Source organism: Mesorhizobium sp. P2_F7 (assembly GCF_056403695.1).
In genome coordinates, this window is the sequence record NZ_JBFUFA010000007.1 from 55,143 (window position 1) to 110,675 (window position 55,533).

General features: G+C 63.2%; 53 protein-coding genes, 1 other RNA gene and 2 pseudogenes (2 of these 56 running past the window's edge). 25 read left to right on the forward strand and 31 right to left on the reverse strand.

The window, feature by feature from the left end:
* Together AC1DZ8_RS22145 and AC1DZ8_RS22150 are read left to right on the forward strand one after the other, a co-directional pair.
* Nucleotides 1-577: the 3' portion of a LysR family transcriptional regulator gene (locus AC1DZ8_RS22145; RefSeq protein WP_477301355.1), read on the forward strand. Its footprint begins 314 nt before the window's first position; the window shows 577 of its 891 coding nt (coding positions 315-891); its start codon lies off the left edge, out of view; its stop codon occupies nt 575-577.
* 138 nt (nt 578-715) lie between these two features.
* The gene (locus tag AC1DZ8_RS22150) at nt 716-2,518 is read left to right on the forward strand and encodes an NAD(P)-binding domain-containing protein (protein ID WP_477301353.1); all 1,803 of its coding nucleotides are present in this window, start codon (nt 716-718) and stop codon (nt 2,516-2,518) included.
* Here AC1DZ8_RS22150 and AC1DZ8_RS22155 read toward each other — a convergent pair.
* From AC1DZ8_RS22155 to AC1DZ8_RS22165, 3 genes are read right to left on the reverse strand one after another with little or no spacing between them, the layout of a single operon-like run.
* Nucleotides 2,515-3,042, reverse strand: coding sequence for an N-acetyltransferase family protein (locus AC1DZ8_RS22155; RefSeq protein ID WP_477301494.1), 528 nt, complete (start codon nt 3,040-3,042; stop codon nt 2,515-2,517). The two genes, AC1DZ8_RS22150 and AC1DZ8_RS22155, sit on opposite strands and share 4 nt — an antisense overlap.
* Nucleotides 3,043-3,059: 17 nt before the next feature.
* The gene (locus tag AC1DZ8_RS22160) at nt 3,060-3,368 is read right to left on the reverse strand and encodes a hypothetical protein (protein WP_477301351.1); all 309 of its coding nucleotides are present in this window, start codon (nt 3,366-3,368) and stop codon (nt 3,060-3,062) included.
* Between the two features lie 4 nt (nt 3,369-3,372).
* Complete coding sequence (locus AC1DZ8_RS22165) at nt 3,373-3,939, reverse strand: helix-turn-helix domain-containing protein (RefSeq protein ID WP_477301350.1); 567 nt, start codon at nt 3,937-3,939, stop codon at nt 3,373-3,375.
* 152 nt (nt 3,940-4,091) lie between these two features.
* On the opposite strand from AC1DZ8_RS22165, the gene AC1DZ8_RS22170 reads away from it, so the two are divergent.
* Nucleotides 4,092-5,921, forward strand: coding sequence for an ATP-binding protein (locus AC1DZ8_RS22170; RefSeq protein ID WP_477301348.1), 1,830 nt, complete (start codon nt 4,092-4,094; stop codon nt 5,919-5,921).
* Nucleotides 5,922-6,137: 216 nt separating this feature from the next.
* On the opposite strand, the gene AC1DZ8_RS22175 is transcribed toward AC1DZ8_RS22170, so the two are convergent.
* On the reverse strand, nt 6,138-6,929 hold the full coding sequence (locus AC1DZ8_RS22175; RefSeq protein WP_477301346.1) for a GGDEF domain-containing protein: 792 nt from the start codon (nt 6,927-6,929) through the stop codon (nt 6,138-6,140).
* 131 nt (nt 6,930-7,060) lie between these two features.
* The gene (gene miaA / locus AC1DZ8_RS22180) at nt 7,061-8,044 is read right to left on the reverse strand and encodes a tRNA (adenosine(37)-N6)-dimethylallyltransferase MiaA (RefSeq protein ID WP_477301344.1); all 984 of its coding nucleotides are present in this window, start codon (nt 8,042-8,044) and stop codon (nt 7,061-7,063) included.
* Between miaA and serB the strand changes: the two genes are divergently transcribed.
* Both serB and AC1DZ8_RS22190 read left to right on the forward strand, forming a co-directional pair.
* Nucleotides 8,034-8,921, forward strand: coding sequence for a phosphoserine phosphatase SerB (gene serB, locus AC1DZ8_RS22185; protein WP_477301342.1), 888 nt, complete (start codon nt 8,034-8,036; stop codon nt 8,919-8,921). The two genes, miaA and serB, sit on opposite strands and share 11 nt — an antisense overlap.
* Nucleotides 8,918-9,490, forward strand: a complete 573-nt coding sequence (locus AC1DZ8_RS22190; protein WP_477301340.1) for a GNAT family N-acetyltransferase — start codon at nt 8,918-8,920, stop codon at nt 9,488-9,490. The genes serB and AC1DZ8_RS22190 overlap by 4 nt, the downstream gene beginning before the upstream one ends.
* A gap of 45 nt (nt 9,491-9,535) precedes the next feature.
* On the opposite strand, the gene AC1DZ8_RS22195 is transcribed toward AC1DZ8_RS22190, so the two are convergent.
* The 7 genes from AC1DZ8_RS22195 to AC1DZ8_RS22225 form a co-directional block, all read right to left on the reverse strand.
* Nucleotides 9,536-11,053, reverse strand: coding sequence for a DegQ family serine endoprotease (locus AC1DZ8_RS22195; protein ID WP_477301338.1), 1,518 nt, complete (start codon nt 11,051-11,053; stop codon nt 9,536-9,538).
* Nucleotides 11,054-11,196: 143 nt separating this feature from the next.
* Nucleotides 11,197-11,382, reverse strand: coding sequence for a DUF2065 domain-containing protein (locus AC1DZ8_RS22200; RefSeq protein WP_477301336.1), 186 nt, complete (start codon nt 11,380-11,382; stop codon nt 11,197-11,199).
* Nucleotides 11,383-11,386: 4 nt separating this feature from the next.
* Nucleotides 11,387-12,343 carry a protease modulator HflC gene (hflC, locus tag AC1DZ8_RS22205; protein ID WP_477301334.1) on the reverse strand — a complete coding sequence of 319 codons (957 nt, stop codon included), beginning with the start codon at nt 12,341-12,343 and terminating at the stop codon, nt 11,387-11,389.
* Nucleotides 12,343-13,467 carry an FtsH protease activity modulator HflK gene (hflK, locus tag AC1DZ8_RS22210; RefSeq protein WP_477401651.1) on the reverse strand — a complete coding sequence of 375 codons (1,125 nt, stop codon included), beginning with the start codon at nt 13,465-13,467 and terminating at the stop codon, nt 12,343-12,345. Before hflK ends, hflC begins: the two co-directional genes overlap by 1 nt.
* Nucleotides 13,468-13,621: 154 nt before the next feature.
* Complete coding sequence (locus AC1DZ8_RS22215; RefSeq protein WP_477301330.1) at nt 13,622-14,236, reverse strand: dimethylsulfonioproprionate lyase family protein; 615 nt, start codon at nt 14,234-14,236, stop codon at nt 13,622-13,624.
* Complete coding sequence (locus AC1DZ8_RS22220; RefSeq protein ID WP_477301328.1) at nt 14,233-14,763, reverse strand: dihydrofolate reductase; 531 nt, start codon at nt 14,761-14,763, stop codon at nt 14,233-14,235. Before AC1DZ8_RS22220 ends, AC1DZ8_RS22215 begins: the two co-directional genes overlap by 4 nt.
* The gene (locus AC1DZ8_RS22225; RefSeq protein ID WP_477301326.1) at nt 14,763-15,785 is read right to left on the reverse strand and encodes a DUF4424 domain-containing protein; all 1,023 of its coding nucleotides are present in this window, start codon (nt 15,783-15,785) and stop codon (nt 14,763-14,765) included. Before AC1DZ8_RS22225 ends, AC1DZ8_RS22220 begins: the two co-directional genes overlap by 1 nt.
* Nucleotides 15,786-15,912: 127 nt before the next feature.
* Between AC1DZ8_RS22225 and cobF the strand changes: the two are divergent.
* Nucleotides 15,913-16,674 (forward strand): annotated as a pseudogene (gene cobF, locus AC1DZ8_RS22230) (precorrin-6A synthase (deacetylating)); the annotation flags it as partial.
* A 307-nt stretch (nt 16,675-16,981) separates the two neighbouring features.
* On the opposite strand, the gene AC1DZ8_RS22235 reads toward cobF, so the two are convergent.
* The 4 genes from AC1DZ8_RS22235 to modA form a co-directional block, all read right to left on the reverse strand.
* Nucleotides 16,982-17,323 (reverse strand): winged helix-turn-helix domain-containing protein, encoded by a 342-nt coding sequence (locus tag AC1DZ8_RS22235; protein ID WP_203278662.1) that lies wholly within the window; start codon nt 17,321-17,323, stop codon nt 16,982-16,984.
* Nucleotides 17,324-17,392: 69 nt separating this feature from the next.
* Nucleotides 17,393-18,505: a molybdenum ABC transporter ATP-binding protein gene (gene modC, locus AC1DZ8_RS22240; RefSeq protein WP_477301323.1), complete on the reverse strand. Its 1,113-nt coding sequence runs from the start codon at nt 18,503-18,505 to the stop codon at nt 17,393-17,395.
* Nucleotides 18,502-19,206 carry a molybdate ABC transporter permease subunit gene (modB, locus tag AC1DZ8_RS22245; protein ID WP_112394628.1) on the reverse strand — a complete coding sequence of 235 codons (705 nt, stop codon included), beginning with the start codon at nt 19,204-19,206 and terminating at the stop codon, nt 18,502-18,504. Before modB ends, modC begins: the two co-directional genes overlap by 4 nt.
* A 15-nt stretch (nt 19,207-19,221) precedes the next feature.
* A complete protein-coding gene (gene modA / locus AC1DZ8_RS22250) occupies nt 19,222-20,010 on the reverse strand; it encodes a molybdate ABC transporter substrate-binding protein (protein WP_477301321.1) in 789 nt (262 codons plus the stop codon).
* Between the two features lie 160 nt (nt 20,011-20,170).
* Between modA and AC1DZ8_RS22255 the strand changes: the two genes are divergently transcribed.
* Nucleotides 20,171-20,377 carry a TOBE domain-containing protein gene (locus tag AC1DZ8_RS22255; protein ID WP_477301319.1) on the forward strand — a complete coding sequence of 69 codons (207 nt, stop codon included), beginning with the start codon at nt 20,171-20,173 and terminating at the stop codon, nt 20,375-20,377.
* Nucleotides 20,378-20,388: 11 nt separating this feature from the next.
* Here AC1DZ8_RS22255 and AC1DZ8_RS22260 read toward each other — a convergent pair whose 3' ends face one another.
* Both AC1DZ8_RS22260 and AC1DZ8_RS22265 read right to left on the reverse strand, forming a co-directional pair.
* Nucleotides 20,389-21,183 carry a thymidylate synthase gene (locus tag AC1DZ8_RS22260; RefSeq protein ID WP_477301318.1) on the reverse strand — a complete coding sequence of 265 codons (795 nt, stop codon included), beginning with the start codon at nt 21,181-21,183 and terminating at the stop codon, nt 20,389-20,391.
* A 142-nt stretch (nt 21,184-21,325) separates the two neighbouring features.
* On the reverse strand, nt 21,326-21,637 hold the full coding sequence (locus AC1DZ8_RS22265; RefSeq protein WP_477301316.1) for a DUF2853 family protein: 312 nt from the start codon (nt 21,635-21,637) through the stop codon (nt 21,326-21,328).
* 167 nt (nt 21,638-21,804) lie between these two features.
* On the opposite strand from AC1DZ8_RS22265, the gene ssrA reads away from it, so the two are divergent.
* Nucleotides 21,805-22,164, forward strand: a transfer-messenger RNA (tmRNA) gene (ssrA, locus tag AC1DZ8_RS22270).
* Nucleotides 22,165-22,275: 111 nt separating this feature from the next.
* Nucleotides 22,276-22,829: pseudogene (locus tag AC1DZ8_RS22275) on the forward strand (AAA family ATPase).
* A gap of 46 nt (nt 22,830-22,875) precedes the next feature.
* Here the strand turns inward: AC1DZ8_RS22275 and AC1DZ8_RS22280 are convergent.
* Nucleotides 22,876-24,078: a multidrug effflux MFS transporter gene (locus AC1DZ8_RS22280; protein ID WP_477301314.1), complete on the reverse strand. Its 1,203-nt coding sequence runs from the start codon at nt 24,076-24,078 to the stop codon at nt 22,876-22,878.
* A gap of 187 nt (nt 24,079-24,265) precedes the next feature.
* Between AC1DZ8_RS22280 and AC1DZ8_RS22285 the strand changes: the two genes are divergently transcribed.
* The 5 genes from AC1DZ8_RS22285 to AC1DZ8_RS22305 all read left to right on the forward strand — a co-directional run bounded on the left by AC1DZ8_RS22285 (nt 24,266) and on the right by AC1DZ8_RS22305 (nt 26,617).
* Nucleotides 24,266-24,949, forward strand: coding sequence for a TetR/AcrR family transcriptional regulator (locus AC1DZ8_RS22285; RefSeq protein ID WP_477301311.1), 684 nt, complete (start codon nt 24,266-24,268; stop codon nt 24,947-24,949).
* A 131-nt stretch (nt 24,950-25,080) separates the two neighbouring features.
* Nucleotides 25,081-25,626, forward strand: a complete 546-nt coding sequence (locus AC1DZ8_RS22290) for an SspB family protein (protein ID WP_477301309.1) — start codon at nt 25,081-25,083, stop codon at nt 25,624-25,626.
* 18 nt (nt 25,627-25,644) lie between these two features.
* Nucleotides 25,645-25,839: a DUF4169 family protein gene (locus AC1DZ8_RS22295; protein ID WP_477301307.1), complete on the forward strand. Its 195-nt coding sequence runs from the start codon at nt 25,645-25,647 to the stop codon at nt 25,837-25,839.
* Nucleotides 25,840-25,852: 13 nt separating this feature from the next.
* A complete protein-coding gene (locus AC1DZ8_RS22300) occupies nt 25,853-26,098 on the forward strand; it encodes a ribbon-helix-helix domain-containing protein (RefSeq protein WP_477301305.1) in 246 nt (81 codons plus the stop codon).
* Nucleotides 26,099-26,116: 18 nt separating this feature from the next.
* Nucleotides 26,117-26,617 carry a hypothetical protein gene (locus tag AC1DZ8_RS22305; protein WP_477301303.1) on the forward strand — a complete coding sequence of 167 codons (501 nt, stop codon included), beginning with the start codon at nt 26,117-26,119 and terminating at the stop codon, nt 26,615-26,617.
* 23 nt (nt 26,618-26,640) lie between these two features.
* Here AC1DZ8_RS22305 and AC1DZ8_RS22310 read toward each other — a convergent pair whose 3' ends face one another.
* The 4 genes from AC1DZ8_RS22310 to AC1DZ8_RS22325 all read right to left on the reverse strand — a co-directional run bounded on the left by AC1DZ8_RS22310 (nt 26,641) and on the right by AC1DZ8_RS22325 (nt 33,188).
* Nucleotides 26,641-30,591, reverse strand: a complete 3,951-nt coding sequence (locus AC1DZ8_RS22310; RefSeq protein WP_477301301.1) for an AsmA family protein — start codon at nt 30,589-30,591, stop codon at nt 26,641-26,643.
* A 114-nt stretch (nt 30,592-30,705) separates the two neighbouring features.
* Nucleotides 30,706-31,206 (reverse strand): hypothetical protein, encoded by a 501-nt coding sequence (locus tag AC1DZ8_RS22315; RefSeq protein ID WP_477301299.1) that lies wholly within the window; start codon nt 31,204-31,206, stop codon nt 30,706-30,708.
* A gap of 47 nt (nt 31,207-31,253) precedes the next feature.
* Nucleotides 31,254-31,751: a hypothetical protein gene (locus AC1DZ8_RS22320; protein ID WP_477301297.1), complete on the reverse strand. Its 498-nt coding sequence runs from the start codon at nt 31,749-31,751 to the stop codon at nt 31,254-31,256.
* A 27-nt stretch (nt 31,752-31,778) separates the two neighbouring features.
* Nucleotides 31,779-33,188, reverse strand: a complete 1,410-nt coding sequence (locus tag AC1DZ8_RS22325; RefSeq protein WP_477301295.1) for an FAD-binding oxidoreductase — start codon at nt 33,186-33,188, stop codon at nt 31,779-31,781.
* A 120-nt stretch (nt 33,189-33,308) separates the two neighbouring features.
* Here AC1DZ8_RS22325 and AC1DZ8_RS22330 point away from each other — a divergent pair, with 120 nt between their 5' ends.
* The 4 genes from AC1DZ8_RS22330 (at nt 33,309) to AC1DZ8_RS22345 (ending at nt 36,085) form a co-directional block, all read left to right on the forward strand.
* Entirely contained in the window at nt 33,309-33,788 is a 480-nt protein-coding gene (locus tag AC1DZ8_RS22330) for a thioesterase family protein (RefSeq protein WP_142865359.1), read from the forward strand.
* A gap of 235 nt (nt 33,789-34,023) precedes the next feature.
* Nucleotides 34,024-34,221, forward strand: coding sequence for a hypothetical protein (locus AC1DZ8_RS22335; RefSeq protein WP_112394615.1), 198 nt, complete (start codon nt 34,024-34,026; stop codon nt 34,219-34,221).
* A gap of 275 nt (nt 34,222-34,496) precedes the next feature.
* Entirely contained in the window at nt 34,497-35,645 is a 1,149-nt protein-coding gene (locus AC1DZ8_RS22340) for a histidine kinase dimerization/phosphoacceptor domain -containing protein (protein WP_477301292.1), read from the forward strand.
* Complete coding sequence (locus tag AC1DZ8_RS22345) at nt 35,642-36,085, forward strand: response regulator (RefSeq protein WP_477301290.1); 444 nt, start codon at nt 35,642-35,644, stop codon at nt 36,083-36,085. Before AC1DZ8_RS22340 ends, AC1DZ8_RS22345 begins: the two co-directional genes overlap by 4 nt.
* A gap of 5 nt (nt 36,086-36,090) precedes the next feature.
* Here AC1DZ8_RS22345 and AC1DZ8_RS22350 read toward each other — a convergent pair whose 3' ends face one another.
* Nucleotides 36,091-36,996 carry a dienelactone hydrolase family protein gene (locus AC1DZ8_RS22350; protein ID WP_477301288.1) on the reverse strand — a complete coding sequence of 302 codons (906 nt, stop codon included), beginning with the start codon at nt 36,994-36,996 and terminating at the stop codon, nt 36,091-36,093.
* Nucleotides 36,997-37,287: 291 nt separating this feature from the next.
* On the opposite strand from AC1DZ8_RS22350, the gene AC1DZ8_RS22355 reads away from it, so the two are divergent.
* From AC1DZ8_RS22355 to AC1DZ8_RS22365, 3 genes are all read left to right on the forward strand, one after another.
* Nucleotides 37,288-37,431: a hypothetical protein gene (locus tag AC1DZ8_RS22355; protein WP_477301286.1), complete on the forward strand. Its 144-nt coding sequence runs from the start codon at nt 37,288-37,290 to the stop codon at nt 37,429-37,431.
* Between the two features lie 22 nt (nt 37,432-37,453).
* Entirely contained in the window at nt 37,454-37,885 is a 432-nt protein-coding gene (locus AC1DZ8_RS22360) for a hypothetical protein (RefSeq protein WP_477280507.1), read from the forward strand.
* Between the two features lie 417 nt (nt 37,886-38,302).
* Nucleotides 38,303-40,375, forward strand: a complete 2,073-nt coding sequence (locus tag AC1DZ8_RS22365) for a putative bifunctional diguanylate cyclase/phosphodiesterase (protein ID WP_477301284.1) — start codon at nt 38,303-38,305, stop codon at nt 40,373-40,375.
* A gap of 6 nt (nt 40,376-40,381) precedes the next feature.
* Here AC1DZ8_RS22365 and AC1DZ8_RS22370 read toward each other — a convergent pair whose 3' ends face one another.
* Both AC1DZ8_RS22370 and AC1DZ8_RS22375 read right to left on the reverse strand, forming a co-directional pair.
* A complete protein-coding gene (locus AC1DZ8_RS22370; RefSeq protein ID WP_477301282.1) occupies nt 40,382-42,697 on the reverse strand; it encodes a glucose/quinate/shikimate family membrane-bound PQQ-dependent dehydrogenase in 2,316 nt (771 codons plus the stop codon).
* Between the two features lie 156 nt (nt 42,698-42,853).
* Nucleotides 42,854-43,804, reverse strand: coding sequence for a DMP19 family protein (locus tag AC1DZ8_RS22375; protein WP_477301280.1), 951 nt, complete (start codon nt 43,802-43,804; stop codon nt 42,854-42,856).
* A 195-nt stretch (nt 43,805-43,999) separates the two neighbouring features.
* Between AC1DZ8_RS22375 and AC1DZ8_RS22380 the strand changes: the two genes are divergently transcribed.
* The 3 genes from AC1DZ8_RS22380 (at nt 44,000) to AC1DZ8_RS22390 (ending at nt 49,904) form a co-directional block, all read left to right on the forward strand.
* Nucleotides 44,000-45,649: a LuxR C-terminal-related transcriptional regulator gene (locus tag AC1DZ8_RS22380; protein WP_477401657.1), complete on the forward strand. Its 1,650-nt coding sequence runs from the start codon at nt 44,000-44,002 to the stop codon at nt 45,647-45,649.
* Between the two features lie 130 nt (nt 45,650-45,779).
* Nucleotides 45,780-47,069 carry a flavin-containing monooxygenase gene (locus tag AC1DZ8_RS22385; protein ID WP_477301276.1) on the forward strand — a complete coding sequence of 430 codons (1,290 nt, stop codon included), beginning with the start codon at nt 45,780-45,782 and terminating at the stop codon, nt 47,067-47,069.
* Between the two features lie 141 nt (nt 47,070-47,210).
* Nucleotides 47,211-49,904, forward strand: a complete 2,694-nt coding sequence (locus AC1DZ8_RS22390; protein ID WP_477301274.1) for an ATP-dependent helicase — start codon at nt 47,211-47,213, stop codon at nt 49,902-49,904.
* 20 nt (nt 49,905-49,924) lie between these two features.
* Here the strand turns inward: AC1DZ8_RS22390 and AC1DZ8_RS22395 are convergent, their stop codons facing one another.
* The 5 genes from AC1DZ8_RS22395 to AC1DZ8_RS22415 all read right to left on the reverse strand — a co-directional run bounded on the left by AC1DZ8_RS22395 (nt 49,925) and on the right by AC1DZ8_RS22415 (nt 54,899).
* Complete coding sequence (locus AC1DZ8_RS22395) at nt 49,925-50,965, reverse strand: ABC transporter permease (protein WP_477301272.1); 1,041 nt, start codon at nt 50,963-50,965, stop codon at nt 49,925-49,927.
* Nucleotides 50,962-51,759, reverse strand: a complete 798-nt coding sequence (locus AC1DZ8_RS22400) for an ATP-binding cassette domain-containing protein (protein WP_477281711.1) — start codon at nt 51,757-51,759, stop codon at nt 50,962-50,964. The genes AC1DZ8_RS22395 and AC1DZ8_RS22400 overlap by 4 nt, the downstream gene beginning before the upstream one ends.
* 86 nt (nt 51,760-51,845) lie before the next feature.
* A complete protein-coding gene (locus tag AC1DZ8_RS22405; protein ID WP_477301269.1) occupies nt 51,846-52,859 on the reverse strand; it encodes a substrate-binding domain-containing protein in 1,014 nt (337 codons plus the stop codon).
* A 103-nt stretch (nt 52,860-52,962) separates the two neighbouring features.
* Entirely contained in the window at nt 52,963-53,868 is a 906-nt protein-coding gene (locus AC1DZ8_RS22410) for a sugar phosphate isomerase/epimerase family protein (protein ID WP_477301268.1), read from the reverse strand.
* A complete protein-coding gene (locus tag AC1DZ8_RS22415; protein WP_477301266.1) occupies nt 53,868-54,899 on the reverse strand; it encodes a Gfo/Idh/MocA family protein in 1,032 nt (343 codons plus the stop codon). Before AC1DZ8_RS22415 ends, AC1DZ8_RS22410 begins: the two co-directional genes overlap by 1 nt.
* Before the next feature lie 194 nt (nt 54,900-55,093).
* Here AC1DZ8_RS22415 and AC1DZ8_RS22420 point away from each other — a divergent pair, with 194 nt between their 5' ends.
* A protein-coding gene (locus tag AC1DZ8_RS22420; protein ID WP_477301264.1) for a LacI family DNA-binding transcriptional regulator crosses the window boundary here: on the forward strand, nt 55,094-55,533 show its beginning. The gene runs 586 nt beyond the window's last position; 440 of the gene's 1,026 nt are visible here — the first part of the coding sequence; it begins with the start codon at nt 55,094-55,096; its stop codon lies beyond the right edge, outside the window.

Here is a 55,533-nt window from a genome sequence, read left to right on the forward strand (position 1 = left end):
TTCTTTCGCGGTGCTGATGATCGCGCCGAAGCTGTCGCAAATGGCTGGAGACCTGCCCTTCGTCCAGTTGCAGATCGAGACCATCCACACCCCGGCCGACTATAGTGAGCGCTCCGGCGGGCTCGACATTCGTTTCGGCGCTGGCTCCAGCTCCTTCCCCGGGCGCCAGGCCGACCGCCTGACCCGGGAAACCCTGACGCCGATGGCGGCGCCCGGCCTTGCCAAAACGCCGGACTGGACCGGATTGCCGCGCCTGACGGTCGTCGGCGCGCGAGAAATGTGGGGCGAATGGTTTGCCGTCGCGCGGATGAAGCCGGCAATCGGGCCGACGCACAAATTCGACAGTTTCGTCACCGCACTGGAGGCGGCAAAGCACGGCGCCGGCATGGTGCTGGGCTCGCGCCCGCTGGCCGATGCAGCGCTGCGCGACGGATCGCTCGTCACGCTTTCCGGCTTTGCGCTGTCGAGCGGCGCCGGCCACTATCTGACGGCACCCTCGGGCGCGCATCTGAGCCCAGCCGAGGAAGCGGTCCGCCGCTGGTTCGCCACAGTCTTTGGCACGCCGATTTCCCGATAAGTCCCTGAATACGCGCCAAACTATTGGACGACGTGACGCGACGCATAATTTGCCGCGATACTGCGCAAGGCCGGACGTCAAGCTTCGGCAGGGTTCCGCCCGCTACAGGCGGCCAGAAAAAATCGCGGAGGAAATTCGATGCTCGATAAGGCCCCCAACAAGAAGCTGTCCGACCTGCTCGATCGCTTCGGCGCAGCCCTTGCCGCCGGCGATATCGACAAGGCCGTCGCCTGCTTCCAGGAGGATTGTTTTTGGCGCGATCTCGTCACCTTCACCTGGAACATCAGGACGATGGAAGGGCGCGACCAAGTGCGCGAGATGCTGGTCAGCCAGTTGGCCAAGACCAAACCGTCGAACTGGGCGATCGCCAAGGGCGAGGACGCCACGGAAAACGATGGCGTGCTCGACGGCTGGATCAGCTTCGAGACTTCAGTTGCGCGCGGCTTCGGTCACATCCGTCTGAAGGACGGCAAGATCTGGACGCTGCTCACCACCATGGTCGAGCTCAAGGGCCATGAGGAGCCGGCCGGCTTCGACCGCCCGCTCGGCGCCAAGCATGGCCATGGCAAGAACCGCCCGACCTGGAAGGAAGAGCGCGAGAAGGAAGCCGCCGAGCTCGGCTTCAAGACGCAGCCCTATACGCTCATCATTGGCGGCGGCCAGGGCGGCATCGCGCTCGGCGCGCGGCTCAGGCAACTCGGCGTGCCCACCATCATCGTCGAGAAGAACGAGCGGGCCGGCGACAGCTGGCGCAAACGCTACAAGTCGCTCTGCCTGCATGACCCCGTCTGGTACGACCATCTGCCCTATATCGACTTTCCCCGGAACTGGCCGGTCTTCTCGCCCAAGGACAAGATCGGCGACTGGCTGGAAATGTACACCAAGGTGATGGAGCTGAATTATTGGTCCTCGACCCAAGCCAAGAGCGCCGTCTATGACGACAAGAAAAAGGAATGGACCGTCGTCGTGCGCCGCGACGGCAAGGACATCACGCTCAAGCCGAAGCAGCTGGTGCTGGCCACGGGGCAGTCCGGCAAGGCCAACATGCCGAGCTTCAAGGGTATGGACAGCTTCAAGGGCGATCAGCACCATTCCTCGAAGCACCCCGGCCCCGACGCTTATGTCGGCAAAAAGGCTGTCATCATCGGTTCGAACAACTCCGCCCACGACATCGCCGCCGCCCTCTGGGAAGCCGGCGCCGACGTCACCATGGTGCAGCGCTCGACCACGCACATCGTCAAGTCGGACACGCTGATGGAGATCGGGCTGGGCTCGCTCTATTCGGAAAAGGCGGTTGCGAGCGGCGTGACCACCGCCAAGGCCGATCTCATCTTTGCCTCCCTGCCCTACAAGATCCTGCACGAGTTCCAGATCCCGGCCTATGCCGCGATGAAGAAGCGCGACGCCAACTTCTACAAAGGCCTGGAAAATGCCGGCTTCATGCTCGACTGGGGCGATGACGATTCCGGCCTGTTCATGAAGTATCTCAGGCGTGGCTCCGGCTACTACATCGACGTCGGCGCCTCCGACCTGATCATCGACGGCTCGATCAAATTGAAGAGCGGCGTCGAGGTCAACGAGATCAAGGCGCATTCGGTCCTGCTCTCGGATGGATCCGAACTGCCGGCCGATCTCATCGTCTACGCCACCGGCTACGGCTCGATGAACGGCTGGGCGGCCGACCTGATCTCACGAGAGGTCGCAGACAAGGTCGGCAAATGCTGGGGTCTCGGTTCGAATACCACCAAGGATCCCGGCCCGTGGGAGGGCGAATTGCGCAACATGTGGAAGCCGACGCAGCAGGAGGCGCTGTGGTTCCATGGCGGCAATCTGCATCAGTCACGCCACTATTCGCAGTTTCTGTCGCTGCAGCTGAAGGCGCGGATGGAAGGCATCGCGACGCCGGTCTACGGGCTGCAGCAGGTTCATCACAAGGGTTAGGCAGTGGCGGGCTGCCCGATGCGCTTCCAGTAGATGAGCGTGCCGGTCAGCCCGCCATGCGGCTTCAAGGCAAAATCCGGTATTTCGCCCGTAAGCGTGAAGCCGAGTTTTTCGTAGAGGCCGGAAGCGCCCTCTTCCGTTGCCGTGTCCAGCACCAGCAGCGTGCGGCCTTTCTCGATAGCGAGGGTTTCGGCAGCCCACATCAGCCGGCTCGCTATGCCCTTGCCGCGATGCGCGACACGGGTCATCAGCTTGGCGATCTCGGCCCGGTGCGGCTGGTTATCAGGAAAGTCGAGCAGCAAGGTCACGGTGCCGACGAGAGCGTCTCCCTTCCAGGCGCCCAGCACCGCTCTTTCGCCCTTCTCCGCTGCCTCCAGCGACTTGTCCCAGAAGGCTCTCGCAGCCTGCCGGGACAGCGGATGCATGAAGCTGACCGAGCCGCCGGCAGCGACCGTCTCGATCAGGAGGTCGGCCAGCATGTCGCGTGTTTCCGCAGTCAGTGACCTGATTTCGATGGCATCCATGTGTGCAGTGTCCATTGCTAATCCAGTCGAGCTACGCGGCGCCGCTTTCGCGCGGCCTTGATCGCGGCAATGCGGTCGGTGTCTTTCGGCTGCAGGTGCAACCCGCGTTCGAGGATTTCGAGCGTGTATTCCTCATAGGTCAGCCCGAGCTGCTCGGCCTTTGCCATGCGCATCAGCATCACATCCCGGCTCGGTGCCTTCCACGCCTTGGCGTGCGCGGCCTGCCACGCCAGGAAGATATAGGGGTCGCCCTTGCCCCATGGCGGGCCTTTGTAATCATCGAGCGGCGGTCCGCCATTGTCGGAGCGCTTGGGACGTCTTGCCACGATTTCAGCCCCTGACCAGCGCGACCAGATAGTCGGCGGGCTGCGGCCCGACCGCGTGGAACGTGCAGTCCGACGGCGCGCCGAGCGCCAGGCAGTCGCCGGGCTCGAGGCTGTGCACGACGTCGCCTTCGGTGAAGTCGAGCCGCCCGGAGATCAGCCACATCTGCTGCTTGATGAAGGCGTAGGACGCTGCCGGAAAGCTCACCTTGGCGCCGGCCGGCAGTTGCACCCGGATCAGTTCGAGCGGCATGTCGGAGACCGGCGATAGATGCCGCCTGACATAGCCCGTGCCGGGGTCGCGCCACACCGGCTGCTCGCCTTCCCGCAACAGTCCGCCGCCTTGCCGCTCCGCTCGCGCAATCAGCGTCGACAGCGTCATGCCGAAGGCGGCGGCGATGCGCACCAGGAGCGCCGCGGTTGGGCTGGTCATGCCCCGCTCAATGGTGCTGAGCATGGCTTTCGAGACACCGGAGCGGTCCGCCAGATCTGCCAGTGACCAGTTCCGCAAGGCTCGTTCGGAGTGGATTCTTCTGCCGAGGGTGGAGGAAATGTCATTCGCTATATCAGTCATTCGTCCAATATATCGAAATTCCAGCATTGGGAAAGAGGCTAGTCGGTTGAATTTTCGCTGATCGGTTAACGCCTGCTACACCATCCCGTCACACGCCACCTTAACCCCATTTGCGTAGGGTCGACGCTCCACGGAAATGGGGATCGGACCGTATGTTTGTCGAGCGCGAAGCCTCCGTCGGAGAACCGACCTCGCAGGAGCGCCGCCGCGCCGAGCAGAACGACAAGCGCATTCTGGGCAATGTCGTGCAGTGCGACGGTGCGCGTGCCACCATCAGCGCCTATGCCGACGACCTCGAAGGCGCGGTCACCGGCCTGTGGACGGTCGGCAAGATGATCTCCATCAATCTCGGCACATCGCGGACCGTTGGCCTGGTCTATGAGATCGGCAAATCGGATCGCGCCTGGAGCAGTGAGGGGCAGAACCCGATCGAGGTCAGCGTCGAACTGATCGGCGAGGTACGCGACGGCGCCGAGCCCGGCGACCGCCCGATCTTCGACCGCGGCATCACCACCTATCCGCATATCGGCGCCATTGCGCATCGCATCCGCAGCCGCGACCTGCAGGCGGTCTACGACCTCGCCGGGCGTCATTCGATCACCATCGGCACGCTGTCGCAGGACGAGGCAATCGACGCCAACATCGCCATCGACGACACGCTGGCGCGCCATTTCGCCATTGTCGGCACAACCGGCGTCGGCAAGTCCACGGCGGTCTCGCTGCTTTTGCGCAAGTCGATCGCCGCCCGGCCCGATCTGCGCATCCTCATTCTCGATCCGCACAATGAATTCGCCGCGTCGCTGCCGGAATTCTGCGTCCGGGTCGATTCCAAGACGCTTGATCTGCCGTTCTGGATGTTCAGGCTGGAGGAATTCGCCGAAGTGCTGTTTCGCGGCCGTGAGGTCGTGGCGGAAGAAGTCGATGTGCTGCGCGATCTGATCCCCGCCGCCAAGAACCTCTATCGCAACCCCAGTTCCGGCTCCTATGTGCGGCGCGGCAGCGATGCGCTGACCGCCGACACGCCGGTGCCTTACCGCATGGTCGATCTCATCAAGCAGATCGACGAGCGCATGGGCCTCCTGGAAAGCAAGAACGACCGCCCGACGTTGAAATCGCTGAAGACGCGCATCGAGTCGGCCGCATCCGACCCGCGCTATCGCTTCATGTTCAATTCGCGGCTGATCGAGGACACGATCCACGAGACGATCGGCAACATTTTCCGCGTTCCTCATCATGGCCGCCCGGTGACCTGCTTCGAGATGGCCGGAATGCCGTCCGAGGTGGTCAATTCCGTCTGTTCGGTGCTGGCGCGACTCGCCTTCGACCTCGCGCTGTGGAGCGAGGGCCGGCTGAAACTGCTTTTGCTGTGCGAGGAAGCGCACCGCTACATGCCGGCCGATGCTCGCCTCGGCTTCGCACCGACAAGGCATGCACTGTCGCGCATCGCCAAGGAAGGCCGCAAATATGGCTGCTATCTCGGCGTCGTCACCCAGCGCCCGGGCGAGCTCGATCCGACCATCCTGTCGCAGTGCTCGACCTTCTTCGCCATGCGGCTGGCCAACGAGCAGGACCAGGCGATCATCCGTTCGGCGATCGCCGATTCCTCCGCCTCGACGCTGGCCTTCCTGTCATCCATGGGCCAGCGCGAAGCCATCGCCTTCGGCGAAGGTGTCGCAACGACCATGCGTCTGAAATTCGAGAAACTGGCACAGGAACTGATCCCCGGCACAGCCAAGCGCGACGATCTGGAGTCGGATGTCGACGGCGATGTCGATCTCGCCGCGATCGTCGAGCGGCTGCGCAACGTGCCGAAGCCACAGCAGCAGATGGCCTTCGCCGAAGTGGTGGACTCCAGCCGGCAGGCCGGCGATCCCGACTACCGCAAGCCGGCCACCGCCCAGCGCATCCAGCCCGACGACGATTTCGACATGCGCTACGGCCTCAAGCCCGCCACCTTCGGCATGCGCTCGCAGAACGAGTGAACACATTCCAAGCTAGCCTAATCTCGGCAAGCCGCGTCTATTCAAGGGCTAGGCTTCGTTGACCAGCTTGGGTAAATCCCGAAAGGGAATTCATCAGGCCGGATTGGATGACGTGGCTTTCGAGAAGCCGGAGCGGAGCGGACATTCAGTCCGTGAGCACCGGAAGTCGAGAAAGCCGCGTCAGGCAACCGGCCTCATGAATTCTTCTTCGGGATTTTAGGCGCAGACGCGGTTGCGGCCCTGCCTCTTCGCCTCATAGAGCTGGCGGTCGGCGCGGCGGTAAAATTCCTCGGCCGTTTCCTTGCGGTCCCACACAGCCAGGCCGACGCTGGTGGTGATCTTGAGGCGGACATTGCCCGACAGCACCGACATATTGGCAACTGCCTTGCGGATGCGTTCGGCGAATTTCGCCAACAACTCCGCATCCATGTTGGGCGTGACCACGGCAAACTCCTCGCCGCCGAGCCGCGCCACCACGTCGTGATATCTAGTCATGCCTTTGAGGCAATTGGCGACCGCCCGCAGCACCTCATCGCCGACATCGTGGCCATGTGTGTCATTGACCTGCTTGAAGTGATCGAGGTCGAGGATCATCAGCCCGACGGGCTTTTCGATGCGGCGGAATTCCTCAAGATATTCCCTCAGCGCATCGTCGAAATAACGCCGGTTCTGCATACCGGTGAGACCATCGGTCAGCGCCGCATGCTGCAGCGTCTCCGAACGGGCGCTGAGCGACACCGTCATCGCCCGCAGCTTGCCCTCTTCCGTCGCCTGCCTGCGGATCAGCGGGTAGATGAAGAAGACGCCGAAGGACAGCGCCGTCGCCAGAAGCACCCCGGTGATGAACAGCAGCGTGTTAAGATAGGCGATCCTGTCGATGCGCGACGCCGTATCCATGTCCGCTGCGATGCCTTGCAACAGACCATAGGAATGTAGCGTCACCAGGCCTGCGGCGAGGATCACAAAAATAAAGACGAAAAATGCGGATTCCGCCTTGTGGAAACGCATCTGCTCCCCGTTGGAAAAGTACCTGCCGGATTTATGGCATGACGGCGCCTTACGGACTGTTAATCCAGACAACCGGAACGGGAATGTTCATTTCAGCTTCTGTTTCTTTAATTGTATTAGCAGCAGCAAAATCAAATCGCGGTTTTCGGGTCGTCGCCAGGCTGCAATCTCAGCCATTCCGGGCCGAGCTGATGACGAAACCACGTCGTTTGCCGTTTGGCATATTGCCGCGTCGCGGCCTTGCAGCGCTCGATTGCCTCTGGGAAGCTGATGTCATCCGCCATCGCGGCCGAAAGTTCGCGAACGCCGATCGCCTTCATCGCCGGCAGGTCGGGGTCAAGACCAAGCGCCACAAGCCGTTTGACTTCGTCGAGAGCGCCAAGATCGAGCATGCGGTCGAATCTTGTTTCGATCCGCTCGACCAGGGCCGCGCGCTCCGGTTCGATGACGAAGAACCGCGCGCTGTCGCGGTCGATCAGCGGCAGCCCGCGCGCCGCTTGCCATTCGAGAATGGAACGGCCGGAGGCATCGAGCACCTCGAGCGCCCGCACGATGCGCTGGCCGTCGGTCGGCTTCAGCTGCATGGCGACCGCCGAATCCTCGTGCATCAGGAGGCGATGCAGCTTGGCAGCACCCTGCTCCTTGAGTTCGTAGCGCCAGCGGTCGCGCACCTGTTGCGGAATGTCGGGCATTTCCGAAATCCCCTCGGCAAGTGCCCGAAAATAGAGCCCGGTGCCGCCGACGAAAATCACAGGATGGTCGAAGGCAGCGCCATCGGGCCGCTTGGCAAGCGTGCCGTCATCGATCAGCTTCATCACGTCGCGCAGCCAGGCGCCGGTGGAATAGGCGGTAGAGGGATGCACGTGGCCGTAGAGAAAGTGCGGTGCGCGGGCGAGTTCGGCAGCAGCCGGCCGCGCCGTCAGCACATCGAGCACCGAATAGCCCTGCATGGAATCGGTGTTGACGATGATGCCGCCCTTGCGCTCGGCAAGATCGAGCGCCAGCGCCGACTTGCCGCTGGCGGTCGGCCCGGCTATCAGGATCGCGTTCTTCACGCGGCCCTCGCCCGGCTGCACGCCCTCGCCTAGCTGCCTGGAAGTTTCGATGCCGCTCATTGCCACGCTTGTGTCCCACCCCGTCAGCCGCTCTGTCTCGGCCTCGCTTGCGAATATGGCCTCACGGTCGGTCGGCGCAAGCGCTGTTCGCTGGCTGGGCGACGGCGTCGCTTGCGATCTGGTGCTGGCCGAAGGTGCTGAAGCCGGCGAGACAACCGCCGCCTTGCGCGCCGCGCTCGGCTCCGAACCGGTCGACATCATCGTCCAGCAGGCTGAAACACGCCGCAAGACAATCCTGCTCGCCGACATGGATTCGACCATGATCGACCAGGAATGCATAGACGAACTGGCCGACGAGATCGGCGTCAAGGATCGCGTTGCCGCCATCACGGCGCGCTCGATGAATGGCGAGATCGCCTTCGAACCAGCCTTACGGGAACGCGTGGCGCTGCTGAAAGGCCTCGATACCGCCGTCGTCGACCGCATCATCGCCAACCGCCTGACACTGGCGTCGGGCGGTCGCGCTCTGGTGCAGACGATGCGGAAGAACGGCGCCTGGACGGCACTCGTCTCCGGCGGCTTCGACGTGTTCACCAGCCGCATCGCGGACATGCTCGGCTTCCAGGAAAACCGCGCCAACCGCCTGATTGAGGAAAACGGGCGCTTTGCCGGCCTGGTCGCCGAGCCGATCCTCGGCCGCGCTGCCAAGGCCGACGCGCTGAACGAGATTTCGGCCGGCCTGGGCCTGACGCCGGCCGACGCCATTGCCGTCGGCGACGGCGCCAACGACCTCGACATGATCCGCCTTGCCGGCACCGGCGTTGCACTCCACGCCAAGCCGACTGTGGCCGCGCAAGCGAAGGTTCGCATCGACCATGGCGATCTGACGGCGCTGCTCTATCTCCAGGGCTATCATCAGGAGGAGTTTGCCGGATGAAACCGATGCGCACCGAGCGCCTGATCCTGCGCAATTGGGAAGACCGCGACCGCGAACTCTTCCATCGCATCAATTTTGACGAGCAGGTGATGGAATTCTTTCCGTTCCGCCGCGACCGTGCCGCCTGCGACGCCAAGATGGACGAATTTCGGGGCTGGATCGCCGAGGACGGCTTTGGTTTTGCCGCCGCCGAGATTGCCGCGACGGGCGAATGCATTGGCTTTGTCGGCCTCCTGGAGACCGATCACGTGCCGTCCATGCCTTCCGATACGATCGAGATCGGCTGGCGGCTGGCGCCGGAATTCTGGGGCAAGGGCTATGTCACCGAGGCCTCCGAAGCATGGCTCGCCTTTGGCTTCGAAACGCTTGACCGCGACGAAATCGTCTCCTTCGCCGTCGCGGCCAACCGCCGCTCGACGGCGGTCATGGAGCGCCTTGGCATGAGCCCTGACCCGGCTCGCGATTTCGACCACCCATCCATCCCTGACAGCCACCCGCAGCTCAAGCGACATGTCCTGTACGCTCTGTCGCGCCAGGACTGGCGGGCAAGAAAAAGGGCGGCTCTTTAGCCGCCCTTTTTGCTGAAAAACAATCGCTTATGGCGCTTTGCGGACTCAATCCATCCGGATCGTGACAAACCGCAACTCACCGGTCTTCGACGCCAGCATCAAGAGCGCATTCTTGCGGCCCTGCTCCTTCAGCGCGCCGATCCGGTCCATGACATCCTTCGGTGTGGCGACCGATTCCTGGGCGATCTCGGTGATCACCTCGCCGGCCTGGATGCCGCGCTCGGCGGCGGCCGAATCCTTGGTGACGTCGGTGATGACGACACCCGAGACATCGGCGGCGATGCCGAACTTGGTCCGCGTCTCGTCATTGAGTTCGCCGACGGTCATGCCGAGCACCGAAGCCGTCGAAACCGCGGGCGCCTTGTCGCCGCCCTTGTCCTCGTCGGTGGTGCCGTCTTCGCCGCTGGCGAGCTTCTCGCCATCCTCGAGCCGGCCGAGCGTCACCTTCACCGTCTGCTCGACGCCCTTGCGCACGATGATCACGTCGACCGCCTTGCCGACCGGGCTTTCCGCCACGACGCGCGGCAGGTCGCGCATTTCATGGATGTCCTTGCCGTCGAACTTGATGATGACGTCGCCGGCCAGGATGGTGCCGTTGTCGACCGGTCCGCCCTTGATGACGCCGGCCACCAGCGCGCCCTTGGCGGTCGCCATGCCGAGGCTCTCGGCGATGTCGTCGGTCACCGGCTGGATGCGCACGCCGAGCCAGCCGCGACGGGTTTCGCCGAACTGGCGCAGCTGATCAACGACGCCCGAGGCGAGCTGCGAGGGGATGGAGAAACCGATGCCGATCGAGCCGCCGGACGGCGAGATGATCGCCGTGTTGATGCCGATGACTTCACCCACGCTGTTGAACAGCGGTCCACCGGAATTGCCGCGGTTGATAGCGGCATCGGTCTGGATGAAGTCGTCATAGGGGCCGGAATTGATGTCGCGGTTGCGAGCCGAGACGATACCGACCGTCACCGTGCCGCCGAGGCCGAACGGATTGCCGATCGCCATCACCCAGTCGCCCACCCGCATCTTATTGGAATCGCCGAACTTCACCGCCGTCAGCTTGTGGCCCTTCGGGTCGACCTTGAGCACCGCGACGTCGGTCTTGGTGTCGGTGCCGACCAGCGTCGCCTTGAGCGTCACGCCGTCGGAGAAATTCACCTCGATGTCATCGGCGTCGGCAATCACGTGGTTGTTGGTGACGACAATGCCTTGCTCGGCGTCAACCACGAAGCCGGAGCCCAGCGACTGCACCTTTTGCGAGCCGCCATCCTTGTCGCCGCCACGGTTCTTGAAGAAATCGTCGAAGAAATCCTGGAACGGCGAGCCCTCCGGCAGTTGCGGCATCGGCACCGCGCCCGGACCTTCCGTGCCCTTCACGGTCTGCGAGGTCGAGATGTTGACCACCGCGCCGAGCAGGCCTCCGGCGAGGTCGGCGACCGAAGCCGGTCCGTCCGCGGCCACCGTCGGCGTCACGAAAGCCGGAACGGCAAGCGCGCCGACCATAAGTGCCGCAGCACCTACGATGAACGTCCGCCGCGCCGCGCGCAGAAGGGTGTTGGATGTCATCGAGAGCCTCCCGGAATTGCTGAAAAGAAAAAGCGCTTCGGCAAAACGCCGCGTCGCGTCATGTTGGCAAGAAATACGGCACGTTTGCGGCTATAGCCACATCGAGAGGATAAATCCTCCGTTACACCTGATATCAGCAGTCCTCAGCCGCGCACCAGCCAGACAATGCCGACGCCGATGGCGATCGCCGCCAGCCCGACGATGCGGAGCACATTCTCCGGCGTCGACAGCACTTCGCCTGCAAGGCGCTTGGCAAGGCCGGGAAAGCCGCCATAGACCAGGCCCTCGACAACCAGGACCAGGCCTATGGCCGCAAGGAAATCCTGCACCGCCCTACTGGGCGGGTGCAGGTTGTGCCGCCGGTGCGGCAGGTGCCGTCGCCGGCGCGGCAGGTGTCGCCGGCTTCGCGTCCGTGCCGTCGGGGCTACGGAAGAAGCGGAAAAACTCCGAGTTCGGCGACAGCACCATCGTCGTCCCGGAATTGTCCAGCGCCGTGCCATAGGCATTCATCGACCGGTAGAAGTCGAAGAAGGCCGGATCGCGTTTGTAGGCATCGGCGAAGGTCGCGCTGCGCTGGGCTTCGCCCTCACCGCGCAGGATTTCCGATTCCTTGCGCGCTTCGGCGACGATTTCCACCACTTCACGGTCGGCGCGTGCGGTGATGCGCTGCGCGGCCTCTTTGCCGCGCGCCCGCAGCCGTTCGGCCTCGGCCAGGCGTTCGGCCTTCATGCGGTCGAAGGTCTGCTGCGAAACCTCAGCCGTCAGGTCGGTCCGGCGGATGCGCACATCCTCGATCTGCAGGCCGAGCGACGTCGCGTCCGGCCGAAGCTGATCGCGCACTTCGCGCATCATCACGGCGCGCTCTTCCGAGAGCGCCGCTTCGAAGTCGCGCAGACCGTAGACACGGCGCAGCGCCGCATCGAGACGCGTCCTCAGTCGGGCTTCGGCCAGTGTGATCTGACCGGACACGGCGGAACGGAACACGCGCGGATCCGAGATGCGGTAAGCGATGAAAGCGTCGACCTCGTAGAACTTGCCGCCCGAAACCTGGACGCGGATGTTGTCGAGATCGAAGCGCAGCACCCTGTTTTCGATCAATTGTACGCTGTCGGCGTCGAAGAAGGCGAAAGGCGCCTTGAAATAGATGCCGGGTTCATTCTTGACGTCGACGATCTCGCCGAACCGCAGCACGAGCGCCTGCTGGCGCGCGTTGACCACGAAGACCGAGGAGTAGATCAGGAACAGAAGCACGGCCGCGATGACGGCGAGGATAGGAAGACGATTGGCCATCACTGGGTTCCTCCGGTCGTGGCGCCAAGGGGCGCGGGCGCCGGGGCCTTCGGCTGCAGTGCCGGCAGCGGCAAATAGGGGACGACCCCTTGCCCGTTGCCCTGTTCGACGATGACCTTGCTGGAGTCTTTCAGGACCTTCTCCATCGTTTCCAGATAGAGGCGCTTGCGCGTCACATCGGGGGCCTTGGCATATTCGTCATAGACCGAGATGAAGCGCTGCGCCTCGCCTTCGGCCTCCTGCACGACACGGTTCTTGTAGGCCGCCGCGTCTTCACGGACCTGTGCGGCCTCGCCGCGCGCCTGGCCGAGCTTCTGGTTGGAATACTGGTTGGCTTGCTCGACGAACTTGTCCTCGTCCTGTTCGGCGCGCTGCACTTCGTCGAACGCGTCCGCCACTTCACGCGGCGGCGCCGCGTCCTCGATCGAAACCGCGTTGACGTTCAGGCCGGCCTTGTAGCCGTCCAGCGTTGTCTGGATGATTTCACGCACCGATGCGGCGATGCCTTGGCGATCGTCGCGGAAGATGTCCTGGGCCGGTCGCCGGCCGACTGCTTCACGCATGGCACTTTCAGYGACCTGCTGCAGCATGCCTTCGGGATCGGAGACGTCGAACAGATAGGCCCTTGGATCGGAGACCTGGTAGGCCACCGAGAACTGGACGTTCACGATATTCTGGTCGCCGGTCAGCATCAGCCCGGAAGTGTTGCCACTCGTCGCGCCGCCGCCGCCGATATCGACGAGCTGCTCGGCGATGTTGGCTGTCTCGACGGTTTCAACGGGCCACCAATGGAAATGCAGACCCGGCTGCGACAGCTCCGGCTTCGGCTTGCCGAAGCGCAACTCGACCGCAACCTCGTCCGGCTGCACGGTGTAGACCGCCTTGAACGCCCACAGCACGATCAGCGCCGCAGCGATCAGCGCAAAGACGGCCGGGCTGGCGCCGCCGCCACCGGGCAGCGCACGCCGCAGCCGGTCCTGGCCGCGGCGGATGATGTCTTCGAGATCGGGAGGTGACCCTTGCGGGCCGCTAGGCCCCTTCGGTCCCTGCCCCCAGGGCCCCTGATTGTTGCCGCCGCCGCCCCATGGGCCGCCGCCGCCACCGCTCTTGTCGTTCCAGGGCATGAATGTCCTTTCGCTTGGAATTCCCTCAGCGCCGGCCTTGCGGCGCAAAATCCAGTTGTTCTTCTATAGGGACGCCGCGATGCGCTTTCAACGCGATCCGACACTGCACCGTCCGATTTGGACCGCTGCAAGCAGCAAATTCCAATAAGTCGCCTTATGAATGCGGCGTATTGTCGAGGGGAAGGCACCAAATGGCAAAAAGCGGCTTGGCATCCGCGCGCATGGCATGAACGATGTCAGGTGGATTGTAAACGACCCCGCCGACCCCGGGTTCATGCCACGCCTCGGCATTCTGCCGCCATTCCCCTTGAGACAGGACAAGGTAAAGCTCTTCCGGCGGATGCCGATGATCAGGGTATGTCGTGTGCGGCGCCATGACCGACACTCCGATCTCGATTGCACTGCTTTGGACAAAGCCACCCGGGCCGACAATGAAGGAATCGGCGTAATTCTCGGCCAGATCAGCTGATTTGCGGCGCTCGCTTTGGTTGTTCCAGTTGAGATGAGGCTCAATCTCGCGCAGCGCGGCGCCGAGTTTGCCGAGATTGCCGCCGATCGTTTCAAGCCCGGCAAAGCATTCCGCGAGGTGACGACAAGCCGGCTGACGCTGGGGTCGCTTACTGCCCCCCTGCGGCGCCTCGAGCGCGGTGCTACCGAAGATCCGCTGGTGCGCAGCTTCACGCGCGGGTTCATTTCCCATACGCGAGCGTATTTCTGTAGCGAGCAAATCCATGAAGATACCGAGCGGTTGATGCTTGTTATCGGTCATGGGGATACCTGTGTCATTGGCCGGCGGCGCTCGTAGACTGTGTAGCGCGTTGCGTGGCTGTCCTGTTCACCGGTCGGAAAATCCTCCGAACGGACAATTCGCCAGCTGGCCGGATCGATGTCAGGGAAATGCGCGTCGCCGTCGACCTCGGCCAGCACATGGGTGACATGCAGGCGGTCGGCGAGCGGCAGCGCCTGCGCATAGATCTCGCCGCCACCGATGACGCAGATTTCGTCGACGCCAGCCATGCAACGTCCGCGCACCGTGGCCAGCTGGATTGCGGCTTCGAGCGAATTTGCTGTTTCAACACCCTCGGCGCGCCAGGCCCTGTCGCGGGTCACCACAATGTTCAACCTGCCCGGCAGCGGCCGGCCGATGCCCTCATAGGTCTTGCGGCCCATGATCACGGGCTTGCCCATCGTGTCGGCTTTGAAGCGCTTGAGGTCAGTGGACAGCCGCCACGGCAGGCCGCCGTCGCGCCCGATGACGCCGTTCTCGGCGATGGCGACATAGATTGCGACGTCCATCAGTTGGCTTCCCCGGCGCCGTCATCCGACGGCTCCAAAAGCAGTATGTCGATGTCGCGCTCGGGATAGAAATCCTGCGCCGTCGTCTCGAAGGTCGTCGGCCCGACCTTTTTGACATTGTCGCCGCAGAACGAGATCAGCGCTTTCGGATTGCCCTTGTCGACGGTCAGCTTGAACTTGCCGATGCTGCCGTTCGCCCAGTTGCCGCCGGTGGTCAGAATATAGGCGATGCGTTTCTCGTAAAATTTGGGATAACCGTCCGGATCGTCCTTGGCGGCCTGGCGCACCGCATTCTCGAACCCTTCGTCCATGCAGTAGCGGGTCTTGTAGCTTGTATATTGGCTGCCCTCGGAGAACTTGCCGTCATAGAAGAAACTGACCGAGGACGTGCCGCCGACGCTGGGCTTGTAGCGGTGCGAGACATGGACATCCTTGTTGGGCGGAAAGGTCGAGCGCCACCAATAGGTCGAGCGCAACTGCCACCACGGCGTGTAGACCTTGTTCGCCTCAGTACCGTCGCTGCCCGGATCCTCGATGATGATGCCGCGGTTCTCCCAATCCTCGGCGATCGCTTTCGGCAGCTTCTCCAGGGCCGCCTTGGCCGCATCGCCGAATGGATTGAACGGCACGTTCTGCGCCTTCAGATCGGCGCCGATATCGATGCCGACAGCGAACACTTTCTGCTCGAGCTGCGGCTTTACCGGCGCGCCATCGATCGTCACCTCGAAGCCGAGGAAATTGTCACTCTGGTTTTCCGGGATCGCCGGCATTTCCTCTGGGTCACCTTCGATGTCAGGCAACGGGAAGGCGACGATGGCATTTACATCCTTGTCGGTGTTGTTGTGGAAGACGTAGTCGACTGTCACCTTTTCCGGCGAGATGAACAGATCCTCGCTTTGCATCGCCACCGCATCGCTGCGTGACAGGATCAGGCCACCGGTGCCGAGTTCGGCGGTCGAATCATTGGCCAATGCGGGCGCGGCTGAAAGCGCCAGCGCTACAGTCAGAACATATCGCAACATCGAAGCCCCTCGCCAAGAATGCCGCGACCCTAGCCGTTTCAATGTGGCGTTTCAAAGCCCTTCCGTCTCCCAGCAGGACGTCACAGTGTCTGGACTAACAGGTTTCGATCGGGCAGGAGTTCGCGTCATGCGCAAGCTTCTCGTCATCGGCATCGGCGCCGGCAATCCCGATCATATGACCGTGCAGGCCATAGAAGGCCTGAACCGGGCGGACGTCCTGTTTATTCCCGACAAAGGCGCAAGGAAGAACGACCTTGCCGAATTGCGCCGCCATATCTGCGACCGCTTCGTCAGCAATCCGAAATCACGCCGCGTCGAATTCGACGTGCCGGTGCGCGCCGAGCCGGCGCCGTCCTACCGCTCGACCGTCGACGACTGGCACGAAGCAATCGCCGAAATCTACGAAGGCCTGATCCGTGACGAACTTGCCGAACACGGCTGTGGCGCTTTCCTGATCTGGGGCGACCCCTCGCTCTATGACAGCGCGCTGCGTATCCTCGAGCGGGTGCGGCTCAGGGGCAATGTCGGATTCGAGCTGGAGGTCATTCCCGGCATCACCGCCGTCCAGGCGCTCGCCGCCAGCCACAAAATGGCGTTGAACCGCATTGGCGACCCCGTGCTGATCACCACAGGCCGCCGCCTGACCGAGCAAGGCATGCCGCAAAATGCCGGCAGCGCGGTGGTGATGCTCGACGGCAAATGCGCCTTCAACACGCTGGCAGACAAGGATCTGGTCATCCACTGGGGCGCCTATCTCGGCACACCTGATGAGATTGTTGTCTCGGGCCGCCTGGGCGATGTCGGCGCCGAGATCGAGAGAATTCGTGAGGAAGCCCGCCTCAAGAAGGGCTGGATCATGGACACCTATCTGCTGCGGGAGTCAGGCGAGCCTGAAGATCAGCATGATCCCCTTGTCCAGACCATCCTGTATAAAAACAGCACCGAACGTTCGATCAGAATTGTCATGGAGCCTTGGGCAGAACAGTATCTCTTGCCTCCACACAAGGAGGTCGAGATACGGCTTTTTGGCAAATCCCCTGGGATCGGAACCGTAGAGATCGAACAGACCGAAGACTTCCTCTTCATATGGCCATTCAAGGGGGTATTTCCCCGCCTTTACATCGACGATCGCGAGTTGGAACAGGCAGAGCAGATCTGACTATGGTTTAGCCCGGGTTGCCGGTGGCCTGTGGTGCTCACCCAGCATCAATCTCCGCCTGCAACGCCGCCATATGCGTGGCTGCAGCTGCAGCCGCTGCCCGCTCGATGGCGCGAAAACGGCTGACCACCGCCAGGCCGACCGAGGTCAGCTGCGCGCCGCCGCCCTTGCGGCCGCCGGTCTGCGCTGCGACCAGCGGCTTGCCGAACACCCTGTTCATGTCCTCGACCAGGTCCCAGGCGTGCTTGTAGGACATCTCCATGCCGCGCGCGGCGGCCGAGATCGAGCCGAAGGTGGCGATCTGCTCCAGCAATTCGATCTTGCCCGGACCTATGCGCCCGTCCGGATCGAGATTTATCCGCAGGCTCAGCGACGGCATCTCTTGTCCTCCTCAGTCACACTAGCCCCTCTCAACCCATAGCGCTATTCCAAAACGATATAGCGGCTATCAGCCATCCGCTTCGGCCGGTAGCCCGGCGCCGGTATTGGCACGGTCGAAACTGACCGTCTTGATCACCGCGAAAACCTTGCCACCGAGTCGAAGGTTCAGCGCCTGCCGCGATTGCGCGGTGATGCGGGCAAGCACGGTTGCTCCATTGCAGTCGATGCCGATCTCGACCGTTGGCCCCTCACCCGGGCTGATTGCGACAATGGTGCCCGGCAGGATGTTCAGCGCGCTGAGGCCTTTCGGTTGCTCGGTGGCGATCATCACGTCGCGGGCGCGGATGCGGATGCGCACCGGCGCGCCCGGTGCGATCGCCAGAAGCGGCACCCGGATTTCGCCCGCCGCCGAGCCGAGCACACTCATGCCGAAGGTCTCGTCGTGGCGCAGCACTTTGGCGTCGAGCACCGCACCACCTTCGCCGCGCTCTTCCGCCGGCAGCAGGTCGAGCCGTTGCATGATCGCGCCGGTGGGGCCGGACGCCGCGACCTTGCCTTGCGCCATCACCACGACATCGCTCGCCAGCCGCGCCACCTCGGCGACGGAGTGGCTGACATAGACGATAGGCAGCTTCGTCTCGTCGCGCAGCCGCTCGATATAGGGCAGGATCTCGGCCTTGCGCGCATCGTCGAGCGAGGCCAGCGGCTCGTCCATCAACAGCAGCTTCGGGCTGGCCAGCAGCGCCCGGCCAATCGCCACACGCTGCTTCTCGCCGCCCGACAGTTTTGCCGGCCGCCGGTCGAGCAAAGGGCCGATGCCGAGCAATTCTACAACGGCGGCCATGTCCGCATAGCGCTCCGCCGAGGGCGTGAACCAGCGGCCATAGCGCAAATTGCCGGCCACGCTCATATGCGGAAACAGCCGTGCATCCTGGAACACCATGCCGATGCGGCGCCTGTGCTTCGGCACGAAAATGCCGGCATCGGTATCGACCAGCACACGGCCGTCGACCGCGATACGGCCCTTGGTCGGCCGGATCAGGCCGGCGATCAGGTTGATCAGCGTCGTCTTGCCGGAGCCCGAGGGCCCGAACAGCGCCGTCAGCCGCCCGGCGCTTTCGAAACGGGCGTCGATGGCGAACTCGCCGAGACGATGGCTGATGTCGACAAGGACGCTCATTCGATGTCCATCCGCCTGCCGACCCGCCGCGCCAGCACTTCCGAGGCGACCAGGGCCGCCATCGAGATGATGATCGAGATCAGTGTCAGCCTGAGCGCCCCGTCATCGCCGCCTGGCACTTGCGTAAAAGTGTAGATCGCCGACGGCAGCGTCTGCGTCTCGTTGGGGATGTTGGAGACGAAGGTGATGGTGGCGCCGAACTCGCCCATCGCCTTGGCGAAGGACAGGATGGAGCCGGCAATCAGTCCGGGCAGGATCAGCGGCAGGGTGATGGTGGCGAAGACCCAAACAGGATTGGCGCCGAGCGTGCCTGCCGCTGCCTCCATCTTGCGGTCGACTGCCTCGATCGACAGCCGGATCGCCCGCACCATCAAGGGGAAGCCCATGATGCCGCAGGCGAGAGCCGCACCAGTCCAGCGAAACGAAAAGACGATGCCGAAATGCTCGGCCAGGAATGCGCCGGCCGGCCCGCGCCGGCCGAAGGTGAGCAGCAGGAGATAGCCGGTCACCACCGGCGGCAGGATCAGCGGCAGGTGCACCACGCCGTTGAGCAGCGTCTTGCCCCAGAATTTGCCGCGGGCAAGCAGCAGCGCGATCGCGATGCCCGGTGGCAGGCTGAACAGCATTGCCACCGTCGCGACCTTGATCGACAGCCGGACCGCATTCCATTCGTCGGGAGTGAGGTCCAGCAGCCAGTTCATGCGTCAGGCGTTGCCTTAGTTGCTCGGCGCCAGGATCGTGAAGCCCTGTGCCTTGAACAGTTCGGCCGCCTTGGCGGACTCAAGACACTTCAGGAATGCCAGCGTATCCTTGTCCTTGGAATCGGCTGTCTGGGCAACCGGATAGATGATCGGCGGGTGCGAATCCTCCGGGAAGGTGCCGACCACCTTGACGCCCTTGTCGGCATGCGCGTCGGTGGCATAGACGATGCCGAGCGCTGCTTCGCCGGTCGAAACCAGCTTGAGTGCCGCGCGCACATTCTCGGCCTGCGCCACCTTGCCTTCGACCGAGGACCAGACGCCGAGCGATTCAAGTGCAGCCTTGCCGTACTTACCGGCCGGCACCGCCTTGAAGTCGCCCATGGCGAGTTTGCCGTCGCCGACCAGCTTGGCGAGGTCGAAACCCTTTTCGATCTTGGTTTCGACCGTCGAATCCTTCGGCGCCACCAGAACGATCTGGTTGCCGAGCAGTTTCACTTCAGTGTCCGGCTTGGTCAGCTTTTTGTCGGAAAGGTATTTCATCCAGTCGAGATCGGCCGAAATGAAGACATCGGCAGGCGCCCCGCCTTCGATCTGCTTGGCCAGTGCCGAGCTTGCGGCGTAGGAGACGGTCGCCGCTTCGCCGACATCGGCTTCGCAGGCCTTGTTGACGGCATCGAGCCCATCCTTGAGGCTGGCTGCGGCAAACACGATCACCTTGTCTTCCGCATGAGCCGCCGGCATCGCGGCCATCAACGCTGCAGCAAAACCGCCAACGGCGATTGCTCTCAATCCGATGCGCGTCATCGAAACTCTCCCTGGGTTTTGAAATCCGACTGGCTCGAAGCCTAGGATCGATATATCCGGATGAATATAACATGGGAAGGCCGCCACCTGTCGAAAGCGTCTGTTCGGCATCTATTGTTCTGGTTATGACGGGCACTGAAACCTTGGAAAGGAAGCCCTCATGAAAATCAGCGCCCGCAACATCCTCAAGGGAACGATCACCGAGATCGTCAAAGGCGCCACCACGTCGCACGTTCGCATCGACGTCGGAGGCTCGGTCGTCACCGCCTCGATCACCAACGAGGCCGTTGCCGACCTCAACCTCGAAAAGGGCAAGCAGGCCTATGCCGTGATCAAGGCCTCGGACGTCATGGTCGGCATCGACTGAGGGGCGGAGAGCTATACGGCGATCGGCGCCTTGATCGACGCATCGGCAAAATAGTTCTCCAGCCGGAAATCCTCGAAGCGGAAGGCGAACAGGTCCTTCACGTCAGGATTGATCCACAGCGTCGGCAGCGCCTTGGGCGTACGCCTCAACTGTTCGCGCGCCTGCTCGAAATGGTTGGAATAGAGGTGCGCGTCGCCGAGTGTGTGGATGAAATCGCCAGGCTTCAGCCCGGTGACCTTCGCCACCATCAAGGTCAGCAGCGCGTAGGAAGCGATGTTGAAGGGCACGCCGAGAAAAATGTCGGCCGAGCGCTGGTAGAGCTGGCAGGAGAGCTTGCCTTCCGAGACGTAGAACTGGAACAGGCAGTGGCACGGCGGCAGCGCCATGGCCTCGACCTCGGCCGGGTTCCACGCCGAAACGATCAGCCGCCGTGAATTCGGGTTCTTGCGTATCTCCTTGAGAAGATTGGCAATCTGGTCGATCGACCCGCCATGGCCATCCGGCCAGGAGCGCCACTGCTTGCCATAGACCGGGCCAAGATCGCCATTCTCGTCGGCCCACTCGTCCCAGATCGAAACGCCGTGGTCGTTGAGGTATTTGATGTTGGTGTCGCCGGCCAGAAACCACAGCAGTTCATGGATGATCGACTTCAGATGCAGCTTCTTGGTGGTGGTGACGGGAAAGCCGCGCGCCAGGTCGAAGCGCATCTGGTAGCCGAACACCCCGCGCGTGCCGGTGCCGGTGCGGTCGCCGCGATCGGCGCCATTGTCCAGCACATGCTGCAAAAGGTCTAGATACTGGCGCATCGGCTTCGCCTCGATTCGGGGTTGCCGCGATCATAGCCGACTGGCCGTCGGCCGAACACAGCAAAGCGAAAATGCCTCGGGGATATCGCAAAACAGCCGGTGCGCAACCGCACCGGCGTCCACTTTCAGGCGGCGCAGTCGATCAGAGCGAACCCAGCTTGCCCAGATCCTTGGCGACCAGATAGTAAAAGGTCACGCGGCTCTTGGTGTTGTCGGCAGCCATCGCCTTGCAGGTCTTTTCGATGGATGCATCCGCCTTGGCGCCATCGGCGACGCCGAGCTTCTTGGCGACCCAGTTGGTCTTGACGCGATCGAGTTCCTTGGGGTCGGTGCACGATACCAGCGAGGAATCGCGGTTCCTCAGCGCAATACCGAGATGCTTGACGATCTTTTCGACCGCGTCGGCGCTGGCGCCGGCGTCGTATTTCTTCACATCCGCAAGATAGTCGGCCATCAGACTTCCCCTCGTCGGCGCCACGGATTCGGTCGATGAGGGCTGTGGCGCGCTACGCAACCTGTGCGCTAGGTCGAGAACTCCTCACCGCGGGAAAGCTTCGGTTGAGACCGCGCTCAAGTCAACCCTCGGCGTCGCGATTTGACATAGGGACAAAGCACCATTGCGGCCTTTCATTTTCCGCGTCGCCCCCCTATATTCGTTTTGTCGGCTTGACCGACTATGGCGATAAATGGGCGATGTAATAAGCCGTTCGGACCCGGGGGCGGTACCCGGCGCCTCCACCAAAAGCCGCTTTGACGACGAAGCGGTTCTTGCTGGGGGCGAAATAGGATCGACGAAGGTGTAAAGATCGTACTTTTGCCCGGCATGGTACCACCGTCATCGGGCTAAACCTGTAGTTGCAAATGACAACTATGCGGAAGCACGTCTCGCTGCTTAATGCAGTGCGATAGCTTCAAATCAAGCCCTAGAGGTTCGCACTTCTAGGCGGGGTTCGGAGGTACCTGGCAACAGAAACCTCCACTTCTCCCCTCCCAATACTTTACGCGCAGCGCCGGCTGCCGCTGGTCGAACTTTGCCTGGCTGTGGACCCGCGAAGCTGTCGAGCCGCGTGCGCCCTTCTCCATGGACAAAAGATGCAAACCGATCGATTCTTCGTACTGACCGGCGGTCCCGGTTCCGGCAAGACTACGCTCATCGAAGCGCTGAAAGCTGCAGGCTTCGCCACCTCGCCCGAAGCCGGGCGCGGCATTATCCGCGATCAGGTGGCGATAGGCGGATCTGGCCTGCCCTGGCACGACAAGGCGCTGTTTTCCGAGCTGATGCTGTCATGGGAAATGCGCTCCTGGCAGGCGGCTTGCGACCATACGGGGGACCGGTCTTCTTCGACCGCGGCGTGCCGGACACGCTGGGTTACTACAGGTTGATCGGCCTGCCGGTGCCCGCTCATGTCAGCAACGCCGCGGCGAAATTCCGCTACAACAGCCGCGTCTTCATCGCCTCGCCGTGGCCGGACATCTTCACGCAGGACGAAGAGCGAAAGCAGACGCTCGACGAGGCCGAGCGCACCTACCATTCGCTGGTCGGCGTCTACGGCGAACTGGGCTACGAGCTTGTAGAACTGCCTCGGGCGCCGGTCGAAGCGCGGATGCGCTTCGTTCTGGCGGAAGCCGGATTACCCCCGACATGAAAAAGGCCGGGACAAACCCGGCCTTTTCCGATCGATTGCAGTTGGCTTACTCGGCCGGTGCTTCCACCGCTCGTGAACGGCCGAGCGTCAGCTTGGCCAGCGTGAACGAGATCACGGCGCACAGCGTGATGCCAGCCACCATCGGCAGCGGCGTGCCGTCGAAGAAGATGCCGGCGACACCCATGGCCAGTGCGCCGATGGCAAAGTGCAGCGTGCCCATCAGCGCCGAGGCCGTACCGGCGATCTCGCCATGCTCTTCCATGGCCAGCACCGACGTCGTCGGAATGACCAGGCCGAGGAAGCCGTAGCCGACGAAGAGCAGCGCCGCCATCACGTCGAGCCGGTCGACGCCGGTCGCCATGATCGCAAACAGCACCACCATCGTCGTGGCATAGCCGGTCACCGCAACCCAGACGACGCGCTTCAGGCCGAAGCGTTCCGACAGCACTCCGGTCAGCTGCGACATGCCGATAAAGGCCACCGCGTTGATCGAGAAGAACACGCTGTAGACCGACGGCGACAGCCCGTAATGGTCGATCAGGATGAAGGACGAGCTCGACAGATAGACGAAGAATGAGGCAATGCCGAAGCCGGCGATCGCAACCAGACCAAGGAAATTGCGGTCGCCCATCAGGAAGCGGTAGCCGGCAAGGGCTGTTCCGAAGGACGAGCCGACGCGTTCTTCCGCCGGCCGCGTCTCCTTGAGCGAGGTCGCGAGCAGGATGGTGGCCAGTGCCGCCGCACCTGTCACCGTCCAGAACACGGCGCGCCAACCAAAGTTCTCGATGATCTGGCTGCCGGTCAGCGGCGCGAGAATCGGCGACACCGAAAACACCAGCATCAACAGCGACATCAGCTTGGCGGCTTCCGTGCCGGTGTGCAGGTCGCGCACGATGGCGCGCGGCACCGCCATGCCGGCGCTGGCGCCGAGGCCCTGCAGGAAGCGGAAGGCGATCAGCCATTCGATGGTGGGCGCCATGGCCGAACCGATGCCGCCAACCATGAACAGCGCAAGGCCGCCATAAAGCGGCAGCTTGCGGCCGACCATGTCGGAAATCGGCCCGACGACGATCTGGCCGAAACCCATCGACAGGAAGAAGATCAAAAGGCTCATCTGCACGGCAGCGGTGCCGGCATGCAAATCCTCGCCGATCGACGGCAGTGCGGGCAGATACATATCGATGGCGAAGGGGCCGATGGCGGACAACAAGCCGAGCACGACCGCAATGCGGAGGAATTTGGGACTCATGATAATGGCTTCTTTCGAATCTGGTTGCCGCCGGCAAGCGACGTCTAACCCCAGGACGTTCCATCCCGTCGAAATCCTACGCCCCGGGGCGAATTCAGTCGTCCCCTCGGCGCAAATTTCCGTTGTGTTATGTCCACAAATTTAGACAGCCTTGTCTAATTCGTCAATCACCTCTATATAGATTTTTATGAAGCATGCCGTTTCTCCTGACATTTTCCCGCCACGCGGCCACGAGGCCAAGCGTATGTCTATCATCGATGCGGCGGCCTCGGTGTTCTGCCGCGAAGGGTTCGCCGGCGCCAATATAGACCTCATCGCGGCGGAGGCCGGCGTCTCGCGCCAGACTATCTACAATCACCACCGCGACAAGGAAAAGCTCTTCATGGCCGTGGTGCGCGATCTGACCGAGCGCTGCAATGCCGGCATCTTCGCCACCTTCGCCACCTTCCCCGACCAGCCCAGGGATCTGGAAGCCGATTTGATCGGTTTTGCCGTGCGCATGAACCAGAACTGCATCTGCAATCGCGACGGACGCTTCCTGCGCAAGCTGATCCAGACCGAGGGCGAGCGCTATCCCGAACTGTTTGCCGAATGGCGCGACCAGGGTCCGGGCCGGACATGGCCGGCACTTGCCGCCCGTTTTGCCCGCCTCGCCCATGCCGGCCATCTCACGGTCGACGATCCCGATGTCGCCGCGCGGCAGTTCCTGGCCCTGGCCAACGCCGAACTGCAGACCACGTTCATGCTCGGCGGCACGCCATCGGAGGATGAAGTGCTGCAATCCGCAACCCATGGCGTGCGAACTTTCGTGCGCGCCTTCGGCAAGCGCAGATCCGCGGCAGCGGTGGAAAAGCAGCTGGCCAGCGCCTGAGCGATCGAAGCCAGCGATCAAATCGTCAGTGACGGGCCTCGCTTCCGCACATCAGCGATCTATATGCGGTTTACGCCGCCCTCAAGCTTGATTACAGCTATGCGGACGATTCAACGGAACCCGACCAGCACATGGCCGACGACCACATCCGCTACGACATTCTGGCCCAGGAGGCGTTGCGCGGCGTCATGCGCAAGGTCCTGGCCGAAGTCGCGCGCACCGGCCTTCCCGGCAACCATCATTTCTTCATCACCTTCCTGACCGGCGCGCCGGGCGTGCGCGTGTCGTCCAGGCTGCGCGAGCGCTATCCCGAACAGATGACCATCGTCATCCAGTTCCAGTATTGGGACCTCAAGGTGACCGATACCGGCTTCGAGGTCGGCCTGTCCTTCTCCGACGTGCCGGAGAAACTGGAGATCCCGTTCTCTGCCGTGCGCGGCTTCTACGACCCGTCGGTGAATTTCGAACTCGAATTCGACGTCAAGACAGACATTCCCTCAGAAGACGAAGCGCCGGCACAGCCGGCGCCCGAGCCCTTGGCCATCGTCTCCGAAAAAAAGCCGAAGGCCGAGAAGAAGGCGGCTGCCGCCGAAGCCGAGAAGAAGCCTGCCGCGGCCGATGCCGCCGCCGGCAAGGGCGCCGACGTCGTCTCTCTCGACGCTTTCCGCAAGAAGTAGCGGGACGGACGGCGCGACATGGGCGACGTCGTCAACCTTCGCCAGGTCCGCAAGCAAAAGGCGCGCGCCGAAAAGGAACGGCAGGCTGGCGAGAACCGCGTTCTGCATGGCCGTTCCAAAGCCGAAAAGAGCCGCGACCAGTTGATCGCCGACAAGGCAGAAACCTTCGTCGCCGGCCACCGCCGCGAACGCCCGGAAGATCAGGGCGATTGATGGGCAGTCCGCGGTGAGCCCGGTCGAAAAACGCTCGGTGACGATCCGCGGCCACCGCACCAGCTATTCCCTCGAAAAGCCGTTCTATGACGACCTCGTCACCATCGCAGCGGAACGCAAGCTGACGCTCGCCGCGCTGGTCGCCGAAATCGACGAGACAAGGCCGCGCGACGCCAACCTCTCCTCGGCGCTCCGGCTGCATGTGCTGGACTGGGCCAAGCGCGGCGCGGCAAGGCGTGCGCGTATGATCGTAGAATAGCGACTAAACGGGGGCGGGATGGTCCATCATCAGCATGTCGGGCCAATCGGGCGATATCAAGTGCCGGAGCGCTCGCGGTTCCGCTGGGATGCAGAACGATTCAAGATAGCTTCCATCACGCCTGGCATCGAAGTGCTTGAGGAAGGTGGGGGTGGGCGCGAGGAAATGCACTACAACGCCAAACTCAAAATCGAAGGGAGTGTGTATTCTATCAGGGCGGTATCAGAGCCGGAGTTCGACGAATCTGGCAATCAGGTCTTCAACTACCGCAACGGCGACAAGAAGCCGAGCAATCAAGTTTGGATCAATGTCCATGCATTCGAAATCCTCGAACGAGATGGTCGCCCTAGTTTTTCAAGGGTTTATATCGATTCTGACACCGAACAGTTGGCCCAAATAATTTTCGATTTTCTCAGCGTAAGCAGGCCTGTATATTCAGATACGAACAAAGCTGTTCGGATAATTTTCTCCGATAAAAACCCGATCTCTCCGAAGAATTATTCAATAGCTCGCAGATAGCGACCGCAACTTTTCGACCACGTTTAATTGCCCAGCGACTTCAGCAGATTGTCGACCGAGAACGGGTTTACCTTGGGCTTCGGCGGCGCCGGGGCCGAACCGTCATTGACGCCTGGCAGTGAGCGGTCGACCTTCGGCGCCTGCTCTTGCGCCTTGCGTTCGGCCTCCAGCCTGGCCTTTTCCTGCGACGCAATCCGCATCGCCTGTTCAGCCTTCTTGCGTTCGTTTTCGGCCTTGGCGGCGTCTTCGGCTGCCTGCTGCTCGGCCTGCGCCTTCGCGTCGGCATCCGCCTTGGCCTTTGCATCGGCTTCCGCCTGCGCTTTCGCATCGGCTTCCGCCTTTGCTTCCGCATCCGCCTTGGCCTTGGCCTCCGCTTCGGCCTGAGCCTTCGCGTCGGCCTCCGCTTTCGCCTTGGCGTCGGCCTCGGCTTTCAGCCGCGCCGCTTCCTCCTGCTTGCGCAATTCCTCGGCGGCGTTGTCGCGTTCGGTCTGCAAGGCGGCGTAGTAGCGCACTTCGCGCCGCAAGCGCTGCTTCTCGAGCAGTGCTGCCTGCATCGCCTCGACCCGCTGCTGTTCCTTTTCCAGCGCGCGCTGGGTCAAAAACTGCGCCAGCGGCTCGCTGTCGAACTGCTTCTTCATCGCACCGAACGGCCCGTCGACGCTGAAATTGAGTGAGGGATCCGACCCGACCAACGCCTCGTCGCCGGGCTTGTAGGTGATCGTACCCCTGGCGGCGACGGTGCTGGTGTTGAGGTCCGCCGTGATGTCGGCGGACAGCGTCGCGCTGGCGTTTTCCAGCTTGACCGGCGGCGCTCGCAACGTGCCGCCGGCAACCGTGAAAGCGATGTCGGTATCGCCGGCCACGAAACTGCCGTCTCCGGCGATCTGCGGCGCAAAGCCCGCGGTCTTGGCCACGTCGATGTCGCGCCCGATCGCATCGGCCTTGGCGATCAAGGCGCCGAAGGCATCGGGATTGACGCCGGCAATGGTCAGGCCTTTCAGCGCCGCCGTGCCGGAGCCGGAGAGTGCCGCGATCATCGCATCGACAGATTTGCCGCTGGTGGACAGGCCGGTCGAGAAATCGCCGCTGCCGCTCGGGCCGGCATTGGGCAGCACGGTCGTGAGATCAGCGCCGGCAAGCCGCATCTGGCCGGAGAACAGCCCGGTGCCGTCGGTGTTCTTCAATTCGAACAGGCCGGTGAGCGCGCCGCCCAGCAGCTTTGCCTTCAGGTCGGAAACGCGGATTCCTTCCTGGTCGAGTTTCAGCGACAGCGAGGCGTCATAGGCCGTGGCCAGTGGTCCGGCGGCAAGCGTGGCTGTCGTTAAATCCATGTCGGCGGTGAACGGCAGGCTGGATTTCTGGCTGAACGGCGCCGTCGGCCAGCTGCCGTTGCTGGCGATGAAGGATTGGTCACCGAACAGCGCCACCGCCATCGGGTCGAGGTCGAGTTCGTCGAGCGCCAGCGCGCCCGAGAGATGCGGCAGGCCCTGCTTCACGTCGAGATTGATGTCACCGGACACGGCCGCTTCGTTGATCGATCCGCCGAGACCGCTCAGCACGAGCAGGCCATTGCCGAAATCGGCATCCGCGCTGAGCGAGGTCGAGGTGCCTGTCCCCATGCCGGGCAGGCCAACGCCCGTCGTCATCAGCCAGGGCTCGATGTCGGAGGCGTCGATGCCGATATTACCTTTGGCGGTGGCACCTTGCGGTGTCTGAGCAACGGTGCCGTCAAAGGTTGCCTTGAAGTCATCGGCAGCGAGGTTGAAGCTCGTCGCCAGGCCACCGCCAAACGTGCCTTTCGCCGAAATGTCGGTTGACGCCTGGCCAAGCATGCCGAGCGGCAGCGCCGGCATTCCGTAGAGCGCCAGCAGCGCGGTGGCGTCGGGGTTTTTGGCGTTGAAGGTCAGCGTCACCGGCGCGTCGAGCAACTGGCCGACGGCACCCTTGCCCGACAGCGACGCCGAGAAGGCCGAACCGCCTGCCTTGCCTTGCCCGCTGACGGCCAGCCCTGTCGTGCCGTCGCCATTGTCGGCGGCACTTGCCACAAGATCGACGCGCGCGTCCTGGAACAGCTCGGGATAGGCAGACGTGCGGCTTGCCAGCCCCTTCAGCACATCATTGTCGGGATAGTGTTGTGCGGCAATGTCGATCAACGGCTTCAGATCGACGGCGACCACCGAGGCGTCGAGCTTGCCGGTCGGGCTTGCCGGAAAATCCTTGATCCGGCCGGTGGCGCTGATCGAGGCACCAGCCAGGCCGCCGATCGACAGCCGGTCGATTTCGAGCAGGCCGTCGCGCAACCGGAGCGCAGTGTCGACCGTGTCCGCGGTCAGCCCGCCGGCGCTGACCGGCCCCGCCTTGATCTGGAAATCGAGGTCGCGGTCGGAGAAGCGGTTGGCGCCCTTGTCGCTGACGAAGATCGAGGCGAACGCCGTCAGCCCGTCGACGTCGAGTTCGCCGCCCGTGAGCCGCATCAGCACTGACGGCTTGGCGTCGTCGGGCTGGCTGGAATCGATGCGGCCGGAAAATTTTGCCTTGCCGAGGATCAGTTCGAGATCGCTGAACGCCTGGCGCCTCTCCGAGAGATCGACCTTGGCCTTGAAGCCGGCGGCAGGCAGCCGGCGGATCGCTTCGTCGACATCTTTCGACAGCCAGGCGGCAAAGCCGGAAGGCTGTGCCACCGCCAGAAGCATGGAGCCGGTGAAGCCAAAATGGTCCTCGACGCTGAGCATGCCGCTGGCTTCCAGCGTGGTGCGCCCAGGCAAGGTCGCGGCCATCGACTTCACCGACCAGCCGCCCTCGACCGGTTCGGCCGAGAGATGCACGTCGCGCACTGTGGTGTCGCCGGCCACCACCGCCGGCAGCTTGACCTCGACGGTGCCGGGAATGGTCGGTTTCGGCAGGTCGAGCAGGGCTTGCTCGATCCCGGCAATGCGCTGGTCCAAGGTCAGGCCGGCGCCCTTCTCGGCGCCCACCGCCTCGTCCAGTTGCACCTGCGCGCCATTGGCTTCGATGGCGAAGCTGGGCTTCAACCCGAGATCGACCGAAGCCTTGCCGTCGGCGGTATAGGGATTGTCAAGCGGCCCGGTCTCGAAACGGAATTCGTCGACGCCGAGCTTCTGGTGGTCGAGCGAAAACTTGCCGTTCAGCCGGAAGCCCGGATCGGTCTTGGCCGCACTGACTTTAACGGTCTCGCCATCGCTGCCGCGTAGCTCAACTGGAGTTTTGTCGTTCTTGTCGGCGCCGGAAATCTTGAACTGGCCGGAGTAGACAGCGGCCCCGTTGACGATGCCGGCATTGCCGTCGGTCTCGATGACCAGCGGATAGGCATCCGGATCGACTTTGAGTCTGAGCCGCATCTGACCGTTGCCCTCGGCCTTGCCAGTCGAAGCGGTGAGCGTCGAACGCAGGCCGTCGAGCAGCAATGTGCCGTCCATGCGCCACGGCCCGGCCAGCGACTTGGCCGAGATGGTCGAATTGATTTCGGAGATGAGATGGCTACGCCCGCCGGCGGCGTGACGCAGCGCAATCTCGCCCTCCGTCACCGTCAGCTTCTCGATCGAGATCTGGTTGAGGTCGAAGGGCGAGGACGGCCGCATCGCCCAGTCGACAGTGCCGTTGTCGGCAATGTCGATCGTCGCCTTCGGATGCACCAGCCGCATGTCGAAGATCAGCACTTCGCCGCGCAGGAACGGCGCCAGCTCCGCATCCATCGAAAAGGTCTCGACGGTCATCGCCGGCTGGCCGCCGGGACCACCGGCGACGGTAACGTTGGAGAAGGTCACAGAGGGGAACGGCAACAGCCGCGCCGTGGCGTCGCCCTGCACCGTCACCTTGCGGCCGAGAATGGCGCTCGCCTCGCGCTCGAACTGGGCGCGGTAGCCGGTCCAGTCGATAAAATACGGCACCACCAGTGCTGCACAGAGCACCAGCACGAACAAGCCACCGAAGATCACGAACAGGCGTGCGAGCATCAGCTCCGAACGGGTTGATTGAAAGTCAGCCGCACTCTACCCGCATCAGCGTGTCGATAAAGAGGCAATTCATCTGGCGGACACATTGCGGTTGGCCCATCCCGGTGCACCCGATCAGCGAGATCCGACCGCCTCCATCAGCACCGGCAGGACCGCCCCCTCATGAAGGCTGACCGAAAAGCTCCTTGCAATAAATTCCAGCGTCGAATCATGGAACGTCAGGATGAAGTGCCGATAGTCGGAAAACAGCTCCGGTGTGTGAGACGAATGAACCCGGTTTGCCTTCTCCTGGGAAGCGATCCAGGACGAGTTGAGGACGTCGAACGCGGAATACGGCCGCAGCCCCAGCCCATACAAGCGATGCCCGCTGATGGCTTCGTCGTTAGGCGGGCCGAATTGAAATACCCGATAAGGATCCGCCGTCAGGATGGCGATCGACTGACCGCCTGTCGCGGACGAGATCGAGCGCGGATTGGTGCCGTCGAATGACGGATCCGGCCTGTTGATGATGTAGGCGATGAGCAGCCTGCCCTCGTCGGCAAAGACATGCGGCAAGGGCGCGCCGGGAGACGATTGCGGCACGTCGATCGACAACAATGCCTCTGATGCCGGCATCTGCTTGGCCTCCCTCGGTAACTGTGCAGCCTTCGCCGCCCACGGTTTTACCGCGCCATCGCCCTTCGGCGATACTCGTTCAGCAGCACGGCCATCTCCTCGGGCGAAAATGGCCAGCCCTTGGGCAATGCGGCTTCGGCGCCCAGGCTTTTGGTGATGCTGCGCATGACGGAGCTTTTCTTGACACCCGGTGCGAAATTATAGCCGATCATCTCGCCGGCTTTGGGCAGGTTGTAGACGTGGAAGCCTTCAACGTCCTGCCAGCGGACTAGTTTCGGCGATCGAACAAGACCGCCGCCGAGCATGAAACCTTGTCCGTTCAGCACCAGCATCTGTGGGCGCACAAGCAGCCAGGCAAACACCAGCGCGCATGGCCCGAAGAATGCCATGCACCACCAAAGCCCGGTGGTGTCGTCGTCCTTGGAGACATAGATCATGAAAGCACTGCCCAGGACAAAGACGAGGCTGGCCAACAGCATCAACAATGTCTTGCCGCGTGATGCCCTTATAACCAGGGGCTCCACAGTCTTGGTGCCGTACCGCATTGCCGCCCTCGCCCACTCCCATTTCGGCTATGCAGGTAATATCTTGCCCGGGTTCATAATGTCTTGCGGATCGAGCGCCTTTTTTATGGAACGCATGATATCGACGCCGTGACCAAGTTCGTGGCGCAGGAAGCCGATCTTGCCCTGGCCGATGCCATGTTCGCCGGTGCAGGTGCCGTCCATGGCGATCGCCCGCATGTTCAGCCGCGCGACGAATTTTTCGGCCAGCGCGATTTCCTTGGGGTCGTCGACATCCATCAGCACCAGCACGTGGAAATTGCCGTCGCCGGCATGGCCGACGATCGGCGCCACCAGGCCCATCTCGGCGATATCGGCCTCGGTTTCGGCAACGCATTCGGCCAGCCGCGAGATCGGCACGCAGACATCGGTCGACAGGCCCTTGGCGCCCGGCCGCAGCGTCAGCGATGCCCAGTAGGCATCATGCCTCGCCTTCCACAATTTCGTCCGCTCCTCGGCGACGCTGGTCCACAGGAACGGCCCGCCGCCATTGTCCTCGGCAATCGCGCCGAATGTTTCGGCCTGTTCGGCAACGCCGGCATCGCTGCCATGAAATTCGACGAACAGGCACGGGCTCTCCGGATAATCGAGCTTGGAGTAGTTCTTCATCGCCCGCATCTGCAGCGCATTGACGAGTTCGATGCGCGCCACCGGGATGCCCATCTGGATCGTCGCGATGACTGCATTGCAGGCCGCCTCCAGGCTTGGAAACGGGCAGACGCCGCCAGAGATCGCCTGCGGTATGCCCTGCAGCCTCAGCGTCAGCGACGTGATGATGCCGAGCGTGCCTTCCGAACCGACCAGCAGCCGCGTCAGATCGTAACCGGCCGAGCTCTTCTTCGCCCGCTTGCCGGTGGTCACCGTCTCGCCATCGGCCATGACCGCCGTCAGCGACAGGACATTCTCGCGCATGGTGCCGTAGCGCACCGCATTGGTGCCCGACGCCCTGGTCGCCGCCATGCCGCCCAGCGAAGCATTGGCGCCGGGATCGATCGGAAAGAACAGGCCGGTGTCGCGCAAATGCCGGTTGAGATCCTCGCGCGTCACGCCGGGCTCGACCGTGCAGTCGAGATCCTCAGGGTTGACCGCAAGAATCCGGTTCATGCGCGAGGTGTCGACCGAGATGCCGCCACCCGGCGCGTTGGTGTGGCCCTCCAGCGAGGAACCGACGCCGAAGGCGATCACCGGCACGCGGTGCGTGGCGCAGGCGCGCACGATCTCCTGCACCTCTTCCGTCGTCTCCGGGAACGCGACGCCATCGGGCGCCTGCGTCGGGATGTAGGTTGTGGTGTGGGCATGCTGCGAGCGGATCGCCGCGCCGGTCTGAAAACGCTCGTCAAGCTGCTGCTTGAGGATGCCGAGCACGGCTGCGATGCCTTCCTCGTTGCGTTCGACCGGGTTGAGGTCGCTCAGAGCCATGAATTCCTCCGCGAATGGACCAGCGTCCACGCTTGTTATGCGATTATGGATGCGTAGTCTTGCCCGCCACGCCCTGTCCAGCACCAGAACTCGGTCCAGCACCAGCACAAGGAATGTTCCATGCCCATCCCCGCCCCCTACGTCTCCAAGCCGATGGACATCGAGAAGGACTGGATCGACTATAACGGCCACCTCAACATGGCCTATTACAACGTGCTGTTCGACCGCTGCTCGGACGAGGCGTTCGCGGCGATGGGCATGGGGCTGGACTATGTCAAAGAGCGGCGCCTGACCATCTACACGGCCGAGGTCCATGTCTGCTACGTCCAGGAGTTGCATCTCGAACACAAGGTCGTCGTCTCGTTCCAGCTGATCGACCATGACGACAAGCGGCTGCGGGCCTACCAGGAAATCCGCCATGTCGACGGCTGGCTCGCCGCCACCTCCGAAACCCTGTCGCTGCATGTCGACATGTCCGGGCCGAAAGTCGCACCCTTCCCTGCCGACGTGCAGGCCAAGGTGGAGGCGATGCGCGCCGCCCATGCCGCGCTGCCGATGCCCGAACGCGCCGGCCGTTCGATCGGCATCAAACGCAAGTAAGCCGAACTCTGTCCTCACCAGGGGCTCCAAAGCCACACTCGCAAGTCAAAGTCGCAGCGTCCTCAGAATCCACAGGTCGCTGCGCTTGAAGCGCTTTCGGGCCCGCGTTAACCTTACCAAGGTTTTAACGTTAACAAACCATTTGAGCCATTGAACGACTCAGCAGACCGTTTGAGAACGGGTCGATCCGAGTTGCGATGCAGGCGGCGGGGCACAGGCGGTTCGAGGAACGGGCATGAAAACCGACATCAAGGTCGAAGTGGACAGGCTGGCCGCCGATCCGCGCGTTACCGACTATGATTTCTGGCGCTCCTTGAAGAACGTCAACAACGAGATCTTCCAGATCGCCAACAACAACGAGCCGATCCCCTTCGACATGATCCGCTGGCGCGCCATCCTGAAACAGGCGCGCATGAAACGCGGCCACGCCTGACGTTTCGCCTGTCCTGAAATCGCCGCCAGCGCGCGAGCACTAGATCCCGTTGACGACTGCAAAGCCGCCGCGCTGACCATCGCACGGGGTCAGAGTTTGTTCGCATGGATCGAATCGCGGACAGTTGGCGAGCTTAAAAAGCCGTTTGTTTTCAATTGATTGTGGAACCAACGTTTTGGTTCCACAAACGGTCTGCTGCGACAAGAAAGCTTAGGGTTGAACCAATTCCACGCCTGAGCCGTTGTGCCCCCTGAAAAACGGCTTGGAGTGAAAGCATGGACTGGAAAAGGACCAGGGAACCGGCCGACGCATGGCACATGACGGACGATCTGCATGCCGAGCATGGCAAGGGCGATCCGTTCGCGGCAGCCATCCGCGCCACCCGCATGTCGATGATCATCACCGATCCCCGGCAGGCGGACAATCCTATCGTCTTTGCCAATGACGCATTCCTGCGCCTGACCGGCTATGAGCGCCACGAGGTCATGGACAAGAACTGCCGCTTCCTGCAGGGGCCCAAGACCGACAAGGCAGCTATCGCCAGCGTACGCGACGCGATTGCCGGGGGAACCGATATCGCCGTCGATCTTTTGAACTACCGCAAGGACGGCTCGACCTTCTGGAACGCGCTCTACATCAGCCCGGTGTCCAACGACAAAGGTGAGCTTCTGTTCTTCTTCGCCTCGCAACTCGACGTCTCCGACCGCAAGCACTCCGAGCACCGCATCACCGCCGACAAGAACCGCTTCGAAAAGGCGGTGAAGGAACGCACCCGTGAGCTTGAAGACGCCCTTGAGGCACAGACCACGCTGCTGCACGAGGTCGACCATCGGGTGAAAAACAACCTGCAGATGATCTCGTCGCTGATCATCATGCAAAGCCGCACGATCAAGGATGAAGCGACCAGGCAATCGCTGACCACCATGCTGGAGCGCATCGAGGCGCTGAGCACCGTGCATCGCCGTCTCTACCAGTCAAAGGATGTCAGCCGGTTCGACGTGTCGGATTTTGCCAAGGATCTGGTAACCGATCTGCTGACCGCTTCTGGGCGCAGCGAAATCAAGTCGACGCTGGATCTCGAACCGATCGTCATTTCGGCTGAAAAGGCCACACCGGTCGCCTTGATGGTCAACGAGCTTGTCACCAACGCACTGAAGCACGCTTTCAAGGAAAAACCCGACGGCACCACCAGCGGGCTCATCGGCATCAAGATGAGCCAGCCCGACGGCCACTTCAACATCGAAGTATCCGATGACGGCGTCGGCATGGCCGATGCCAGCGGCGACGCTTCATTCGGCATGCGGCTGATCAAGTCGCTTGCCCGTCAATTGCATGCCGACATCGAATGGCGCGACGCCGGCCCGGGCACCAGGGTCGTCATCTCGATGCCCAACGAACCGCAGCAGAAAGGGAATGTGTCATGAGTGAACCTCTCAAGATCCTGATCGTCGAGGACGAGGCGCTGCTGGCGATGGAACTGGAAAGTCTTGTCGAGGAGGCCGGTCACCAGGTTGTCGGTTGGGCGACATCCTCGGCCGAAGCAAGGACCATGGTTGAAACCACCGAAGCCGATATCGCCTTTGTCGATATCCACCTCGCCGATGGTCCGACCGGGGTCGACATTGCCGAACACATCCGCGAGCGCAAGCGCTCCGTGGTGGTGTTCATGACCGCCAATCCAAAACGCATCCCCGACCATTTCGCTGGTGCCGTCGGCGTCATCGCCAAGCCCTACACGATGAACGGGCTGGTGTCGGCATTGCGCTATCTGCAGGAGGGCGTGCGCCGCCCGCCTCCGGTCTCGGTGCTGCCGGCCGGCTTTACGCTCTCGCCGGCCTATCAGAGCGTATGGGCGGCCGCGTAAAGCGGCTACGCAAGCTTCTCCTTCAGGAAAGCGATCGTCCGGCCCCAGGCGAGATCGGCTGCCTTCTTGTCGTAGCGTGCGGCTGAGGTGTCGTTGTTGAAGGCATGGTTGACGCCGTCATAGACATAGACCGTGTATTCGACATGCGCGGCGTCGAGCGCCTTCTTGTAGGCATCGATGCCGGCGTCGATGCGCTCGTCGAGCCCGGCATAGTGCAGCAAAAGCGCCGCCTTGATCTTCGCCGCATCTTCGGCCTTCGGCTGCATGCCGTAATAGGCGACGCCGGCCGCAAGATCGGGCGCATTGACGGCCAGATTGTTGACCGCGCCGCCGCCCCAGCAGAAGCCGACCGCGCCGACCTTGCCATTGCCATCCTTCTCGCCCTTGAGATAGGCGATGGTCGCCAGGCCATCGGCGGTGACCTGGCTGGCATCGAGCTTGGTGAACATGTCGCGCGCCTTGTCTTCGTCAGCGGGTGTGCCGCCGAGCGGCGACAGGAAATCCGGCGCCAGCGCCACGAAACCTTCCAGCGCCACCCGCCGCGCCACATCCTTGATATGCGGGTTGAGGCCCCTGTTCTCATGCACCACGATAACGGTGCCGAGCTTGCCCGACTGGTCCGCCGGCTTGACCAGATAGCCCTTCATCTCGCCGCTGCTGCCGGGATAGGTGATATCCTCAGCCTTCACGCGCGGATCGTTGTCGGCGACGATGGCCGCCTGCGCCGAGTTCGCCGCCAGTAGCGGCGCGATCGCAGCCGCCGCGGCGCCCGATCCGGCGAGCCTGGTCAGCTGTTCCATGAAGCGGCGGCGGTCGAGCGTCAGATGCGTGTATTCGTCATAGGCATCGATCATCGCCTGGCTGATGGCAGGGATCGCAGGCTTGGCGGCTTCGGCAGTGGGTTTCGTCATGGCGTGCTCCTCGGTGGGAGATGACCTCACGGTCACTCCGGGATGACCTTGCGGTCACCCTGGGATGACCTCGCGGGTCAAGATAGGGTGCAAGCGCGCACGGTCCAGTCACGGGCGAGTGACGGTTTCGCCGTCAGGCGGATCGTACGTGCTGAAAACGCCCCGCAGATCGCCGGGCAGTCATCACATTTTGGTCATTTCGGCAGATGTTGATGGTTGTCGCCACAATATGAGGGGAAGCTGACTGTGGCTTCGCCTGTCAGGCTGGCCCGACGAGAAGGAATAAATTTGATGACGTTGTCCACTCCGATCCTTGCAAGTGCTCTCGTGCTTGCTGTTGCTGCCTTGCTGGCAATGCGCTCCGCCGCTGCCGCGACCGCCGCGCGGATGGTGAAGGTCCGCATCGACCAGCGCCGTTCCAAAGCCCGCAACTGACAGAAATGCCGAGGGAAATGCCATGGACGCCCAGAGCATCGTGAACACCGTCGCCGAGAAAGCCGGCCTCGATCAGGCGGTCACCGAAAAGGTCGTCGGCACCATCTTCTCGGTTCTCGAGCATGAAGCCGAAGGCACCGCTGCCTCATCGTTCTTCGCCAAGATCCCGGGCGCCGACGCGCTGGCGCAGAAGTATGACGTCATGGCCGCCGCCCCTGCCGGCGGCGGTGGCTTCCTGTCGTCGCTGCAAGGCGCGCTTGGCGGCGTGCTCGGCGAAAAGACCGGCGCGCTGATCAACGGCGTCGCCGCGCTCAAGGCCTCCGGCCTCGACATGGCGCAGATCCAGAAGGCCGGCACCACCCTGATCCAGCAGGCGCAAGCCGCGGCGGGACCGCAGTTGACCAACGAAGTGCTGGACTCCGTGCCCAGCCTGAAGGGCCATCTCGGACTCTGATCGCAAAATCCGTTTCACCGCAATCCCTCGCCTGGCGCCAGAGTGTGAACTGGCTGGCGCACGGTTCGTATCGAGGTCGCGCGGCGAAGCGCAGACAGCGCGCCGCTTGGAAACCGTCGGCTTGAAGCGGTCGACTCTCTCGCTAAAAAAATCGATATTATGTGATTCTTGAGAGTATCCTACACTTTCTGGAAACCATGCATCCAGACGCACAAGCGCCTGCCAAATGCAATTAACCACCCATTAGAAGTTGAATCCGAGAGTGCCACCGAACTATCGGTAACCGCGTTTGGGGGCGGCTGCCTTCTCTCGCCTTTCGTCAAACCCCCGAAAATGGCATGTCTCGCAGACGGGCGGCGGATTGATCATGACAGAAGGTCCGGCACCTGCGCGGCGCATGAAGAAGGCGTCCCGACCATGATGCGCGTCATCTCCTGTGTGGCAATGGAGCACAATCTCTGGCTGGTGCTTGTGGCGGCGTTGGTCTGCAGCGCCGGTTCCTGGGCCACGATCAGGCTCTTCCTGCGCGCGCACGAGGCAACCGGCCTGCAGCAGATCGGTTGGCATTTCCTGACGGCGGTCTGCGCCGGATCGTCGATCTGGTGCACCCATTTCATCGCCATGCTGGCCTACGATCCCGGCGCGCCCATCGCCTTCGATCCGGTGCTGACGATCGCCTCGCTGTTCATCGCCATTGCCGGCACTGCCGCCGGTTTCATCGCCGCTGCGGGCCGTACGCGCATTGCCGCTTCCTTCGGCGGCATCATCATCGGCCTGGCCATTTCCGGCATGCACTACACCGGCATGGCCGCCTACCATGTCGATGGCCTGGTCGAATGGGACATGACCTATCTCGTCGTCTCGATCGCTCTGTCCGTGCTCTTTGCGTGCATGGCCATCAACGTCGCCCTGAACCATCGGATACAGGGCCATAAATACTGGGCCGCGACGATCCTCGTGGTGGCCATCGTCAGCCTGCATTTCACCGCCATGGCGGCATTGCAGGTGACGCCGCTGGCGATGCGCGGCGACTACACCGATCCCGCCGCCTTGCAGGCCATGGCGCTTGGCGTCGCCGTCGCCGGATTGATCATCATCGGCACCGGCCTCGCCAGCTATTTGATCGACGACCGCTCGCGCTCCGAGGCCTTTCGCCGCCTGCACCATCTGGCGATGAACGACGCGCTGACCGGGCTGCCGAACCGGGCCAATTTCAACGATCATCTCGATCACGAAATCGACCGCGCTCGAGAACTCGACGGCAAGGTCGCGATCATCGGCATCGACCTCGACCGGTTCAAGGAAATCAACGATCTCTGGGGCCACAGCGCCGGCGACCAAGCCCTGAAGACCCTGGCCGGGCGCATGAGCGCGCTTTTGCAGGAGGGCGAATTCGTCGCCCGTCTCGGTGGCGACGAGTTTGCCGGCGTCAAACGGATGAAGAGCCAATCGGACCTTGTCGATTTCGTGTCGCGCCTTGAAGCAGCACTTTTTGCGTCGATCCGAATCGACGGTATCGAAGCCACGACCGGCGCCAGCCTCGGCGTTGCGATCTATCCCAACGACGCGCACAACCGCGAAACCCTGGTCAACAACGCCGATCTGGCGATGTACCGCGCCAAGGCCAATGTGACGCGAAACGTGTGTTTCTACGAGCAGGCCATGGACGAGGCCGTCCGCGCCAACCGCACGCTGGCCAATGATCTTCGCGATGCCGTCGAGAACGGACAGCTGGATCTGCACTATCAGGTGCAGACGTCGGTCTCGACCGGCGATGTCAGAGGCTATGAGGCACTGTTGCGCTGGAAGCACCCGACACGCGGCAACATACCGCCAGTCGAGTTCATTCCGCTGGCCGAGGAAAACGGTCTCATCCTGCCGCTTGGCGAATGGGTGCTGCGCACCGCCTGCGCCAAGGCGGCCTCGTGGGAACACCCCTACAAGATCGCGGTCAACCTGTCTCCGGTGCAGTTCGCCCATGCCGACCTGCCGAAGCTCGTCCACGAAATCCTGCTTGAGACCGGGCTGCGTGCGAACCGGCTCGAGCTGGAGATCACCGAATCCACCATCATCGCCGACAAGAACCGCACCTTGACCATCTTGCGGCGCATCAAGGCACTGGGCGTCACCATCGCCATCGATGATTTCGGCACCGGCTATTCGTCGCTGGAGACGCTGAGAGCCTTTCCCTTCGACAAGATCAAGCTCGACCGCTCGTTCATGTCAGAGGTCGAGACCAGCCCGCAAGCCAAGGCCATCATCCGCGCCGTGCTGGCGCTTGGCCAGAGCCTCGACATACCGGTGCTTGCGGAAGGCGTAGAAACGCAAAGCCAGCTGTCGATCCTGCGCGCCGAGGGCTGCAACGAAGCACAAGGCTTCCTGCTCGGCCGCCCGGCGCCGTTCGGCGACATCTTCGCCCTGGTGCATGGCAAGGACGCCGCCTTCGCCATCAGGCTTGCGCCCGCATTGCCGGTCCAGGCGGTCGCCTAGACCCCTCTACTTCGGCAGCGTATAGGCCATCACATAGTCGCCCGGCTTGGTGCCGACCGAGCCGTGGCCGCCGGCGACGATAACCACGAACTGGCGGCCGTCGGCGACGGTGTAGGTCATCGGCGTCGACTGCCCGCCGGCCGGCAACCGGGCCTGCCAGAGCTGCTTGCCCGATGTCACATCATAGGCGCGCAGATAGTCGTCGACCGCCGCACCCAGGAAGGCGACACCGCCGGCGGTGATCATCGGCCCGCCGATGCCGGGCACGCCGACCTTCAGCGGCAGCGGCAACGGCGTCATGTCGTAGATGGTGCCGTTGCGGTGCTTGTAGGCGATCTTACCGGTCCTGAGATCGGCACCGGCGACATAGCCCCATGGCGGCGCCTGGCAGGGAATGCCGAGCGGCGACAGGAACGGCCCCATCACCACTGCGTAAGGCGCACCATCATTACGGTTCAGCCCTTGCTCGCTGCCCTTGGTGTTGTCGCCCGGCGGCGGCACGTCCGCCCGCGGCACCAGCCTTGATGTAAAGGCAAGATAGGTCGGCATGCCGAACATCACTTGGCGGACCGGGTCGACAGCGACACCGCCCCAGTTGAAGACGCCGAAATTGCCGGGATAGATCAGCGATCCCTGCACCGAAGGCGGCGTGTAGCGGCCCTCATAGCGCAGCTTCTTCAGTTCGATGCGGCAGGCCAGCTGGTCGAACATGGTGATGCCCCACATGTCGGCGCCGGTCAGCGGCTTCGGATTGAAGGAGAGATCCGAAGACGGCTGCGTCGGCGAGGCATGGTCGCCTTCGATGGCACCGCCCGGCGCCGGCACTTCCTTGACCGGGATGATCGGCTCACCGCTCCGCCTGTCGAGCACATAGAGGTCGCCCTGCTTGGTCGGCCCGACCAGTGCCGGCACGACGCCGGCGGCGGTGGTGATGTCGACCAGCGTCGGCTGTGCCGGCACATCCATGTCCCAGAGGTCATGATGCACGGTCTGCCGCACCCAGCGCAATTGCCCGGTGGCAAGATCGAGCGCCGTGATCGAGGAGGAAAACTTTTCGACATTGGCGCTGCGCCCGGCGCCGAGCTGGTCCGGCGTCTGGTTGCCGAGCGGCACGTAGATGAGGCCGAGCTTCTCGTCGGCGCTCGCCGTCGACCACATGTTGGGCGAGTTGTGAGTGTAGGTCTGCCCAGCCGGCAGCGGCGTCGTGACATCCGGATTGCCGGAATCCCAGTTCCACACCAGGGCGCCGGTGTCGACATCGAAGGCGCGGATGACGCCGGACGGCTCTTCGGTCGAATAATTGTCGTTGACCGCGCCGCCGACGATGATCTTGCCGCCAACGATCAGCGGCGCCGAGGTCGAGTAGTAGTAGCCCGACTTCGGATACGGCATGCTGGTCAACAGGTTCAGCGTGCCGGCTTCGGCGAAGGACGCGCAGACCTGGCCGTTGGCGGCATCAAGCGCGATCAGCCGCGCGTCCGAGGTCGGCAGATAGACGCGCGCTGCGCAAGGTTGGCCGGCGGCGATCTTGGTATCGGCATAATAGGACACGCCGCGGCAGGTCTGGTGCTGGCGGTTGGGATCGAGCTTGATCTTCGGGTCGTATCGCCATTTCTCCTTGCCGGTCGCGGCATCGATGGCGATGGCGAAATTGTGCGGCGTGCAGATGTAGAGCGCGTCGCCCACCTTCAGCGGCGTCACCTGATAGGTGGTTTCGCCGATGTCATCCGGACCCTTCACGTCACCGGTCTGGTAGGTCCAGGCCGGCTGCAACTTGGCGACGTTGTCCGGCGTGATCTGGTCGAGCGGCGAATAGCGCTGGCCGAACTGCGTGCGGCCATAGAAGTGCCATTCGCCCGGAGGCACATTGCCGCCGAGATCGGCGGTCGGCGTCACCTTGTCGGCGCTGAGCTCGCCGGCAATGTCCTTGGGATCGGCGGTCATCGAATAGCCGGCCACCGCGAGTGAGGCGAGCACCGCCAGGATGAGCGGCGCGCGCGCGTCAGGACCGGTGAGGCCCCGCCTTGCCCACGGCGTCAGCAGCCACAGCGCCAGAAGCACGATGATGCCGCCGCGCGGGCCGAGTTCCCACCAGTCGAAGCCGATTTCCCACACCGCCCAGGCCAGTGTGCAGAGCACGATCGCAGCATACAACCACAGCGCCGTCGATTTGCGCCGGAACAGCAGCCAGGCGGTTATCAGGAAGGCGAGCCCGGTGATGACATAATACCAGCTGCCGCCCAGCATCACGAGCCGGACGCCGCCGCCGCCAAGTGCCAGGCCGATGAGGAAGAGGATGAGGGAGGTGATGACGACAGCCAAGACGATACTCCTTCGACTGTTGCGCTTTGCGGCGCCTCTCAGGCAGCCGTCCCTGCCCTGTTGTCAGCTTTCTCCCGCAGGCCGCGTGTGTCAAGATTGGCCTGCCAGCATAGGGTGAGAAGAAGGCGGTCCTTCTGACCGCCTTTTCGCGCTGGCTCAGCGGCGCAATACATCCATGAGATTGTGACCGGTCGAGCGCTGGACATGCGCAACGACCATCTCGGTCGGCACCTGCGCGATCGGGTCGCCCTTGGCCACCATGTCGAACAACAATGACCATTTCGGATGGAAATAGGCGTAGCACATGCCGCGATCGGTCTCGACGACGAAGCGGACAATCTTGATGCCGTCGCCGAGATCCTGATCGGGCTGGCCCTGATGCCAGGCGATGAACCGGCGCGGCTCTTTGACCATGATGCAGAGATAGCCCATCGCCTGCTTGAGCGGGTCCTTGGCGTCGTCTTCTTTGGCCTGGCGTTCGCGCTCCACCTTGCGCGCCGACGCATGTTTGTTGGCCGCGGCGAAGGCGTCGGTGACCGCCATATATTCGTCGTCGGCGACGACCCGCAATTCGGGCAGCGACTTCAGCCAGGTCCGGTTTGCCTCGATCAGCGGCTTCTGCCGGCAGAGCTCGTAAAATTCCTTGTCGAGCTTGTCCATCGCCGGATCGATGTCGCCGAAACCACCGCCCTTGAACACCTTGTCCATCCGCGCCGGCTCGGCCTTGGCGAAGGTCAGGAACCGCCGGTGCAAGGTGGCGGCCTCATGGCGCATCGCCTCGAGGCCTTCCTGGCAATCCCTGAGCGTGAAATCGAGCATGTTCGAATTGGCGGCATATTGCGAGTGGCCGCCATTGTTCACCTGCGCCATGTAGTAGTCGACGTGATAGGAGCGCAGTGCGTTCTGCGCCAGCTCGTCCCTGTTGTAATACGCCTTGCGCAGGGCGAAGTTGACGAAATTCACCACGCTCTGCACGAGGTCATACGGGCTGTCCGACTTGTATGCCTTTTCCGGCACAATGATCTTTCTGATGTCGTCGCGCGATTGCGGCACGGCTTCGCGACCGCCCAGTACCTGGGCTACCCTGCGTCCGAATACTCCGATCAACACCGCCTCCATTGCAGCCTTTGCTTGCAATAGTGTCGCAATGCTGTTGATTTCCGATGAACCGACAGCCTAAACGGCCAGTAAAGCAGCTGCCGAAGACTGTCTTTATTGCCCGCATGGCCAGCATGCTCACGCCGAAATGACGCCGCCGCGCATTTGCCATTCTTCTGCCCGCTATCGGGCGATGCTATATGCATGCTGCCGATGAAGACCGAAGCCGCCTCATTGCTCGAGAAGGCCCGCAATGCCTATGGCCTGCGGCAATGGGCAGACGCATTCGAGCTTCTGCAGGCGACCGACGAGATCACCGCGCTAGCGCCGGAAGACCTTGAGCGGCTGATGTGGTCGGCAGGAATGCTCGACCGCGATCCCGACATATTCGCCGCCGCCGAGCGCCTGTTCAACCTGCATGCCGAGGCCGGCCGCGACGACCAGGCGGCCTATTGGGCGTTCTTCCATGGCTTCCGGCTCATGGCCTTGCACGAGGAAGGCCGCGGCACCGCCTGGCTGCAGAAGGCGCAGCGCCATGCCGAAACCTTTGGCCGCGAATGCGCGGCGCACGGCTACCTGATCATGCTTTCGGCCCACAAGGAATTGAGGGCCGGCAACGATGCGGCTGCCGCGGTGTTTGCCGCGCAGTCGCTGGCGATCGGCGAGCGCTGTCGCGATCTCGACCTGATCGCCTTCGCCCGCTGCTATCTCGGCCGCGCGCTGGTGCGGCAGGGCCGCATCGAGGAAGGCATCGCCTCGCTCGACGAAGCCATGCTGCCCGTCGTCGACGGCAAGCTTTCGCCTGTCGTTACCGGCCTCATCTATTGCAATCTCATCGATGCATGCCGGCAGATCTACGCCTTCGATCGTTCGCGCGAATGGACGACCGCGCTGTCGAACTGGTGCGGATCACAGCCGCAGATGGTCCAGTTCAATGGCGTCTGCATGCTGCACCGGGCCGAGATCATGGAGATGAACGGCGCCTGGCAGGAGGCCGTTGCCGAGGCACATCGCGCGACGTCATCTTTGGTCCGCAATATCCGCAACGAGACGACTGCCGGAGCGGCCTATCAGGAGGCTGAAATCCATCGGTTGCGCGGCGAATTCACGGCAGCCGAAGAGCTCTACCGCACCGCCAGCCGGCTCGGGCTCGAACCCCAGCCGGGCATGGCGCTGCTGCGCCTCATGCAAGGCCGTGCCGAACAGGCGGCGGCAACCATGCGCCGCGTGCTTGCCACGACCGAAACGCCGCTGGGCCGCGCCCGCCTGCTGCCGGCGGTGGTCGAGATCATGATCGCGGCCGGTGCAATGAACGAGGCACGTGAGGCTTGTCTGGAGTTGCACGCGATCACCGACCGTTTCGCGACCGACATTCTTGTTGCGATGGCCTCGCAGGCACGAGGCGAAATCGAGATGAACGACGGAAACGCCGCAGCCGCACTCGGCCATTTCCGAGCGGCACTGGCGACATGGCAGCGCGCCGGCGCACCCTATCTTGAAGCGCGCCTGCGTGTGCTGGCGGGACTGGCCTGCCGCGCGCTTGGCGACGAGGACAGCGCGGAGCTTGAATTCGATGCAGCCAAGGCGGTTTTCACCGCACTTGGCGCCGCGCCCGAACTTGCTCGCGTCAAAATGCTCACTGCACCGGACAAGGCGCGCCCGCACGGCCTGACCCGGCGCGAGATCGAGGTGCTGGGCCTTGTCGCCACCGGCAAGACGAACCGGCTGATCGCCAGCGATCTCGGTCTCAGCGAAAAGACCGTCGATCGGCATCTCAGCAACATATTCGACAAGCTGGCGGTCAACTCGCGCGCCGCAGCGACGGCCTTTGCCTTCCAGAACGGGCTGCTCTGACACGACGACGATCGCTGGTCATGGGGGAAAATCCCCATGGCGTTTTCCTTGTCGCGTGAGGTGTCTCCCCGAAGCGGCGCTGCGCCGGACCGCTATTTTGCTCCAGGCTGACGAACCAGATGGAGCGATCATGACCCCGACTTCAACACCCTGCCCGACTGGGCACGCAATACGACTGCCTGGCCGCCGCGTCGGCATCACTGAAACAAGGATGCGTGCCGGCGCTTTGCTGGAACAGGGCGCGGCCTTCATACAACTGGAGGCCGACGCGCTGCAGGGCAGCCAAAGGCCACCAGGCCAGGCATCATCCGGCGACGAAAAGCGGCCAGCGCTCAGTGAGGAGCATTTCGATGTCATCGTCATCGGCGCCGGCCAGTGTGGTCTGTCGGTCGGCTATCATCTCGCCCGCAAAGGCGTGAAGTTCATCATCCTCGAGGCGCGCGATCGGATCGGCGACATCTGGCGTTCGCGCTGGGATTCGCTGCGCCTGTTCACGCCGGCGCGCTATGACGGTCTGGCTGGAATGCCCTTCCCCGCCGCGCGCTACGCCTTCCCGACCAAGGACGAGATGGCGGATTATCTCGAAGCCTATGCCAGAAAATTTTCGCTGCCGGTGCGCACCGGCGTCAAGGTCGACGAGGTGACCCGCAGCGATGGCCGCTATGTTGTGACGGCTGGCCAGACGCACTATACGGCAAGCCATGTCGTCATCGCCTCGGCAAGCTATCAGAAGCCGAAGCTGCCGGATTTCGCCGCACAGCTCGACCCATCAATCCGGCAACTCCATTCGAGCGCCTACAAGAACCCTGCGCAACTCAATCCCGGCAGCGTGCTTCTGGTCGGCGCCAGCAATTCCGGCGCGGAGATCGCCATGGACATCGCGCCCACCCACCAGGTCTTGCTGGCCGGCCGTCACCCCGGCAACATTCCGGTCGCCTACAACGGCTATTTCGCCATGCGCCTGGTCCTGCCGGTCGTGTTCCGCTTCGTCTTCCACCGGCTGCTGACGGTCGACACACCGATGGGCCGCAAGGCCAAGCCGAACCAGCTGTCCCATGGTCTGCCGCTGATCCGGGTCAAGCCTGGCGATCTCGACGCCGCCAGCGTCCGCCGGGTCGCCCGCGTCGCCGGTGTGCGCGAGGGCAAGCCGCTGCTCGACGATGGCCAGATCCTCGACGTCGCGAATGTCGTCTGGTGCACCGGCTTCAAGGGCGGGCTGGATTGGATCAAGCTGCCGGTCTTCGACGGCAACGGCCGGGTGAAGCAGTATCGCGGCGCGGTCGAAGGCGAACCTGGCCTCTATGTCTGCGGCCTGCATTTCCAGCACTCGACCTCGTCCACCATGATCCATGGTGCGGCACGCGATGCAGGCTATGTCGCAGACAGGATCGGCGAGCGGATGCGGGTAGCCGCGGGATAACGCCGCCCGACAGGGTTTTGCACAGCTTGCCGGGCGCCGGAGCGGTAATATTCGCACGGCGCCCGGGAATCTGGCTTCCAAACCAGAACAAAACGTAGACACTTCTGGTCTTTCGCTGCCGAATCACTACATTCGGGGGCGATGTCCGGCTTTTCGGAAGACATGCCCTTCTTTGACGAACCGAATGCGCGGCCCGCGGCCCCGTCGGGGATAGCCGCGCGCGCCATGGCGGCCCGCAGCGGCCAAAACAGCGCGCCCGACTACCTGAAGGGGCTGAACCCCGAGCAGCGGCTGGCGGTGGAAACCACCGAAGGCCCGGTCCTGGTGCTGGCCGGCGCCGGCACCGGCAAGACGCGGGTGCTGACCACCCGCATCGCCCACATCCTCGCCACCGGCCGGGCCTTCCCGTCGCAGATCCTGGCGGTGACCTTCACCAACAAGGCCGCGCGCGAGATGAAGCAGCGCATCGGCATCCTGATCGGCGAAGGCAATGTCGAGGGCATGCCGTGGCTCGGCACCTTCCACTCGATCGGCGTCAAGCTTCTGCGCCGCCATGCCGAGCTGGCCGGGCTGAAATCCGACTTCACCATTCTCGACACCGACGACGTCGTGCGGTTGATCAAGCAGCTGATCCAGGCTGAAGGCCTCGACGACAAGCGCTGGCCGGCCAAGCAGTTCGCGCAGATGATCGACGGCTGGAAGAACAAGGGCCAGGGCCCCGCCGATATCGCCGAGGGCGATGCGCGCAGCTTCGCCAACGGCAAGGGCCGCGAGCTCTACAAGGCCTATCAGGAGCGACTGCAGACGCTGAACGCCTGCGATTTCGGCGATCTGCTCTGCCACCCGATCCGCATCTTCCGCGCCAATCCGGATGTGCTGAAGGACTACCACAGGCGCTTCAAATACATCCTCGTCGACGAATACCAGGACACCAACACCGCGCAGTACATGTGGCTGCGGCTCTTGGCGCAGCGGCCGCAATCCTCCCCCCTTGAGGGGGAGGTGCCCGCGAAGCGGGCGGAGGGGGTCGCTGCAGAAGGCACCGCCCAATCTTCAAACGCCACAAGGGCGTCTAGCACTGCCGCGCGGACCCCACCCGACCGGGCTTCGCCCGGCCACCCTCCCCTCAAGGGGGAGGGAAACCAGCGCGCCACCGTAAACATCTGCTGCGTCGGCGACGACGATCAATCCATCTATGGCTGGCGCGGCGCAGAGGTCGACAACATCCTGCGCTTCGACAAGGATTTCCCGGGCGCCACCATCATCCGGCTGGAGCGTAACTATCGCTCGACCGCGCATATTCTCGGCACCGCCTCGCACCTCATCGCCCACAATGAGGGTCGCTTCGGCAAGACGCTGTTCACCGAAAAGGTGGCCGAGGACGACGAGAAGGTGCATGTCCACGCCGCTTGGGATTCCGAGGAGGAGGCGCGTGCCGTCGGCGAGACCATCGAGGCCTACCAGCGCGCCAAGCATAACCTCAACGACATGGCCATTCTTGTCCGCGCGTCGTTCCAGATGCGCGCCTTTGAAGATCGCTTCATCACGCTCGGCCTCAATTACCGCGTCATCGGCGGTCCGCGCTTCTACGAGCGCATGGAAATCCGCGATGCGCTGGCCTTCTTCCGCGTCGTCGCCAATGGCGGCGACGACCTCGCCTTCGAGCGCATCGTCAATGTGCCGAAGCGCGGTCTGGGCGAAGCCACCATCCGCCAGATCCACGACACGGCGCGGAGCTTACGCATCCCGATGCTGGAAGCGGCCGGCAACCTCGCCGAAAGCGACGAGCTGAAGCCGAAGCCGCGCGCCGCCTTGCGCGAAGTCGCCGCCAATTTCGAACGCTGGCAGAAGGCGCTGGAAACCACGCCGCACACCGAACTCGCCGAGACCATTCTCGAGGAGAGCGGCTACACCGACATGTGGAAGAACGACCGCTCGGTGGAAGCGCCGGGACGGCTGGAAAATTTGAAGGAGCTGATCCGCTCCATGGAGGAGTACGAGTCGCTGCGCTCCTTCCTCGAACATGTGGCGCTGGTCATGGATGCCGAGCAGAACGCCGGGCTCGATGCCGTCAGCATTATGACGCTGCATTCGGCCAAGGGCCTCGAATTCGAGACCGTGTTCCTGCCCGGGTGGGAGGAAGGCTTGTTCCCGCACCAGCGTGCGCTGGACGAAGGCGGCCGTTCCGGCCTGGAGGAAGAACGGCGCCTCGCCTATGTCGGCCTGACGCGGGCGAAAAAGAACCTGCATATCTGGTTCGTCTCCAACCGCCAGATCCACGGCCTGTGGCAGTCGACCATCCCGTCGCGTTTCCTCGAAGAGTTGCCGAACGCCCATGTCGAGATCGCCGAAAGCGGCAACTCCTATGGCGGTTACGGCAATGCCTATGGCGGCGGTTCGTTTGCTTCCGGTCGCGGTGGCCGCCAGAACCCCTATGGCGCCTCGCGCTTCGACAATGTCGGCGCGGAAAAATCCGGCGCCTTCTCCAACACCTATGCCACGCCAGGCTGGCAACGCGCGCAGACGAACCGCACCGAGGCGACCGACCGCAACTGGGGCACGCGCTCCGGCCACCAGGTCGAGCGCATCGGCTATGGCGAGACCGATAGCGGCTACGGCGCCGGCCGCACCTCGGTCAAAGGCCGCACCATAGACGGCGAACTGGTCGCCAAATCCGTCGCCGACACGCCGTCGCCCTTCAGCGTCGGCGACCGCGTCTTCCACCAAAAATTCGGCAACGGCAACATATCCGCCATCGAAGGCAACAAGCTGACCATCGACTTCGACAAAGCCGGCCAGAAACGCGTGCTGGACGGGTTTGTCGCGGCGGTGTGAGCTGCCTTAACGGCTAGCCCTCACCTGTACCTTGCCTGGTTCCATTTATGCCCGAGCAGCGACAGGATGATGATCAGGCCGTTGAAGAACTGCACGTAGAAGCCGCTCAGGCCCGCCGCCACCACGCCGGTTTGGATGAAGGCGACGGTGACCGCGCCGATGGCGCCGCCGGCAACTGTGCCGATGCCGCCCCAGGTCGGGGTGCCGCCGACGAAGACTGAGGCCAGCACCGGCAGAAGATAGCCGTCGCCCGCGGTCGGCCACCAGGTGAAGTTGATCATCACTGAGAAGGTGCCGGCTATGGCTGCGCCGATGCCGACAAAGACGAACACCTTCACCCGCACGCGCTTGACGTCGATGCCCATCTGCTGGGCGCTGTCGGGGTTGTCGCCGACCACCCTGACCTGCGCGCCGAAGCGATGGCGGTTGTAGAGCATGGCCGACAAAACGACGAAGGCGAGTGCCCAGAAGATCTGCACCGGGATGCCCCACAGCTGACTGGAGAAGATCTTGTAGGCCAAGCTGTCGTTGAGACCGGTCAGTGCCGTCGACTTGCCTTCGTTGATGATCTGGATGAGGCCGCGCAGCAAAAAGTTCATGCCGAGCGTGGCGATCAGCGACGACAGCCCGCCATAGACGACCAGCGATCCCACGAGAAAGCCGAGCAGCATGCCGGTAATGATCGCAGCCGCAATGCCGAGGAACGGATCGTAGCCGGCCTGCACCACCAGGGCGAACACCCAGGAGGCAAAGCCCATCGTTGCCGGAAACGACAAATCGATCTCGCCGCAAGTGACGACGAAGACCAGCGGCACCACCACGAACAGCGCAACCGGCAGCGTCGTCAGCACCGAGCTGTAGAGATACCAGGTGGTGAACACCGTCGGGTTGGCGATCAGGAACACCGCCATCATGACGATGAACACGGCAAACGTGCCGAGCGCTGCGCGATTGTCGATGACGAAACCGCGCGGCCAGTGATCGGACGGGTGCTTCCACTCAGGACGGGCTGCCTCGCCGCCGAGCGGGCTTTGCAGATCGGGTTCCATGGTCTTGCTCATCGCACTGCCCTCTCCGCGTCGCCGGCATCGTGCAGGCCCGGCAATCCGCCGGGGTGTGCCACGTCTTCCATGAAGTTGATGAGATCCTCGGCCGAGTTGACCTCGGTGCGGTCGGCGGTCAGTGCGACCTTGCCGCGGTCCAGCACCACGAAGCGGTCGGCAATGTCGAAGACATGGTGGATGTTGTGGCCGATGAACAGGATCGAGCGGCCGCTCGCCCGCACCTGGCGCACGAAGTGAAACACCTTGGCGGTCTCGGTCAGCGACAGCGCCGTCGTCGGCTCGTCGAGGATGATCAGCTCCGCCTGCTTGTAGATGGCGCGCGCGATCGCCACGCCCTGGCGTTCGCCGCCCGACAGCTGGCCGACGATCGAGTGCGGCGTGAACACCTTTGAGGTGAAGCCGATCTCGCGCATCAACCGGCTTGCCTCCTCGATCTCCTTGTTGACCTTCAGAAAGCCCATGAAGCCAGTGAGCTCGCGACCCATGAAGATGTTGCGCACGATGGTCTGCTGCACCGCCAGCGCCCGGTCCTGGAACACCGTCTCGATGCCGGCATCGCGCGAGCGTGCCGCGCTCCATCCGGTCACCGGCTTGCCGCGCACCAGGATCTCGCCGCTGGTCGGCTTGACGACGCCGGACAGGATCTTGATCAGCGTCGACTTGCCGGCGCCATTGTCGCCGATCAGGCCGACCACCTCGCCGCGGTCGACCGAGAGATTGACCCCGCCCAGCGCATAGACCTGGCCGTAGGATTTGCTGATGTCGCGCAGTTCGATGATGCGTTCGGCCATGGCGATCCTCGCTTGATTGTCGCTTGCCGGCATTCTCGCCAGCGGTCCTGCCGGCCAGGCCCGGGCCTGGCCGACAGCTTGGGAGGTTAGCGCAACGCCTGCTTAGCGAGCTCGGCGACGATCTCGTAATTCTGCGGCGTGACGAAGCCCGCACCCGTGTCGACATTCATCGGCGCCAGGCCCAGCACCACTTGCTGGCAAAGGCTGAGGATCGGCAAATAGCCTTGCAGGAACGGCTGCTGATCGGCGGTCAGCTGCACCCAGCCGCCCTTGAACGCCTCGACGATCTGCGGGCTGGTGTCGAAGCCGAAATTGAAGATGTCGCCGGGCTTCCTGCCCGCCGCCTGCATGTAGGTGGCGACATTGCCGAGCATCTGGCCGCCGGGATAGCCGACCGCTTTGACGTCAGGATTGTTGAGGAGCGCCGCGGTGATCACCGGGATCGCCAGATTGGGGTCGGACGCCCATTCGCCGCTCGGCGGCGACGACAGCTGGATGACCTCGACGCCGGCTTCCTTGAGCGCGGCCACCGTGCCGCGCTCGCGCGCGCCGCGGGCTTCGTTTTCGAACGGGCCGATCATGATCGCCTTGTCGCCGGACTTGAGCTTGCCGAGCTTGAAGGCTTCGGCGCCGAGCGCGCGGCCCTGCTGTTCCTGCTGGGCGCCGACATAGCCGCCGCCGAACGCTTCCACCACCTTCGGCACCGGCACGTTCTGGTACATCATCTTGATGCCGTCCTTGTGCGCCTGTTCGGCCAGCGGCATGATCGCGGCGTCGCCGGGATGGCCCATCATGGCGATGCCGTTGGGCTTGACCGCGACGGCCTCGCGCAATTGCTGCACCATCTTCTCGACGTCCCACTGCGAAAAGATGTAGTCGACCTTCGGCCCGAGATCGGCCGCCGCCTGCTTGGCGCCATTATAGACGATGGTTCCGAAAGCGTCGCCCTCGGCGCCGCCGACGAAGAAGCGGATGTGGACGTCCTTGCACCACTGGGCGTCAAGCGCCTGTGCCGGCAGAGTGGAGATGGCGGCGCAGAGCGCAGTGGCAGCGGCCACGACGGTCGAGCGCAGAAGTGTCGTTCTCAATGCGATGCTCATGCACGTTCCTCCCTTTTGTCCTCGGTGAGCCGAGGGGTTTTCGTCATTCGCTTTCAGCAGTGCTTGGCAATCTGTTAGGCCGGCTCCTCCCGCCGGCCGCTCCTCACGCCGGGTTCGGCAGATAGGTCGCACCTCCTCGGCATTGCTTGAGATAGTCGAGCGCGCGCACCTGACCGGTGATCTCGAGATCGCCGCGATAGACCGGATCGTGCCAGCCCTCGATGTCGATGGCGCCCTTGAAGCCGGCCAGCCGCAATTCGCTGATCACCCGCGTCCAGTCGCTGTCGCCAAAACCGGGCGTGCGCATCTGCACGAAGGGCAGCCGGCCGAAGACGCCGTGCTCGCGGATGACATCCCAGCGCACCGTCGCGTCCTTGCCGTGGACGTGGAAGATGCGCGGCGCCCATTTGCGGATCTGGGGCACCGGATCGATGAGATAGACCAGCTGGTGGCAGGGCTCCCATTCCAGCCCGAGGTTGTCGTCAGGCAATTCGTTGAACATCAGCTCCCAGGCATCGGGATTGTGGGCGATGTTCCAGTCGCCAGTCGCCCAGTTGCCGTCCATGGCGCAGTTCTCGAAGGCGATGCGCACGCCCTTGTCGGCGGCGCGCTTGGCTAGCGGACCCCACACCTCGCGAAAGCGCGGCAGGCTGTCGGTCAGCTTCTTGCCGCGCAGGCGGCCGGTGAAGCCGCTGACCGTGGAAGCGCCGAACAGATGCGCGTTGTCGATGACCGTTTCCCAGGCGGCGAGCACACCGCGATCGACCTCGCCATCTTCCAGCGGATTGCCGAACACGCCGATCGACGACACAGCGACATCGGCATCGCCGATCGCCTCGCGAATCTCACCGGCCAGCCGCGGCAGATCCTTGCCGCCCAACGTCTGCCAGAAGAAGGGCTGAATGCTCTCGAACCCAAGCGGCAGGATCTGCTTGATATAAGCCGCCGGGTCGTCGAGATTGGCCCGCACCATGGTGCCGATCCGGATGTCGAGAAGCGGGTTTGGCATCACAGTCCTTCCCTGGAAATGGCCACGCGCCGGCCGGTCTCGGCGCTTTCGATGGCGCCGAAAACCATGGCCAGGCTTTTGATGTTGTCGGAGCCGCGCGTTTCCGGCTCGGTGCCGGTCTCGATGGCGTGGATGAAATCCCTGATGATGCCGAGATGGCCGCCAATGCGGTCGGCCGGATCGAGCGCCGGCACGTCGATTGCTTGCGTTTTGTCGAAAATCCCCTCGCGGCCCGGCGCCACCACTTCCGCCTTCAGCGCATCACTGCCATCCCAGGTCAGGCTGCCGCGTTCGGCAACGATGCGCCAGCTGCCTTCCCAGCTGGTGCGAAAGCCGTCGGCGCACCAGGAGCCGGCGTAAGTAAAAATCTTGCCGCCGCCGAGATCGAAGACGGCGCTGGCCGACGAGCCCTGCCGATACCAGGAATTGGCCGGCTCCCATTCCTGGCAATAGACGCCGGCGGGTTCGCCGCCGACCATGTAGCGGGCGGCATCGAATGTGTGGATCGCCATGTCCAGCAGCAGCACATGCGCCATCTCCTCGCGAAAGCCACCGAAATGCGGGGCGACGAAGAAATCGGCATGGATGCTGGTTGGCTTGCCGATAGCGCCGGAATCCAGAAACCGCCTTATGCGCCGGACATTGGCGACATAGCGCCGGTTCTGCACCACGGCATGAATGCGCCCGGCGCGGCGAGCCGCCTCGACGATGGCACGGGCATTTTCCGGAGTGTCGGCCAGCGGCTTTTCCGTCAGCAGATGGCAATTGTGGGCGAAGGCAGCGAAAGCGACATCACGGCGGGCGGCAGGAACGACAACGTCGAACACCGCGTCCGGCCTTGTCTGGCCGAGCACAGCGTCGAGGCTGGTGCCGATGATGGCGCCATCAAGCCCGTATTCGCGCGCCCTCGCGTTCGCCCGTTCGGCATCGAGATCGACCAGGCCGACAATGGCGAGCCCGTCGATCTGCCTCGCGGCATCGAGCCAGGCCTTGCTCATCGCACCACAGCCGACGAGGACGACATTCATCATCCGGCATTCCTCCCGTCCGGTCCCTCCAGACCGAATGTCACGGCATCCACGGCATCACCGTAAACGTTTTCCCGTAAACGTTTACGAGAACACACCCGATGGCGTAGAATGTCAATCGGCTGCCTGCAAAAATCACCCCGAAGCCTTGGCCTGAGCGGCAGCCGGTGCTAGCCAAGGCAGGGGGAGAACCGTCCTTGGCGTCCAGTATTCACGACCTAGCGCGTCACCTGAACATTTCGATCGGCACCGTGTCGCGCGCGCTGAACGGCCGCGCCGACGTCAATGCCGACACCCGTCAGCGCGTGCTCGCCGCCGCCAAGCAGCTGAACTATTCGCCGAACCAGTCCGGCCGCAGTCTGCGGCAAGGCGCCACCCGTTCCATCGCCTTCATGCTGCAACCGCACCCCGGCGACCAGCAATATGGCGAACCGTTCTTCATCCCGTTCCTGACCGGTCTGCAGGCGCGGCTCGCCGAGTATGACCTGGATCTGATGGTCGTCATGGGTGAGCCCGGCCAATATCAGCAGGAGAGGCTGCGCCGCGTGGTTGAGACGCGCCGGGCCGACGCGGTCGTGTTGGCCAATACACGGCGGAAAGACGATCGGATCGACTATCTCAGCAAGGCCGGCTTTCC

Excerpts from the sequence above, each read along its gene's own strand:
- serB (WP_477301342.1), top strand. The coding sequence starts at position 8,034 with ATGCCGCTCATTGCCACGCTTGTGTCCCACCCCGTCAGCCGCTCTGTC.
- AC1DZ8_RS22170 (WP_477301348.1), top strand. The coding sequence starts at position 4,092 with ATGTTTGTCGAGCGCGAAGCCTCCGTCGGAGAACCGACCTCGCAGGAG.
- miaA (WP_477301344.1), bottom strand. The coding sequence starts at position 8,044 with ATGAGCGGCATCGAAACTTCCAGGCAGCTAGGCGAGGGCGTGCAGCCG.
- AC1DZ8_RS22350 (WP_477301288.1), bottom strand. The coding sequence starts at position 36,996 with ATGACGAAACCCACTGCCGAAGCCGCCAAGCCTGCGATCCCTGCCATC.
- AC1DZ8_RS22360 (WP_477280507.1), top strand. The coding sequence starts at position 37,454 with ATGGACGCCCAGAGCATCGTGAACACCGTCGCCGAGAAAGCCGGCCTC.
- AC1DZ8_RS22285 (WP_477301311.1), top strand. The coding sequence starts at position 24,266 with ATGAAGCATGCCGTTTCTCCTGACATTTTCCCGCCACGCGGCCACGAG.
- AC1DZ8_RS22385 (WP_477301276.1), top strand. The coding sequence starts at position 45,780 with ATGACCCCGACTTCAACACCCTGCCCGACTGGGCACGCAATACGACTG.
- AC1DZ8_RS22310 (WP_477301301.1), bottom strand. The coding sequence starts at position 30,591 with ATGCTCGCACGCCTGTTCGTGATCTTCGGTGGCTTGTTCGTGCTGGTG.
- AC1DZ8_RS22150 (WP_477301353.1), top strand. The coding sequence starts at position 716 with ATGCTCGATAAGGCCCCCAACAAGAAGCTGTCCGACCTGCTCGATCGC.
- AC1DZ8_RS22415 (WP_477301266.1), bottom strand. The coding sequence starts at position 54,899 with ATGATGAATGTCGTCCTCGTCGGCTGTGGTGCGATGAGCAAGGCCTGG.
- AC1DZ8_RS22220 (WP_477301328.1), bottom strand. The coding sequence starts at position 14,763 with ATGGACGTCGCAATCTATGTCGCCATCGCCGAGAACGGCGTCATCGGG.
- AC1DZ8_RS22365 (WP_477301284.1), top strand. The coding sequence starts at position 38,303 with ATGATGCGCGTCATCTCCTGTGTGGCAATGGAGCACAATCTCTGGCTG.
- AC1DZ8_RS22335 (WP_112394615.1), top strand. The coding sequence starts at position 34,024 with ATGAAAACCGACATCAAGGTCGAAGTGGACAGGCTGGCCGCCGATCCG.
- AC1DZ8_RS22255 (WP_477301319.1), top strand. The coding sequence starts at position 20,171 with ATGAAAATCAGCGCCCGCAACATCCTCAAGGGAACGATCACCGAGATC.
- AC1DZ8_RS22280 (WP_477301314.1), bottom strand. The coding sequence starts at position 24,078 with ATGAGTCCCAAATTCCTCCGCATTGCGGTCGTGCTCGGCTTGTTGTCC.
- AC1DZ8_RS22305 (WP_477301303.1), top strand. The coding sequence starts at position 26,117 with ATGGTCCATCATCAGCATGTCGGGCCAATCGGGCGATATCAAGTGCCG.
- AC1DZ8_RS22345 (WP_477301290.1), top strand. The coding sequence starts at position 35,642 with ATGAGTGAACCTCTCAAGATCCTGATCGTCGAGGACGAGGCGCTGCTG.
- AC1DZ8_RS22330 (WP_142865359.1), top strand. The coding sequence starts at position 33,309 with ATGCCCATCCCCGCCCCCTACGTCTCCAAGCCGATGGACATCGAGAAG.
- AC1DZ8_RS22390 (WP_477301274.1), top strand. The coding sequence starts at position 47,211 with ATGTCCGGCTTTTCGGAAGACATGCCCTTCTTTGACGAACCGAATGCG.
- AC1DZ8_RS22235 (WP_203278662.1), bottom strand. The coding sequence starts at position 17,323 with ATGCCGTCGCTGAGCCTGCGGATAAATCTCGATCCGGACGGGCGCATA.
- modC (WP_477301323.1), bottom strand. The coding sequence starts at position 18,505 with ATGAGCGTCCTTGTCGACATCAGCCATCGTCTCGGCGAGTTCGCCATC.
- AC1DZ8_RS22225 (WP_477301326.1), bottom strand. The coding sequence starts at position 15,785 with ATGTTGCGATATGTTCTGACTGTAGCGCTGGCGCTTTCAGCCGCGCCC.
- AC1DZ8_RS22155 (WP_477301494.1), bottom strand. The coding sequence starts at position 3,042 with ATGGATGCCATCGAAATCAGGTCACTGACTGCGGAAACACGCGACATG.
- AC1DZ8_RS22195 (WP_477301338.1), bottom strand. The coding sequence starts at position 11,053 with ATGACATCCAACACCCTTCTGCGCGCGGCGCGGCGGACGTTCATCGTA.
- AC1DZ8_RS22315 (WP_477301299.1), bottom strand. The coding sequence starts at position 31,206 with ATGCCGGCATCAGAGGCATTGTTGTCGATCGACGTGCCGCAATCGTCT.
- AC1DZ8_RS22165 (WP_477301350.1), bottom strand. The coding sequence starts at position 3,939 with ATGACTGATATAGCGAATGACATTTCCTCCACCCTCGGCAGAAGAATC.
- AC1DZ8_RS22265 (WP_477301316.1), bottom strand. The coding sequence starts at position 21,637 with ATGGCCGACTATCTTGCGGATGTGAAGAAATACGACGCCGGCGCCAGC.
- AC1DZ8_RS22290 (WP_477301309.1), top strand. The coding sequence starts at position 25,081 with ATGGCCGACGACCACATCCGCTACGACATTCTGGCCCAGGAGGCGTTG.
- AC1DZ8_RS22340 (WP_477301292.1), top strand. The coding sequence starts at position 34,497 with ATGGACTGGAAAAGGACCAGGGAACCGGCCGACGCATGGCACATGACG.
- AC1DZ8_RS22295 (WP_477301307.1), top strand. The coding sequence starts at position 25,645 with ATGGGCGACGTCGTCAACCTTCGCCAGGTCCGCAAGCAAAAGGCGCGC.
- AC1DZ8_RS22260 (WP_477301318.1), bottom strand. The coding sequence starts at position 21,183 with ATGCGCCAGTATCTAGACCTTTTGCAGCATGTGCTGGACAATGGCGCC.
- AC1DZ8_RS22320 (WP_477301297.1), bottom strand. The coding sequence starts at position 31,751 with ATGCGGTACGGCACCAAGACTGTGGAGCCCCTGGTTATAAGGGCATCA.
- hflC (WP_477301334.1), bottom strand. The coding sequence starts at position 12,343 with ATGGCCAATCGTCTTCCTATCCTCGCCGTCATCGCGGCCGTGCTTCTG.
- AC1DZ8_RS22175 (WP_477301346.1), bottom strand. The coding sequence starts at position 6,929 with ATGCGTTTCCACAAGGCGGAATCCGCATTTTTCGTCTTTATTTTTGTG.
- AC1DZ8_RS22400 (WP_477281711.1), bottom strand. The coding sequence starts at position 51,759 with ATGGCCGAACGCATCATCGAACTGCGCGACATCAGCAAATCCTACGGC.
- AC1DZ8_RS22215 (WP_477301330.1), bottom strand. The coding sequence starts at position 14,236 with ATGACCGATAACAAGCATCAACCGCTCGGTATCTTCATGGATTTGCTC.
- AC1DZ8_RS22405 (WP_477301269.1), bottom strand. The coding sequence starts at position 52,859 with ATGAGCATCGCATTGAGAACGACACTTCTGCGCTCGACCGTCGTGGCC.
- modB (WP_112394628.1), bottom strand. The coding sequence starts at position 19,206 with ATGAACTGGCTGCTGGACCTCACTCCCGACGAATGGAATGCGGTCCGG.
- AC1DZ8_RS22190 (WP_477301340.1), top strand. The coding sequence starts at position 8,918 with ATGAAACCGATGCGCACCGAGCGCCTGATCCTGCGCAATTGGGAAGAC.
- AC1DZ8_RS22380 (WP_477401657.1), top strand. The coding sequence starts at position 44,000 with ATGCTGCCGATGAAGACCGAAGCCGCCTCATTGCTCGAGAAGGCCCGC.
- AC1DZ8_RS22410 (WP_477301268.1), bottom strand. The coding sequence starts at position 53,868 with ATGCCAAACCCGCTTCTCGACATCCGGATCGGCACCATGGTGCGGGCC.
- modA (WP_477301321.1), bottom strand. The coding sequence starts at position 20,010 with ATGACGCGCATCGGATTGAGAGCAATCGCCGTTGGCGGTTTTGCTGCA.
- AC1DZ8_RS22325 (WP_477301295.1), bottom strand. The coding sequence starts at position 33,188 with ATGGCTCTGAGCGACCTCAACCCGGTCGAACGCAACGAGGAAGGCATC.
- AC1DZ8_RS22395 (WP_477301272.1), bottom strand. The coding sequence starts at position 50,965 with ATGAGCAAGACCATGGAACCCGATCTGCAAAGCCCGCTCGGCGGCGAG.
- AC1DZ8_RS22355 (WP_477301286.1), top strand. The coding sequence starts at position 37,288 with ATGACGTTGTCCACTCCGATCCTTGCAAGTGCTCTCGTGCTTGCTGTT.